Here is a 55741-nt window from a genome sequence, read left to right as displayed (position 1 = left end):
GTAGAGTTAATCCACCCGATCGCAATGGACCCAGGTCTACGTTTTGCGATCCGTGAAGGTGGTCGTACTGTAGGTGCTGGTGTTGTTGCTAAAGTAACTGCATAAGCCCAATACTGTGTTACACTCAAATCGGAAGCTTCGGCTTTCGATTTGCATAATAGGCTAGTAGTTCAATTGGTAGAGCGTCGGTCTCCAAAACCGAATGTTGGGGGTTCGAGTCCCTCCTGGCCTGCCACTTTTTTTTTATAAAAAAGCTTAATTCTGGCTGAGTTGTCATATAATAAGTCGCGAATTCTACGACGAGTAAAAAAATGTCGAATGATAAATCGCGTGACGCATTAAGCGACGCGCCAATCCCTCAAAGAAATAATGCTGCAGAAGTTGTAAGCTCTGGTACTCCACTTGATGCTGTCTTGTGGCTGATTGCTATCGCTTTATTGATCGGTTCAGCATTGGTAAATCAACATTTACCTGCCTATTGGGCACCAGCAAATGATATTTGGGTGCGCGTTGGGGTAATTTTGGCTTGTATCGTCGTCGCTTTAGGTTTATTATACGCCACCCATCAAGGCAAAGGCTTTGTGCGTTTGTTGCAAGATGCGCGAATTGAACTGCGTCGAGTGACCTGGCCAACAAAACAAGAGACGATCACGACTTCGTGGCAAGTTCTTTTGGTTGTACTTGTTGCATCATTGGTTTTATGGTGTTTCGATTACGGGTTAGGTTGGTTTATTAAGTTAATTATCGGGTAAGAGTGCGATGAAACGTTGGTATATTATTCATGCCTATTCAGGTTTTGAAAAACAAGTGATGCGTTCACTTAATGACCGAATCCAGCGCAGCACTGTTGCTGATAGCTTTGGTGAAGTCCTTGTCCCTACTGAAGAAGTAGTGGAAATGAAGGATGGTAAGAAGCGTAAGTCTGAACGTAAATTCTTTCCTGGCTATGTGTTAGTCGAAATGGAAATGAATGATGATACTTGGCACATCGTAAAAGAGTGTCCAAAGGTTCTTGGTTTTATCGGTGGTACACCAGAAAAACCAGCACCGATTTCACAACGTGAAGCTGATGCGATTCTTGCGCGTGTACGTAATACTGGTGAAGCACCACGTCCTAAGACGATGTTTGAACCAGGTGAAGAATTGCTCGTTGTTGACGGTCCGTTCACTGACTTTAAAGGAGTCGTGGAGGAAGTTCAATACGATAAGTCACGTTTAACGTTGACGATTAATGTATTTAATCGACCAACTCAGGTTGAACTCGAGTTTCGCCAAGTCGAAAAAACGATTTAATCTGCCTAGGTTGATAAGCGCCCGATTTGATCGGGCATTGTTGTTCAAACACTTCGGTGTTGTTTAATTTTTTGGGGAGCCTAACGGCGTCTGTACCCAGAGGTAATTTTCAATGGCTAAGAAGATTGACGGCTATATCAAGCTGCAAGTTCCAGCTGGTAAAGCGAATCCATCTCCACCAATTGGTCCTGCTTTAGGTCAACGTGGTGTAAACATCATGGCATTCTGTAAAGAATTCAATGCTGCTACACAAAAACTTGAAGTTGGTTTGCCAATTCCTGTCGTGATCACTGTGTACAACGATAAGTCGTTCACTTTCATCATGAAAACTCCACCTGCATCTATTCTTCTTAAGAAAGCTGCTGGTATTCAAAAGGGTTCTTCTGTACCTAACAAAACTAAAGTTGGTAAGTTGACTCGTGCTCAATTAGAAGAAATCGCGACTACTAAAGAACCAGACTTAACTGGTGCTGATTTAGACGCTCGTGTTCGTACCATCGCTGGTTCTGCACGTTCTATGGGCTTGGAAGTGGAGCTATAAGACATGGCAAAGTTAACTAAACGTCAAAAAGCCATCGCTGCTGCTGTAGAAGCAAACAAAGTTTATACTTTGGAAGAAGCAGTACAAGTTCTTAACAGCCTTCCAGCTGCGAAGTTCAAAGAATCTTTAGATATCGCTGTAAACCTTGGCGTAGATCCACGTAAATCTGATCAGGTTGTTCGTGGCGCGACTACTTTACCTGCAGGTACTGGTAAAACTGTACGTGTAGCTGTATTTGCTCAAGGTGCTGCTGCAGAAGCTGCGAAAGCTGCTGGTGCTGATATCGTTGGTTTTGATGACCTTGCTGAAAGCATTCAAGGTGGAAACCTTGATTTCGACGTTGTTATTGCTGCTCCTGATGCAATGCGCGTTGTTGGTAAGCTTGGTACAATTCTTGGTCCACGTGGCTTAATGCCAAACCCTAAAGTGGGTACAGTAACTCCTGATGTTGCTAACGCGGTTAAGAATGCTAAATCTGGTCAAGCACGTTACCGTGTAGACAAAGCGGGTATCATCCACGCTGCGATCGGCCAACTTGGCTTTAGCGAAGAAGCTGTACGTCAAAACGTTGAAACTTTAATTGCAGACTTGAAAAAGTTGAAACCTGCAACTTCTAAAGGTGTATACGTTAAAAAGATCACTTTGAGCTCAACTATGGGTCCTGGTTTGATCGTTGACGTAAGCAACGTATCTAAGTAATTAGAAAGAATTTTAAAGCCTTAGATTTGCTCTTTGAGGAAATCTAAGCAAACTTTGAATTGATAAATGAATATTTATCAGCGTCAAAGACCTCAGGCGAGAAACATTTTCGAATGTTTTTCTTAATCATCCAGTCTGAGTAGACGCGGTGGTGTGATTTATTCCTCCTCCGCGTGTAAGTCTGAATAGGGCTTACGAATTGGGAGTGCATCTGTTAAGGGTGCATAAATCACCGTTAGGAGGTTTTACGATGGCTCTTCTTATCGAAGACAAAAAACAGATCGTTGCAGAAGTAAACGAAGTTGCTTCTAAAGCGTTCTCTGCCGTTGTTGCTGACTACCAAGGCTTAACTGTAGAGCAATTAACAACACTTCGTGTTGAAGCTCGTAAGTTAGGTGTTACTACACGTATCGTGCGTAACACTTTGGCTAAGCGTTCATTCGAAGGTACTCAATTCGATATCTTGAATGACGACCTTGTTGGTCCAACAATTCTCGGTTTCTCTACTTCTGAAGACGACATGGGTGCAGCTGCACGCTTGTTCGAAGAATTTGCGAAAACTAACAAAGCATTTGAACTTAAAGCTGCTGCATTTGATGGCAAAGTTTATAAAGGTGCTGACGTTAGCGTTATTGCGAACCTTCCGAACCAAGAGAAAGCGCTTACTATGCTTGCCTCTGTTCTTCAAGCTCCTATTTCGAAATTGGGTCGCCTTATTACAGCGCTCAAAGAGAAAAACGAGTCAGAAGCGGCTTAATCCTATTTTCACACCATTCAATATCCATTTGGAGTTATTCTCATGGCTTTAACTAACGAAGAAATCTTAAACGCAGTTGCTGAAAAAACAGTTCTTGAACTTGTTGAATTAATCTCTGCTTTCGAAGAGAAATTTAACGTATCTGCTGCTGCTGTAGCTGTTGCTGCTGCTCCAGGTGCTGGCGCTGCTGCTGCTGAAGAACAAACTGAATTCAACGTTGAGTTGACTTCTTTCGGTGCTAACAAAGTTGCTGTAATTAAAGCAGTACGTGAAGCTACTGGTCTTGGCCTTAAAGAAGCTAAAGATATGGTTGAAGGCGCTCCAGCTGTTCTTAAGGAAGGCGTTTCTAAAGAAGAAGGCGAAGAACTTAAGAAGAAGCTTGAAGAAGCTGGTGCTACAGTTACACTTAAGTAATTCTGTAGGGAGTCGGTTTTTTGATAATCGGCTCCAAAAAATGGCTGATGGCTCTTGGGTCATCAGCCTTTTTGCGTTACAATAATCGGCTCGTTTTTTGTTAGTTTTGCGTATAATCCGCGTATTATTTAAGCAAAACCAATGAAATCAAACGCTTACCAATATTTTTTTGCTTATAAAAATATTGTTAAGCGTTTTAATACCACTAAAAATTGCAGCATTTGTAAACAGTGGTGGCCATATCGGCCTGCGTAATTCCTTCTAAGCCCGTTCTGCAGGCGGGTTTAGTTTACTTTCCGAGGACTCCAGATGGCATACTCATATACCGAAAAGAAACGGATCCGTAAGAATTTTGGTAAATTGCCCCACGTAATGGAAGCACCGTACTTACTTTCGATTCAGGTCGATTCGTACCGTACATTCTTACAAGGCGGTAAAACACCAAAAAATCGCGAAGATATCGGTCTCCAAGCCGCATTTCGTTCAGTTTTTCCTATTGAAAGTTATTCTGGCAATGCTGCTTTAGAATTTGTTGAGTATAGCCTTGGTAAGCCTGAGTTTGACGTACGTGAATGTATTTTACGTGGTTCAACTTATGCAGCACCAATGCGCGTAAAAATTCGTTTGATCATTAAAGATCGTGAAACGAAATCAATTAAAGACGTTCGTGAACAAGAAGTTTACATGGGTGAAATGCCACTCATGACCGATAACGGTACATTCGTTATTAACGGTACTGAGCGTGTAATCGTATCTCAATTACACCGTTCACCAGGCGTATTCTTTGACCATGACAAGGGTAAAACCCACTCAAGCGGTAAAGTGTTGTATTCAGCACGTATTATCCCTTACCGTGGTTCATGGTTAGACTTTGAATTTGATGCAAAAGATTTAGTATTCGTACGTATTGACCGTCGTCGTAAATTATTGGCGACTGTGATTTTACGTGCCTTGAATTATACCAATGAACAAATCCTGAATTTGTTCTACGAAAAAGTACCTGTATATCTTGATATGGGCAGCTATCAAATTGACCTCGTTCCAGATCGCTTACGTGGTGAAATGGCGCAATTTGATATCTTGGACAATGATGGTAAAACCATTGTTGAACAGGGCAAACGTATTAATGCACGTCACGTACGTCAAATGGAAGCTGCTAACTTAGCGAAGCTTTCTGTACCTGATGAATATTTATATGAGCGTATTACTGCTGAAGATATCACACTGAAAAGTGGTGATGTGATTCCTGCGAATACCGTTCTTAGCCATGAAGTAATGGTGAAGTTGGCTGAAGGTGGTGTTAAACAATTTAACATCCTGTTCACGAACGACATCGATCGTGGTCCTTTCGTTGCAGATACATTACGTGCAGATACCACAACTGGCCGTGAAGAAGCGCTTGTTGAAATCTATAAAGTAATGCGTCCAGGCGAGCCGCCAACGAAAGAAGCTGCTGAAAACTTATTCAATAACTTGTTCTTCTCTTCTGAGCGTTATGACCTTTCTCCAGTGGGTCGTATGAAGTTCAACCGTCGTTTGGGTCGTCCTTACGAAGTGGGTACTGATCAGAAGTCACGTGAAGTTGAAGGTATTTTATCGCACGAAGATATCATTGATGTATTACGTACATTGGTTGAAATCCGTAACGGTAAAGGTGAAGTCGACGATATCGATCACTTGGGTAACCGTCGTGTACGTTCTGTTGGTGAAATGACTGAAAACCAATTCCGTGTTGGTCTAGTTCGTGTTGAACGTGCTGTTAAAGAGCGTTTAAGCCAAGCAGAAACAGATAACTTGTCTCCACAAGATTTAATCAATGCAAAACCAGTTGCTGCTGCAATCAAAGAATTCTTTGGTTCAAGCCAGTTATCTCAGTTCATGGACCAAAACAACCCATTGTCTGAGATTACACACAAACGTCGTGTATCTGCGCTTGGTCCTGGTGGTTTGACACGTGAACGCGCGGGCTTCGAAGTACGTGACGTACATCAAACTCACTATGGTCGTGTTTGTCCTATTGAAACGCCTGAAGGTCCAAACATTGGTTTGATCAACTCGCTTTCTGTTTACGCAAAAGCGAATGACTTCGGTTTCTTGGAAACACCATACCGTAAAGTTGTCGATGGTCGTGTAACAGATGATGTTGAATATTTATCTGCAATTGAAGAAGTGGGTACTGTCATTGCACAGGCCGATTCTGCAGTGGATAAAGATGGCAACTTGACTGAAGAAATGGTTTCTGTACGTCATCAAGGTGAATTCGTACGTATGTCGCCTGAGCGCGTAACACATATGGACGTTTCAGCACAGCAGGTTGTTTCTGTTGCAGCATCATTGATTCCATTCCTTGAACACGATGATGCGAACCGTGCATTAATGGGTTCGAACATGCAACGTCAGGCTGTTCCTACATTGCGTGCTGACAAGCCGCTTGTTGGTACAGGTATGGAAGCAAACGTAGCACGTGACTCAGGTGTGTGTGTGATCGCAAACCGTGGTGGTGCGATTGAATATGTTGATGCATCTCGTATCGTTATTCGTGTAAACGAAGATGAAATGATCGCGGGTGAAGCAGGTGTAGATATCTACAACCTGATCAAATATACACGTTCAAACCAAAATACATGTATTAACCAAAATGTCATCGTGAACTTGGGCGACAAAGTTGCTCGTGGTGATATCTTGGCTGACGGTCCATCGACTGACATGGGTGAACTTGCGCTTGGTCAAAACATGCGCGTCGCGTTCATGACATGGAACGGTTATAACTATGAAGACTCGATCTTACTTTCTGAGCGTGTACTTCAAGAAGACCGTTTAACGTCGATTCACATTCAGGAATTGTCATGTGTAGCACGTGATACCAAGTTAGGTGCAGAAGAAATTACTGCCGATATTCCTAACGTAGGTGAAGCTGCACTGTCTAAACTGGATGAGTCAGGTATTGTTTATATCGGTGCTGAAGTAACTGCGGGTGATATCCTTGTTGGTAAGGTAACGCCTAAAGGTGAAACTCAGTTAACACCTGAAGAAAAATTACTTCGCGCAATCTTTGGTGAAAAAGCGGCTGACGTAAAAGATTCATCTTTACGTGTTCCGTCTGGTACTAAAGGTACGGTTATCGACGTTCAAGTCTTCACGCGTGACGGTTTGGAAAAAGATGAACGTGCACAAGCAATTGAAAAAGCTCAGCTTGATTCATACCGTAAAGACTTGAAAGAAGAATACAAAATCTTCGAAGAAGCAGCACGCGAACGTATTGTTCGTTTGTTGAAAGGTCAAGAATCTAACGGTGGTGGTTCAACTAAACGCGGCGATAAACTTTCTGAAGACGTATTGTCTGGTTTAGAGCTTGTTGATTTACTTGAAATCCAGCCAAATGATGAGGCAATTGCTGAACGTTTAACTCAGATTCAAGTGTTCTTAAAAGAGAAGAGCTACGAGATTGACGAGAAGTTTGCTGAGAAGAAGCGTAAACTTTCTACAGGTGATGAATTAACAACTGGCGTATTGAAAGTTGTTAAGGTTTACCTTGCAGTTAAACGTCGTATCCAGCCTGGTGATAAGATGGCGGGTCGTCACGGTAACAAGGGTGTTGTTTCTAACATCTTGCCAGTTGAAGACATGCCACATGATGCGAATGGTGTACCAGTCGACATCGTATTGAACCCGCTGGGTGTACCGTCACGTATGAACGTGGGTCAGATTCTTGAGACTCACTTGGGTATGGCGGCGAAAGGTCTTGGTGATAAGATCGAAAAAATGTTGAAAGAACAACGTACAGTGATTGAACTGCGTGAATTCTTAGACAAGATTTATAACAAGGTTGGTGGTGAGCAGGAAGAGCTTGATAGCTTGACTGACGCAGAAATCTTGGCGCTTTCAGGCAACTTACGTGCTGGTGTTCCATTGGCGACTCCTGTATTTGATGGTGCTGAAGAAAGCCAGATCAAAGACTTACTTGAATTGGCAGACATTTCTCGTACAGGTCAAACAGTATTGTTTGATGGTCGTACAGGTGAACAGTTTGACCGTCCTGTAACTGTAGGTTACATGTACATGCTCAAATTGAACCACTTGGTTGATGACAAGATGCATGCGCGTTCAACTGGTTCTTACTCACTTGTTACCCAACAGCCGCTTGGTGGTAAAGCACAATTCGGTGGTCAGCGTTTCGGTGAGATGGAAGTATGGGCACTTGAAGCATACGGTGCAGCATATACGCTCCAAGAAATGCTTACTGTGAAGTCGGATGACGTCGAAGGCCGTACACGCATCTATAAGAATATTGTAGATGGTAACCATTATATGGATCCGGGTATGCCTGAATCGTTCAACGTATTGACCAAAGAGATCCGTTCTTTAGGTATCAACATTGAACTGAAAAATGGTGACTAAATCCCCCTCGATCCCCCTTTGTTAAAGGGGGAAGTTCCCCTCTTTAAGAAAGGGGGGCTAGGGGAGATTCCAAATTTCAGTAAAAACAATATTTGTGACCCAGTCGGGAGAGCGTAGCTCCTCGACACACGGAGAAAAAAATTGAAAGACTTGCTCGATATCATGCGTAAGAAAACGGATTCAGAAGGTCATGCACCTATTGAATTTGACCGTATCCGTATTGGTCTTGCGTCACCAGAGATGATTAAGTCATGGTCTCACGGCGAAGTTAAAAAGCCTGAAACCATTAACTACCGTACTTTTAAACCTGAACGTGACGGTTTGTTCTGTGCCAAAATCTTTGGTCCAGTAAAAGATTACGAATGCTTGTGTGGTAAATACAAGCGTATGAAATACAAAGGCGTCATTTGTGAAAAATGTGGCGTTGAAGTAACAACTGCTAAAGTTCGTCGTGAACGTATGGGTCACATCGAGCTTGCTTCTCCAGTTGCACACATCTGGTTCTTGAAATCATTACCGAGCCGTATCGGTTTACTTCTTGATATGACATTACGTGATATCGAGCGCGTATTGTATTTCGAATCTTATGTTGTTACTGATCCTGGTATGACTCCGTTTGAAAAGTATCAACTTTTAACAGACGAAGAATACTACAATGCACTTGAAGAACACGGTGATGAATTCACTGCGAAAATGGGTGCAGAAGCAGTTCAGGATTTATTAAAAGATATCGATCTTGAAGCTGAGATTGCGCGTTTACGTGAAGAAATTCCACAAACAACGTCTGAGACGAAACTTAAAAAAGCGTCTAAGCGTTTGAAATTGATGGAAGCATTCAAAGATTCGAACAACAAGCCTGAATGGATGGTGATGAACGTACTTCCAGTACTTCCACCAGACTTACGTCCGCTTGTACCCCTTGAAGGTGGTCGTTTCGCGACTTCAGACTTGAACGATTTATATCGTCGTGTGATCAACCGTAACAACCGTTTGAAGCGTCTTCTTGACCTTGCTGCGCCAGATATCATCGTACGTAACGAAAAACGTATGTTACAAGAGTCTGTTGATGCGTTGCTTGATAACGGTCGTCGTGGTCGTGCAATTACAGGTTCGAACAAACGTCCATTGAAATCTTTGGCAGACATGATCAAAGGTAAACAAGGTCGTTTCCGTCAAAACTTACTTGGTAAGCGTGTTGACTATTCTGGTCGTTCGGTAATTACCGTAGGTCCTACTTTACGTCTTCACCAATGTGGTCTTCCGAAGAAGATGGCACTTGAATTATTCAAGCCATTTATTTTCGCGAAACTACAAGCATCTGGCCAGGCAACAACCATTAAAGCTGCGAAGAAAATGGTTGAGCGCGAGACGCCGGAAGTTTGGGACGTTCTAGCTTCTGTAATTCGTCAACATCCAGTCATGTTGAACCGTGCGCCAACACTTCACCGTCTAGGTCTTCAAGCATTTGAACCTATTCTTATCGAAGGTAAGGCAATCCGTCTTCACCCACTCGTATGTGCTGCGTTTAACGCCGACTTCGATGGTGACCAAATGGCGGTACACGTTCCATTGACATTGGAAGCACAGTTAGAAGCACGTGCGTTGATGATGTCTACAAACAACATCTTGTCACCTGCAAATGGTGAGCCGATCATCGTCCCTTCTCAGGACGTTGTCTTGGGTCTTTACTACATCACACGTGATGCTGTAAATGCCAAAGGTGAAGGCATGGTGTTTGCAGATACTCACGAAGTTAACCGTGCGTTAGCAACGGGTAAAGTTGCGATCCATGCGCGTGTAAAAGTACGTGTACATCAAACTGTGATTGATGAAAACGGTAACCGTGAAAAGAAAACTATCATTGTTGATACAACACCTGGTCGTTGCTTGTTATGGGAAGTTGTTCCACAAGGTTTAAGCTTCGAATCGATCAACCTTGAGATGACCAAGAAAAACATCTCTAAGTTAATCAACTCTTGCTACCGTAAACTTGGTTTGAAAGATACTGTTATCTTCGCTGACCAATTGATGTATTTGGGCTTCCGTCAAGCGACGCGTTCAGGTGTATCTGTTGGTATGGAAGACATGTTGATTCCACCAACCAAGCATACGATTATCGATAAAGCTGAAACAGAAGTTCGTGAAATCGAACAACAGTTTGAGCAAGGTTTCGTAACTGCGGGTGAGCGTTATAACAAAGTTGTCGATATTTGGGCGCGTACAAACGACCAAGTTGCGAAAGCGATGATGGATAACTTGTCTTATACACTTGTGAAAAACAAACAAGGTGAAGACGAGAAGCAGAAATCATTCAACTCGATTTATATGATGTCTGACTCGGGTGCCCGTGGTAGTGCGGCGCAGATCCGTCAGCTTGCTGGTATGCGTGGTTTGATGGCGAAGCCGGATGGCTCGATCATTGAGACCCCGATTAAAGCTAACTTCCGTGAAGGTTTGACGGTACTTCAGTACTTCATCTCGACACACGGTGCGCGTAAAGGTTTGGCCGATACAGCATTGAAAACTGCGAACTCTGGTTACTTGACACGTCGTCTTGTAGACGTAGCACAAGATTTAGTTATTACTGAATCTGACTGTGGTACAGCTGGCGGCTTAGTCATGACTCCATTCATTCAAGGCGGTGACGTTATTGAACCATTACGCGACCGCGTATTAGGTCGTGTAACTGCTGAAGATGTACGTCGTGCATCTGATGATGAAGTTGTACTTCCACGAGGTACGTTAATTGACGAGAAAATTGCTGCTCAGCTTGAAGAAGCGGGTGTCGATGAAGTTAAAGTACGTTCAGTTATCGCTTGTGAATCTACCTTCGGTGTATGTGCTCGTTGTTATGGTCGTGACCTTGCACGTGGTCACTTGGTGAACCCAGGTGAATCAGTTGGTGTAATGGCTGCACAATCAATTGGTGAGCCAGGTACACAGTTAACGATGCGTACGTTCCACGTTGGTGGTGCTGCGAGCCGAACTTCTGCTGCAAATAGTGTTCAAGTACGTAATAAAGGTACTGTACGCTTCCACAATGTGAAAACTGTACAACATGCCAAAGGTCACCAAGTATCTGTTTCACGTTCAGGTGAAATTGGTATTGCGGATGATTTAGGTCGTGAGCGCGAGCGTTATAAGCTTCCTTACGGTGCAAGCATCTTGTTGAAAGATGGTGAAGCTGTAGAAGCTGGCGGTATCGTAGCGACTTGGGATCCACATACACATCCATTGGTAACAGAAGTTGCTGGTAAAGCGCGTTTCAGCCAGATTGCTGATGGCGTAACTGCAACATCAAAAACTGATGATGCAACGGGTATGACCACTGTTGAAATCTTACCTGTAACAGCTCGTCCTGCTTCTGGTAAAGATTTACGTCCTGCAATCGTGTTGGATACAACAGATGGCGGCGAACAGTTCTACTTCTTGCCACAAAACACAATTGTGACTGTCCGTGATGGCGAAACGATTGGTGTGGGTGACGTCATTGGTCGTGTACCACAAGAAACTTCACGTACTCGTGATATTACCGGTGGTCTTCCGCGTGTAGCTGACTTGTTCGAAGCACGTAAGCCGAAAGAACATGCGATCCTTGCAGAAGTATCAGGTGTTGTAAGCTTCGGTAAAGAGACCAAAGGTAAGAACCGTTTAGTGATTACTCCGGATGATGGTTCTGAGATCTACGAAGAATTGATTCCAAAATGGCGTACCATTAACGTGTTCGAAGGTGAGCATGTGAACCGTGGTGAAACCATTTCTGATGGTCCACAAAACCCACATGACATCTTACGCTTGAAAGGTGAAGTTGCATTAACCAACTACATCGTGAACGAAGTTCAAGACGTTTACCGTCTCCAAGGTGTAAAAATCAACGATAAGCACATTGAAGTTGTTGTACGTCAAATGTTGCGTAAAGTTGATATCACTGATGGCGGTGATACAAGCTTCATCAAAGGCGAGCAAGTGGATTACATCCGCGTTGTTCAAGAGAACCAAGCTGTCTTGGCTCAGAACAAGTTCCCTGCGAAGTTTGAACGTCAATTGATGGGTATCACGAAAGCATCGCTTTCTACTGACTCGTTCATTTCTGCTGCATCGTTCCAGGAAACAACTCGTGTGTTAACTGAAGCGGCTGTAACAGGTAAAGAAGATGATTTACGTGGCTTGAAAGAAAACGTTGTTGTGGGTCGCTTGATCCCAGCGGGTACAGGTCTTGCGTATCACTTAGAGCGTCGTCGTCAAGAAGCAGAAGCTGCTGAATTTGAACTTCACAATGATTTCAGTGAAGTTGACCAAGCATTTAGTCAAGCGTTGAACTCAGACCAGTTCTAAGTCTTAACGAATTAAAAAGGCACCTTCGGGTGCCTTTTTTTGTGGAAAAATGAAGCTGTTGTTACAAAAAGGCATTAAAGCATGAGTATTTGATTACTGAATGAGGGTAAACACTTCATCAAAGCATACTATGCTACCCACATCTGAGAGAGGAGTAGTTCTAATGAAAAAAATGATGATGATTGCTGGCGTCGGTTTAATGTCAACAACTCTATTTGTAGGTTGCCAGAACGCGAGTCCAGAAAGTAAACGTATTGGTTCTGCTGCGATTGGCGGTGGTGCAGGTGGTGCTGTAGGTAAGCACGTTGGTGGTAATCTCGGTGCCGGTCTTGGTGCTGCAATTGGTGCAGGCGTTGCTGCAAATGCTAAAGGTTCAAATAGTAAAAATACACGTAATAGCGCAATCGGTGCTGGCTTAGGTGCAGTAATTGGTGGTGCTGTATTAGGTGGTGATTCTGGCGCTGCGGTTGGCGGTGCGCTAGGTGGTAGTGCTGGTTCTGCTTACGGTGAGAAAAAAGGTAAGTACTAAGCCCGCGCTTAAACTTGTAGATAACATCGTGACGAGCTGACGATTTAAATCAGCTCATCACGATGACTGTCATCTTATAAATGATTATTTTCGCAATGAAGATAAGATGGCTGAGAAAGCTCCAATAAAAACTAGAATTTATATCGATCATTTTTATATTTATTTAATTCTCTTGAAAACACTAAATTTTTGATCGGGTGTATCCAGATCATTTCTGTTCGTATTTATTTCCTATTCTTAAGCCATACCAGCTAGTTTGTTCTAATCAAAATTTGTCTTTACAAAATATTAATCGAATAGGACATAGTGATAACACAATGTGATCAAATTCCCCATAAAAGAGGACTATGCTTTGACTAGAGCATAAGAGAAGTGAGTATAGGCATGAAAAAAACAATCGGTTTAGTTTCGACTTTGGTGTTATCGGCGGTAATGTTTACAGGCTGTCAAAATATGAGTGCCTCTGATCAGCGTATTGGTACAGCAGCGCTTGGCGGTGCTGTCGGTGGTGGTTTAGGTAACCATGTTGGTGGTGGTCTTGGTGCTGGCGTTGGTGCAGCTGCGGGTGCAGGTGTCGGTGCCAATGCGAAGGGCGCGAATAGCAGCTCTACAACCAGTAGCGCGATTGGTGCTGGTATCGGTTCAGTCGTTGGTAAAGCAATCTTTGGTGGCGACTCAGGCGCTGCGATTGGTGGTGCAATCGGTGGTGGTGCAGGTGCAGCCATTCAAGAGAAGAAAAGATAATTTCTGCTGACTAAATTCAAAAATGCCTGCAATTGTTGTAGGCATTTTTATTTTTATGACTTTAAATTGAGGCCTTAGGTTTTTTACGCCGGATATAAAGTACCTTTTCGACTTCAGCAATACGCGTACCTGCATCATCTACAATATTTAAGGTGTAATGACGCAAAACGGGTTCATGATTTTCTGCCAGACGTTTAATTTCGTTTATTTCATGTGCATTGAGTTGGATCTCTGCATAAACGGTATTCCGTCCTGGAGCAATAAAATTAATCGTGGCACTTTTATCCCAGACAATATACTTATTTCCCAGATGGTGAATCAGAATCAACATATAAAAAGGATCGACCATCGAATATAAACTACCGCCAAAATGCGTTCCGACAAGATTGCGATTACGTCTTGTCAGCGGCATTTTGACTCGAATGTAGTAATCATCTAGATCAATGGTTTCAATCTCGATTCCCGCACCACGATAAGGGGAGTAGTGATTGAGCAGAAATCTGGAAATCGCAGGAATGGTTCGAATTTTTCTGAAAAAGTCTTTCATGGTCAATTTTTTTTCTTGCAACTCTATTCATACTCCATAAGTATCATTTTTAGTGTATCGCTGGCAATGGCTGTTTTATCACCAAGCCGATAGAAAACAAAATGGGAAAGAATTATGCAAACACAAGTAAAAACAGTAAAGACATCAGACCAGCAAACGCTTTGTGTCAAAACATGGGGCGATGAGAAAAAAACACCTTTGGTGCTCGTGCATGGTTATCCAGATAATCAGGAAGTTTGGGAGCCGATCATTGAAAAGTTGGTCGATGAATATTATGTCGTGACCTATGACGTGCGTGGAGCAGGCTTATCCTCAATTCCTAAACGCATTAAAGATTATCGTTTGCCACGCTTGTCACTAGATTTACAGGAAGTTGTTGATCAGGTTTTACCAAATCGTAATTTTCATATGGCAGCGCACGATTGGGGATCTTTGCAGTCTTGGGAATCTGCAACTGAACCCAAACTCAAAGGCCGCCTGTTGTCCTATACAACGATTTCAGGCCCTTGTCTGGATCACGCTTCGTTCTATTTACGTGAAAAATTTAAAGCTGCACCAAGCAATGTACTAAAAATGCTCACAAAATCATGGTATATCGGGGCTTTCCATTTACCTCTGATTGCACCGACGGTATGGACGTTCTTTAGCCCTGAAAAATGGGGTAAGATTTTAAGTGGTTTAGAGAAAAAGCAAGGTTTGCCATTAAATGCCAATATTGTCTCAGACGGCAAATATGGCATTAATTTGTATCGTGCCAATTTTATTCCTTCTTTAACTCAGCCACGCCAACGTTATGCACAATGTCCAGTTCAGGCCATCGTGTTAAAGCGCGATGCTTTCGTTAGCCCAGAGTACATTACTGAATCGATGCCAAAATGGGTAGAAAATTTTGAATATGTTGAACTGGATGCCAACCATTGGGCCGTGTTGAGCCAACCAGAAAAAATTGCTGAACTGATCCGTCAGTTTGTCCAACGTCAGGCAGCTTAAGGCTTTAGTGGAATTATTAAGCTAAAAATCACCTAAGATTAGCGATAATTCGGCGATATTTTCAGCTAGGTTTTCATGAATCTGCTAGAATGTCGCCTTTTCTTTGCTCCTAAATTTGTTCATGAATGCTGTCGTAATTGCGATTGCCGTGATGTTTATCCTGTCACTGGCACGAGTTTCTGTTGTTCTCACATTAGTGATTTCAGCCATTATTGGCGGCTTGGTCGCTGGTCTAAGCCTTTCTCAAACAGTAGAAGCATTTAATGCAGGCTTAGGCGATGGGGCTGAAGTTGCATTGGCTTATGCGGTGTTGGGTGCGTTTGCATTGGCACTTTCCAAGTCAGGATTGCCCGATTTGCTGGCGCATAAACTGATTGGGTTATTGGGGATGGAAGCAGGTAAAAATCAGCAGACCAAAGTGAAATATCTTTTGCTGACGATTTTACTGATTGCTGCGATTTTTTCACAAAACCTGATTCCTGTTCATATTGCCTTTATTCCGGTTCTGGTTCCACCTTTATTGAAAGTTATGAATCACTTGAAGCTGGACCGACGTGCGGCGGCATGTGTCATGACACTTGGTCTGGTCGGCACCTATATTTTCCTGCCTGTGGGCTTTGGTGCGATCTTCCTTGAACAGATTCTGATGGGCAATATCAACAAGATTGGCGCCGCTTATGGCTTGCACGTAGAACGTGGCATGATGCCAATCGGTATGGCAATTCCGGTATTAGGTATGGTGATTGGTACGCTGGTTGCGGTATTTATCAGCTATCGTAAGCCACGCATCTATGTTGACCGTTCAATTACGCCAGTTAAAACGATTGATCTGGATAAACCGTTAAAAGTCACCACGCAAGCAGAATATGATCTCAAAGCCGATGCTGAAGAGCTGAAACATGAAGCAGAGAATGTGCCTTATATTTCCAAGAAAACCATGTTTATGGCGGTACTTGCGATTGGTTTAACCTTAGTTGCACAGCTCTATTCAGGTTCGATGATTCTGGGTGGTCTGGTCGGTTTTGCAGTGCTGTCTGCTTCGGGCATTTTTAAATGGCAAGATGCCGATGACGTGTTTGTGCAGGGTATGCGCATGATGGCGCTGGTGGGCTTTATCATGATCTCTGCGGCAGGTTTTGCTTCAGTGATGACGCACACAGGAGATATTACTCATCTGGTCAATGGCGTGGTCCATATCATTGGTGATAACCATGCACTTGCTGCATTCCTGATGCTCTTTATCGGCTTGTTCGTGACGATCGGGATCGGCTCTTCGTTCTCAAGTGTACCTGTGCTGGCGGTGATCTACGTGCCATTGTGCGTACAGTTTGGTTTTTCTCCTTTGGCCACCATCGCCTTGATTGGAACAGCTGCTGCTTTAGGCGATGCAGGTTCACCAGCATCCGATTCAACATTGGGGCCAACAGCAGGTCTAGGTGTTGATGGTCAACATGATCACATTTGGGATACGGTTGTGCCTACATTTATACATTTTAATATCCCGCTACTCATTTTTGGCTGGATTGCAGCAATGGTTTTATAATCAGAAATGGCTCATTGATGAGCCATTTTTTTTGTTTTATAAAGTGTGGCTTAAATATAAAAACAATCATTAAATGACATTTTTTGTCTCTTTTTAAATCTAATTTTATAATGTGGCTTTAATATTAAGCTATATGTGATTATATTTTTAAATCTGACTTAATTTATTTTTAATATATTTTTTGCTTTATCTTAATCTGATTAAAATACTAGGTTTTATAGGGGGTTAAGTTGATTAAAATAGTCTGAATTAATAATTATTACATATTTTAACAATTATATTTTATTAATATTCAATGCATTATAAAGTGAATTAAAATAGTTGGAATTAATCTCTATTGCATAATGTAAATATGCGTGTTTATTATGTTGAACAAGAACATAAATTGTTAAAGAGGTTGTTTAAATGTTAAAGAAATTTTTAGTTGTTGCTTTATTGGGGGTATCTTCAACTGCATTTGCAGGGGGCTTTCAGGTTAAATTTGGTGGAAGTGTAATTTCACCAACAGACGATACTGTGGTTGCAGGTGTTGGCACATTAAAGGCAGATCATGAATTTGCATTTACACCTTCGGTTGAATATTTCTTCGGTGATACGCCTTTTTCTGCCGAATTATTACTGGCGACACCAATTTCACATGATGTGTCATTAAATGGTGAAAAAGTAGCGAAGCTTAAACAATTGCCACCTACTGTCACTTTTAAATATAACTTTAAAAACTCAACCCGTTTCACACCTTATATTGGTGTAGGTGGCACAGCTTTTGTAACTTGGGATGAAGAAACAACAGGTGCTTTAGAGGGCGCAAAATTAAAAGTGAAAGAAGACTTTGGTTTCGCGGGCCAGTTAGGTTTCAATTTCCAGCCAGCTGATGCAAAAAACTGGGGTGTATTCTTTGATGCGCGTTATGCACAAATCAGTCCTGAAGTAAAATTAAATGGTCAGAAGTTGACTGATCTAGACATCAATCCGATGGTATATACATTGGGTTATAGCTATAAGTTCTAAGCTGAACTTGCGCCTGAAAAGCCTCACTTTGTGAGGCTTTTTTATTTTTGCAATTCCCATATAAAACAGATACAGGCCTTACACAGAGAGTTTTGTATGCTGAAAAAATAATCTTAATAAAAGTGAGACCTTCATCATGAAAAAAGTAATGACTTCGATCTTATTGTTCATCCCCTTGTTATTTTTATCTCAGGCGTATGCGGCCAGTTATTCGTGTAAGGCAGCAAAGTTGAAAGTCGAACAGCAGATCTGTAATGAGCGCAGCCTCAATGATGCGGATGTGAGAATGGCAACCACCTATCAGATTATTTTACATGCCTTGCCAATGGGCGGACGTGATGCTGAAAAAGACAGACAATTTCAGTGGTTAAAACAACGTAACTCATGTGGTGCAAATACACCGTGTATCAAACGTGCTTATGGGCAACGTCAACAGCAGCTTGATCAGCTATTACAGGAGCGAGTATTGAGCCGAGGCCCATTCTAATTGCCATTTTGTGCATTTTTTGCCTGAAAAATGCAGATCAAGGATTGAAAAATTTAAGATATACACCATTCATAAATCATTCCAAATAGATAAGCCTCACAGATAAGGAGTGATTTATGAGTGAACAAGTCGCACAAAATTATAGTTTCCAAGCTGAAGTTGCTCAGTTATTGCATTTAGTGACGCATTCTCTGTATTCCAACCCTGAAATTTTCTTACGTGAATTGATTTCAAATGCGTCTGATGCGTGCGATAAGTTACGTTTCGAAGGCATTAATCATCCTGAATATTATGAAAATGACCCAGACCTGCATGTTCGTGTCACTTTAGATAAAGACAATAAAACGCTCACCATTTCGGATAACGGGATTGGCTTAAGCCAGCAAGAAGCAATTGATAATCTGGGTACCATTGCCAAGTCGGGCACCAAAGACTTTATGTCTAAACTGACCGGTGATCAAAAAGCCGATGCGCAGTTAATTGGTCAGTTTGGTGTTGGTTTCTATTCAGGTTTTATCGTTGCAGACAAGATTACGGTGGAATCACGCCGTGCAGGTTTAGATGCAGCAGAGGGTGTACGCTGGATTAGTGGCGGCACAGGTGAATTTGAAGTTCAAAGCATTGATAAAGCAACCCGTGGTACAGACATTATCTTGCACTTACGTGATGATGCGCTTGAGTATCTAGAGTCGTGGAAAGTTAAACAAATCATCAATAAATATTCTGACCACATCAGCTTGCCAATCGAAATGCAAAAAGAAGTTTGGCAAGAGGACGAAGTCGCTGAAGGTGAAGAGGCCAACACTACAAGCGGCGGCCAGATGGTGAAGACCGATGAATGGGAAGCGATTAACTCGGCAAGCGCGCTGTGGACGCGTAACAAGAATGAAATCACAGATGAACAATACATCGAGTTTTATAAAAACTTGAGCCACGATTTTGCTGAACCGTTGGCGTGGGCCCATAACCGTGTTGAGGGTAGCACTGAATATACGCAATTATTGTATATCCCAAGTCAGGCCAAACAGGATTTGTTTACCCGTGAAGCAAAGGCGGGCATCAAGCTATATGTAAAACGTGTATTCATTCTGGATGAAGCGGATAACCTGATTCCGAACTACTTACGTTTCGTACAAGGTGTGGTTGATAGTGCTGATTTACCGCTCAATGTCAGCCGTGAACTGCTACAAGAAAGCCGTGATGTAAAAACCATTCGTGAAGGTAATGCGCGTCGTGTGCTGACTTTACTGGACGGTTTGGCAAAATCTGAAGATGAAAAAGACCAAGAGAAATTCAAGACTTTCTATACTGAGTTTGGTTCAGTATTGAAAGAAGGTTTGGGTGAGGATACTGGTAATCGCGAACGTATCTTAAAGCTATTACGTTATGCGACTTCAAACAATGATGAAATTTCAACGTCTTTTGCTGACTATAAAGCACGTATGAAAGAAGGCCAGAAGGCAATTTACTACGTCACAGCAGAAAACCTGACTGCAGCTAAGAATTCGCCACAGCTTGAAGTGTTCAAGAAGAAAGGCATCGAAGTCCTGCTTATGGCAGACCGTGTCGATGAGTGGGCGATGAACTTCGTATTTGAATTCGATGGTACGCCGCTTCAAAATGTATCGAAAGGTGCTGTTGACTTGGGCGACCTGCAAGATGCTGAAGAGAAAAAAGCGTTAGAGCAGGCAGCAGAGCAGTTCAAACCTGTGGTAGACCGTTTAAGTACGTCATTAAAAGACAAAACCAAAGAAGTTCGTGTTACGACACGTCTGGTTGATTCACCTGCATGTCTGGTTACTAGTGAAGGTGAGTTGTCTCCACAATTGGTTCGTATGTTGAAACAGGCGGGGCAAGCAGTTCCAGAGATTAAACCAACATTGGAAATTAACCCTGAGCATCCATTGGTGAAAAAATTGGAAAGCTCGGCGCAATTTGATGATCTCGCCAATGTGATTTTTGATCAGGCGGTGATTGCAGAAGGTGGTTTACCAGAAGATCCAGCAGCCTATGTCAAACGCATCAATAGCTTGTTGTTGAAATAAGCAATTTAATCAAGAAACCTCTGCTTCGGCAGAGGTTTTTTTATTGGTATGGATAACTTTAAAGTTATCCACAATTGTGGTGATCTTTTCATCAGAACTGTGCTTCGAAACTCATTTGATAACTAAAATGATCCTCTTGTCTGGTGGCAGGGACATTTAAATAATTCAGATCATTCTGCATAAAAATCCAGTTGCGCCAGATGGGGCGACGCCAGGAAAAGTAGGGCCCCCATTCATTGACACGCAGTTCTTTATTTTCATATTCCCCTGTAGTCAAAATGCCATAACTCAAATTGTCTTTGGATAAGAAGTGCAGTTGCTGGAAAGTACGATTGCTCCAGCTATAGTCTTCATCTTGTGTTTTAGAGACATTAAACTGGGTTGAAAGCTGCTTTTGATGCTGAAGTTTTTGTGTCAGATCAAGATTGGTTTCGGCATAGTTTTTACTGCTTGAACCATAACGGAAAATTTGCGCCGTATTGAGCTGTAAACCTAAGGGTAAAGCCCAGTTCTTTTTGGCGAGAAACTGCACATAGATATCGGTATCAGAATTTGCGCCCAGATCAAGATCATTACTAAAAGGTAATAGGCTTGAAATGGTTGACCAGCTTGCACTGAGCGGGTTTGGGGTAGCAATCTTTTGCTGGCTGTGATGTTTGTTATTTTTACCTAATTTCTTGACTGGCTGAGGCTGTTGAGCACGCTGCCATAGGGTATCGTTGCCAAAAACCGCTATTAAATCTTGTGCAAGTTGTTGGTCATCGAGAGTAATCTTATTTTCTTCAGCGCAACTGAAATTGGCTCTCGGTGAGTATTGGGCTCGAATAAGGGCTTTATGCAGCGTGATGGGTGGGTGCAATGATCTGCTGACAGGTAAAAGCATTGGAAATAAAGGCATCAGCAGATTACCTAGACACAGGTTCCCTACAATCAAAAAATACACAACCAGAGCGTATTGTTGACGCATGCCATAAACAAGAACAATAAAAGAAAATGACGGTAACAAACAAAGCTTAAGGATTTATTGAAAGAAATATTATTTTTAAAATAAAAATGCCCAAACAATGAATCATTTGGGCAGGTTAAGACTGGAGTGAAGATTAGAATAAAGTTTCCAGACGGACAAAGGTGCTTACGTAATGACTTCGGTCTTCACGATGATCATTGAAATAGTTGAGATCACCTTGTACATAGAACCATTCGCGCCAAAGCGGTTGACGCCATGATACGAATGGGCCCCAATTATTTAAACGTAGGTCACTGTTGTTGTAGTAACCACCTGTGTAGATACCATAATTAAACGTGTTATGTGCAAAGAACTGGTGTTGACGGAAAATACGGTTATCCCACCATAGATCATCATCCTGCTTGTCTGCATAGGTTAAGCTGAACTGATTAGATAAGAAAGGCTGGTTTGGGCGCGCGTGAATCAGTTCTAGGTTGGTTCTTAGATAGTTTTCACTTTTACTGCCATAGCGGTAGATCTGTTCGGCATTAAAGCGGAAATCATTGCGTAAATCCCAATGTTTTTCAGCTCTTAAGCGCGCATAGATATCTGTGCCTGAGCGCACACCAAGATCGGCATCTGTCTCAAAAGGTAGTTTCTTGGAGAAGTTTGACCAACGTAAGGCAAGAGAGCCGTTACTATCACGGGTCTGTTTAGAATCAAACTTTTTATCCGGATCTTGATTCGGCTGGTTATTGGTATTGCCTACATTATTCTTGAATTCATCGTCTAAGGTGTCATCACCAAAAACCACGCTGACTTTTTTCTCTAAAGTCGGTAATTTAATCTTACCGCGAATACGAGGCTTGACCTCATAATTATCATATTCGTTCCAGTAATTATCCAGCATGACACGGATCGTTGCCGAAGCAGGATCGTCAGGATCGACCTCTCCAAACCAGTCATCAATTTTGACTGACGTATTATCTGCCCACTCTCGAATTCGTCGCTGTTTTTTGTCAAACCAGGTTTTATCCTCTGTCTCCGCCGTTGGTGGGACGGTGACCTTATCTGACTGCTCGGGAAAAATAGAGGGCGTGGCATCGACCAAACGTGGAATATAGTCCAACGCATTTTCCGACGTATTTTGTGACGACGGATTTGGCTGTTGATCTTGCTGTTGCGGCGTAGTTTCTGCTTGGGCTGCACTTAACGTACCCATCGTCAAGGCAAGCAAAACAAAAACGATACGCGATGGCACCATTTGCTGTAAATTATTCATAATAAAGACTTATATATTGTTCTTGGTTTAACTTTTGATGATTTAATGCTTAAAATCAAGCGGCAGTCACAAAAAGCAGCAATTTAACAGTACAAAAATGCTAAAGATCATAAGGATTTAGCGCAATAAAAAGCCCTCATTGCAACGTCACGTTCATTGTGTACGTAGAAAAATGAGGGGGCTAAAATTGATCAGACTTTTAAATGGGTTTAAGACGATTCTACCGACATGCTGTTTTCCAGTGCCTGATATAAATCATGCACCGAGATCGGTTGTGGCAATCGGCTGATGACCTGACGAATCAATTGCCAGGTATAACCATCGCTGCGGTCTAATAAGAGGTATGGATAGGCCTGATCTTCACTGGAAAGATTCACTCGTTCCAAACCATGAATCACACGGATTTTCTGACGTTCCCGCAATAAAATGACAGGTGTAAAAAAGGTCGCAGAGGTTTCTTCAAATGGAATAAATTTTTGCGTATTGATAAATGATGCTGGGATATACGGATAAACGCGTTGATCACGTTGCCACACCAAGGTCCCATTCATAATGCATTCATTAAAGAGGCTTTCGTGCTGGTGATAATGCTGTTTGAAATTGGCCCAACTGGTTTGATGAATCGAGCTGGTGCGGGTATGACGCTGATCTGTATAGGCTTGCAGAATGGTGATGGCGTATTCCACGCTATGGGTTCCGACCAGTACCACATAATGGGAAAATTGCCCTTGCGCATAGAGCTGTTCTGCGACAAAAATCTGTGCAGATTCCCAGATTGGTTGCGCTTCATTTTCAGCTTTTAAATAGAGCCAGTCAATTTTGATATTCTGGTCAATATCGTTATGCAGATCGACCCGATATAAAGAGGGGAAGGTACGTGCATCAATACGTTCCAGTCGGCAGATCAGGCCGTCCAGATTAAAATCATTGAGTGCCAATGGCTGTGCTTTATTTAGATTCGGTGAAGGCTTGGCACTTTGTCTAAAACCGGGTTTGATTCGGTTCTCTGTAGGTACTGGCGGCGCAATACTTTCTGGAACGGTTCGGATTTTATCTTGAATGATTGCGTCAAGTTGAGTTTGAAAGTTGGCGGTTTCTTTTTTAAGTCGGGCAAGCGCATCGGTAGATGCTTTCTTATCCTGCTCAGATGGATGCTCATTCAGAGGTTCCAGAACCGGAATTAAATGCTGGAGTTCATAATCGGTTTTGACATATTCGCTGGCATGATTTTGTAGCCATTGCAGGGCATCGGTAGATGAGTTTAGCCATGGACTCTTTAGAAAAGATAAAGCAGGACGAATCACCCAGATTTGCCAGAGTTGTGCCTGACGTAAAGCCGCCCAGCCCATATCAGCCGAAGCAAATAAGGCATTTTCAACCCGTCCCATAAAGTTATAAGTACCCCGATAGGTCATGCTATAACCGTAACTGGCTAGATCTTCAGCCGAAAACTCTTCGTTGAGAATAAATGCCTTGAATGGCGTCAATTGATCCTGAAAGGCAGGATCGTCGCAAGATGCGCAAATATCTTTAATCCGTTGTTTTGATTTTGCTATTTCAAAAAGTGATGTTTTCTCATTTTTGAGCCCATCGATGAGATGCTTGAGCTCATCCACCAAAAGTGCTTTCTCTAATACGTCCATCTATTGTTTCCTTAGAGATAGGCTTGAGCCTGTTTTTAAATAATGAATCAGTGCAAATTTGACCGCTGCTTTAAATCGTTTTGTATCAATTATTGTTGGTAAAGTATTTTCCCCTGCGACAAACTGTGATGTATCGAGCAATTGTGGCTGAATAGGCCTCTCAATCTGAGCATGTAACTCTCGAATTTTCATAACAAAAGATTGTCACTTTATGACGATTATAGAAGAAAACCAGACAAAATCTATAGCTTAAAAATGAGTAGAAAATCACATTCAGAGATTTTAAATCGAGATATGGATCATGGTTTGTCTTTGAAAATAAAAACATTTTAAAACAATGAATCGGATATCTAGATCATAAAGCAAAAAGACATCTATAAATTTGTGGACGAGTTGTGACCAGCCTCACAGAAGCAGTGGTGAAAAGCACATCAAATAAAACGTGGGAAAGTCATCCACATGAATGGGACGAATGAAGTCGGTTATAAATAATGAAAGAGGGAGATATAAATACTGATTTTTATTATTTGAGTTGTTAAAAGCTGCCTTAATCCTTTGATTAAAGCAGCTGAGTCTTATAATTAAGGCTTGATTTCACATTGCTCATCATTACATTGAGCTGCATCGTCCTGCTCAATCTGTTCAGAGGATGTAGATTGCGCCTGTTGTAAGGCTTGCAAGAAAATCTCACGTGGCTGTGCGCCAGACAGCGCCAGTTTTTGATCAAACACAAAGAATGGTACGCCAGTAACATTCAACTGTTCACGCGCAATTTTCTCATCGTGGCGAACGAAATCTGCCAGCTCATCAGAATCCAGTACATATTCGACTTCGGCATTATCCAGACCGATACGTGATGCAATTTCTTCTACCACTTCACGTTCGCCAATTGCCAAACCTTCGGTCATATAGGCATGGAAGAATGCCTCTTCTGCTTCATTGCCCAAGCCTTTACTTTGGGCAAGATGAATAATTCGATGCGCGTTGAAGCTGTTGCCCGAGTTGGCTTTTTGCCATTGGAAGTCGATGCCTTCAGCTGCTGCCATCGCTGCAACATTGCGCTCCATGTCTTCCATTTCCGCATAACTACGGCCATATTTTTTGGCTAAGCGTTCGGTATTCGATGTGTCATGCTTGGCTGGCGCATCTGGATCCAGCTCGAAGCTATGCCAGTGAATTTCAAGCTCGATGCCTGCTTCTTCTGCGACATGTTCAAGACGTTTTTTACCGATATAACAAAAAGGGCAGACCACATCTGACCAAATATCTACACGCATGGCGTATCTCTTCAATTCTCGTTAAACAGATAATAGGGGCGGAACCGATGAATTTAAAGCGATGAATATGTAATGCTGCGTTACGAGAAGTGAAATAAAAATCATATAAAGGTTTGTCTTTTATCGATTAAACTGAGATTCAGAACATAAAAAAATATAATGAATTTGGAGGCAATATGCGCCGTTTTTTATTATTTTTCCTTGTGGTGATCCTTGGCATCGGTTCTTTTTTTCTCTATCAACATCAATTACAGCAACGTGCTGCCAACAATAAACAAATGTTTGAAGTGGTGATGGCTGAGAAAATGCGTACACTTTACGATCAGGCACAAGACTGGACCACACCCGTACAACTGGATATTCATGACGATCGCTTATCTGGCGATTACAAGTTGATGTCAGAATTCCTGCTCAACTACTGGATGCAGAATGTTGAAGCGCGTAATCGTTATTTACGTGAACTTAAAGCTGCGAACTGGGATACTTTTCTAGATGTAGAGCGACTAGATCAGGATCGAAAACAGGATTATAAAGAAACTGAACAGATGCTGGCGGATGTGCGTAAAGCATCTACTGAATATGAACAAGCACGACAACAGATTCAGTCCAGTTCTATGGAACAGGCAAAAAGTCTGGCCATTCAGAATGAAATGCGACAGTCCTTACAGGCAAAACTGGAAAGTAACCTGAAAGCTGATAAAGCGCATGATATTTTCCCGATTGAACAGCAGATTATTGAAAAAGCACAAGCCATGTTTGACATGCTGAAAAAACACCAATGGCAAAGAAAGGACAAAATGATTCTTTTCCGCGAAACCGCGCAGGTGAAAAAATTTAATACGCTGTATCAAGATGTGCTGAAATTGAATAGCAAAATGGAGAAGATCAAGAAAAATAATGCAGAGGTACTGGAAGAAGAACTGTAATCCATATCGCTGACTCAATACACATTGCACGCATAAAAGGCAGACGTCGAATATATGAATTTATGGCAGCTATTTCATAAAGTAAAACCTTTTGTCCTTCCCTATAAGGGGCTGGTTGCAGTGACTTTACTGCTGACGCTGATTGGTGCTTTAACTGCACAGGTCAATGCGTTGACCTTGCAATATGCGGTCGACCAGATCAATGCGGTGGTTGAATCAGGACAGGGCTTGAGTGCAGGCTGGCATATTCTGATCACCATTAGTGTGATTTTGTTGAGTAAAGAAATCATCAATATCTTTATTCAGTTTGGGCAAAAGTTCTTTGGTGAGAGACTCCGCATTCTGATCTCACAAGATGTGGCACAGTCGATCATCGTGAAATTTTTACAATATCGGCTGGCTTTCTTTACGCAGGATGATAATCAGGCTGGAAAATTACAGACTCGTATTGATCGGGGTATTGGTTCGATCACGCGACTCGTACAGATTTTCTTTATTGAGATTTTCCCGCTGTTTAGTAGTGCCTTGATTGCCTTGTGCTTAATGTTTTATGCCAATGTCTGGATTGGTCTGGTGGCGTTGTGTATTGTCCCGATCTATTTCTGGGTTACCTTTAAACAGGCGCAGAAATTAAGTGGTACACGCCGTAATTTACGCGATGGACGCGAACGTAAAAGTCAGGGTATTTTGAGTATCATTAACTCGATCACCGTCATTAAATCTTTTAACCGTGAACAGATCGAAGCGGAAAAACAGCTGACGCTACAAAAACAATTAACCGATCACCAGATGCATACACGGCAACTCAGTTTTTTGTTTGAAGGGCTGAAAACCTTTATTGAACAGATTGGTGTGGTCTTTATTATCATCCTCACGGCCTATTTTGTATTAGTCGGTGATATGAGTATTGGGATGATCATGTTTCATATCCTGCTGTTCAATAATGTCTCAGCACCGATTCGGTCCTTGCATCGGATCTATGACGAAGTCAATGACGCGATGATCTATGCAGAAAGTTTTTTCAAGATATTGGAAGCGGATGATGAGGTGGAAACGTCGGGGCAATTAAAACCATCCCCACTGACAGGAAAATTTGAGCTGAAACAGGTGAATTTTTCCTATCCGAATGGGTTTCATGCGTTGAAAGAGATTAACCTGACCATCCAGCCTAATAAGATTACCGCTTTGGTTGGCTTGTCGGGGGCGGGAAAATCAACCTTAATCAGTCTGCTGGATAAATTTTATGTGCCCCAGTCGGGTGAGATTCTGCTCAACGGCACTCCGTTAAATGACATCGATACCCAATATTTACGGGATCATATTGGTCTGGTATTGCAAAAGAATCATATTTTTCAGGGAACAATTGAAGAAAATATCCGTTATGGCAAGATGAATGCAACACAGGATGAAATTGTTGCTGCCGCGAAGAAAGCCTCGATCCATGAGCAGATTTTGAAATTACCGCAGGCCTACCAGTCGGATGCCTTATTACTCTCAGGTGGACAACAACAGCGGATTGCGATTGCCCGCATGTTCCTGAAAAATCCCCCGATTATTTTTTTGGATGAGCCGACCGCCAGTCTGGATGCAATCGCAACTGAACAGATCAAACACAGTCTGGATGAGATTAAGCAGGGGCGGACGGTTATTATTATTTCCCATAGTCTGTCACAGATTATTGATGCAGATTATACCTATGTGATGCAGGATGGCATGATTGTAGAACATGGCGAACATCATCAGCTGTATCAGCAACAAGGTATGTATAAAAACATCTTTGATGCGATGGCCAAGAGCCTGAATATCGAAAAGATTTCCAAGACTTTTGAGGGTGATGATGAAGAGGAAACCCATAGCTAGTAGAAGATTACCTATTTCAAAATACCCTCAGATTTTGTCTTAATTGAAAATCTTTTCGGCAGCTTGAAATGGTAGGCTGACGACATCAATCGCGACTGCAAATGGTAGCAATACCAGTTTTTCTAAAGGATTCATACCTGATTTGGAGGTATAACTTTCTTCTTTCTGCGTATAAATAGTCACTTGATAAGGCTTACTCAAGGCTTTTAGCGAATTGAGGTTATTGGCAGTAGGGTAGACCACACCCGCCAGCTTAATATCGAAGCAGAACCGCTGTGCCTGCATACGTTCATCGCTTGACGATGAGCATTCTCTAGCGCCATTTTCAATAAAAAATTCGAGATCTTTTTTACTCAAATCTTCTTTGAGTTTTACATAAGAAAGCGGCAAAGTTCCTGAAAAATAGCCATCATTTTTTTCAGAATAGAAATTAAGATCTCGGGTGATTTGAATATTCTTTGGATCAAGTCTGCCAATTAAAGTAACAAACTGGCTGCCTCCTTGAGTCAGGATATAACTGTTCTTTTGTCCTGCAATCACGATACTGTCTTTTGGCAAATTTGCAGAAGCTTGTGCTGGTCGTCCAAAAGCAACTACGCTGTCTTCAACTAAAGTGACTTTCGTCGTGCGTGTATAATTCCGATTGTCTTTTTTGATTAAGGTTGAAGTGGCACAGCCAGTAAGGAACGTGGCAGATATAGTCAAAGCGGTTATTGTTTTTGCTAAGTCTGTAAGCATTGGGATCATCCTTGATATTTTGTAGTAGTGAGATACTTTTGCTTAACAGCAGTATCTGATCAATGGTGCTACTGAGGTATGGCGTTAGTTATTTCCATACCTCATTGGTCAGACCTATGGCCTGAAAAGGAAGTGCAATTACATCAAATGCAACGGCCAACGGAAGTAGGGGGAGCTGTTGCATGATTTCTTTATTGGAACGTTTGACCGTTCCACTTTTATAGTGGAGATATTGAATCTTGACATGATATGGTTTGGATAAAGGCGTTAACTTATCCAGATTATTTGCAGCAGGATATACCTTGCCTTCAAGTCGAAGGTCAAACGTGGCAGGTCTTATTTTTTCCAGACAGCTACAGGGTTGAACGCCATATTGCTTAAAAAGAGCGACTTCTTTGTCATTTAACTTTCCATTGGGTGGCGTATAAGAAAATCTAAAATTGCCGTAAAAACGCGGACTATTCTGTGCAGGTGCATTAAAATCGAGATCACGATCAATTTTGATATATTCTGGATTCAGTTGGCTAATGAGCTGAACCAGTCCGCTGCCTCCCTTATTAATCACATAACTATACTGTTTTCCTGCAATAACGATGCTGTCAGCAGGTTCATCGGGTAAGGCGGTAGCGGGCTTGCCGAAAGCAACCACATCATCTTCAAGTACGGTAATCCATTCGTGTCCTGTGTCATATTTGGTAAATATATCTCTTGTGGAATCACCAACCCGATTGGTTGCGCAAGCGGTAAGGAATAATGATGAACATAAGCTAAAGATTAAAATATTCTGATTTAAACCCTTGAAACGCATTTTTGTTTTTACTTTTCCAATAATTATAAAAAGGATAAATAAAAATTCTTATGAATGCGAGAACTTCCTTTATTTAATTAATCCGATGAAAATGATATAGCTCGATTTAATCATTTGTTTAAATAATAGTGCCGATTGACCGTTTATCTGACCCTTACTGAATCAAATCTGACTTTGCTGTAGCCTATTTATATATGCTTTTATTTAACTCATTATTTTCTTATGGATGAGGGATATTTGGAGCAAACAATGAATTTTTTTAAACAAGCAGCTTTGATCTCCCTGTTGATTCCTTTGGGTGTACCCATGGTTCACGCGCAAGAGGGAGAGGTTACGTCATTACCGACAATTCGGGTCATGGCTGAATCTGAGCTGCGGGAAGAAGTTGGATTTGTGCCTTATCAAGAAGATAAGCAAACCCGTCAAGCGCTACAACATCGTGTCTATAAAATTCACAATGACATGCAGAATGTAGGTGTGACTGAAAGTCCGACCAGCGTGAATTATCAGCCTATGGCGGCACAGCCAGATCTGTCTCAATACTCTCCGATTTTGCAACAATACATATTGGCTGTTGCTTCTGGTTTTCAGTCTTCAGACCCAACTAATGGTCTTTTTAAAATGCTGGAGCCTTTGAATATTAACCGCGGTAATATTGACGGCATTCGCAATGGCACAATTAAAATCGATTTAGGCGATATTTTGAAATTGCAGCAACAGATTAGAGATGGATTAAATCCACCACAGAATCCTTTGTTTCCGCGTTAAAATTTGATTCTGGTAATAAAAAAATCCCCGCAAAGTGCGGGGATTTTCTTCTTATCTCAGTGTCGATTAAACACGTTCGATAATGGTCGCGATACCTTGACCAAGACCGATACACATGGTCGCAAGACCGATTTGTGTATCTTGTTGTTCCATCACGTTCAACAAGGTTGTTGTGATACGTGCACCAGAACAGCCCAATGGGTGACCCAATGCAATTGCACCACCATTCAAGTTGATGATGTCTTGCTTTTCATAAACGCCTAAGCCTTTCATGACTGATAAGCCTTGAGCAGCAAATGCTTCGTTTAATTCGATAGTCTGGATATCCGCCATGGTTAAACCAGCACGCTTAAGCGCTTTTTGAGTTGCAGGTACTGGACCGTAACCCATGATTGCAGCATCACAACCCGCAATGGCCATTGAACGAATCACAGCACGTGGTTTTAAACCCAATGCTTGAGCACGTTCAGCAGACATCAATAACATTGCAGATGCGCCGTCAGAAAGAGCAGAAGAAGTTGCTGCTGTTACTGAACCACCTTTAGGATCGAAAACAGGTTTCAATGCTTTGAATGCTTCAAGGTTAGCATCAGCACGAATTACTTCGTCGATGTCGCAAAGGATTTTGAAGCCGTTTGCATCATGACCTTCAACACCAACGATTTCGTTTTTGAAGCGACCTTCTTGAGTTGCAGCCCAAGCACGACGGTGAGATTCAACACCGAATGCATCCTGCTCTTCACGAGAGATACCATTCATGCGACCTAACATTTCAGCCGTTAAGCCCATCATGTTAGATGCTTTTGCATAGTGTTTAGACGCTTCTGGGTTGAGGTCAATGCCGTGCATCATACCGACGTGACCCATGTGCTCTACACCACCGATGATGAATACATCACCTTGGTTGGTTGCAATCTGAGCTGCAGCAGTGTGGATTGCTTGCATAGAAGAACCACAAAGACGGTTTACTGTTTGACCGCCAGCAGTTTTTGGAATATCAGCCAATAAGCCAATGTTACGAGCAATGTTCATACCTTGCTCTAAAGTTTGGTTTACACAGCCCCAGATTACATCTTCAACTTCGTTGGTATCAAACTGGTTACGAGCAACAAGTGCACGTACTAATTCAGCAGATAAACTGTCGGCACGTACATTGCGGAACATACCGTTACGTGATTTGCCCATGGCAGAACGAACGCCATCAACAATCACAACGTCACGTGGATTTAAAGTAGCCATTCACGTCGCTCCTTAACCGTAGAATTTTGTGTTGTTAGCAGCCATGTCACGCAACATTTGTGGCGCTTCATAAGCCTTACCTAAGTGTGCATATTTGTCGCAAAGCGCAACGTATTCAGCAACACCTGTTTGGTCGATGTAACGGCATGGACCACCGCGGAATGGAGGGAAACCAACACCCATAATCATTGCCATGTCTGCTTCAGAAGCAGTTGCAACGATCTTGTCTTCTAGGCAACGAACAGTTTCGTTACAGAAAGCAAGCATCATACGGTCAATGATTTCCTGATTATCAAACTCGCGTTTTTCACCAGTCACGTATGGTGCAATGATTTCGTATGCTGTTGGATCAACAGTTTTCGCTTTCTTGCCTTTCTTATCTAACACATATTTGTAGAAACCAACGTCATTTTTTTGACCAAGACGTTTTGCTTCATACATCGCTTCGATCGAACCTTTGTAGTCTGGCTTCATACGGTCAGGGAAACCTTCAGCCATCACTTCTGCGCCATGAACACCTGTATCGATACCAACAACATCGATCAAGTATGCAGGGCCCATAGGCCAGCCGAATTTCGCCATCACATTGTCCACTTGTTGGAAATCCGCACCATCTTTTACAAGAAGGTCGAATGCACCAAAGTAAGGGAACAATACGCGGTTAACCAAGAAACCTGGGCAGTCGTTAACAACAATTGGTGTTTTACCCATTTTTTGAGCAAGTACCACAGTTGTTGCGATTGCTTCTTCAGAAGTCTTTTCACCACGAATCACTTCTACCAATGGCATCATGTGTACTGGGTTGAAGAAGTGCATACCTACAAAGTTTTCAGGACGCTGTAAAGTTTTCGCCAAACGTGTGATTGAAATCGTAGAGGTGTTAGATGCAATAATCGTGTTTTCACGAACATGCTTTTCAGTATCAGCAAGTACGATTTCTTTTACTTTTGGATTTTCAGTCACTGCTTCGATCACGATATCCACTTCTTTAAACTCGTCATAGCTTAAAGTTGGACGGATGCGAGCAAGTGTTTCACCCATTTGCGCAGGTTTCATTTTCTTGCGCTCAACTTGCTTGGTGAGCAAGCCATTCGCTTCTTTCATACCCAATGCAAGCTGTGGGTTACCAATATCTTTCATGATGATTGGTGTGCCTTTGCTTGCCGCTTGGTAAGCAATACCACCACCCATGATACCAGCGCCTAGAACAGCAGCTTGGTTGACTGGATGAGCACCTTTCTCATATTTTTTCGCAGTTTTCTTCACGACTTGGTCATTGATGAATAAACCAATCAATGCACCTGCTTGTGGAGTAATCGCAGCTTTTGCAAAACCTTGTGCTTCAGCTTTTAATGCGTCATCACGGGTTGAGCTTGCGCCTGCTTGTAAAGAATCAAGCAATAATTTTGGAGCAGGGTATTGAGCAGGGTTTGCTTTCGCAAGGACCGCACCTTTCGCCGTATTGAACGCCATCATTTGTTCAAGTGGGTTCAATTTGATTGCATCTAATTTTTCTTGACGCTTTGCTTTCCAGTTTAAACGGCCAGCAATGGCTTGTTTAACTAAATCAACCGCAGCTTCTTGTAATTTGTCAGCAGCAACAACCGCATCTACAGCACCGTCTTTCAATGCAGCAGCTGGTTTTTTCGGGTTCGCCATTGCCATCCATTCAACGGCATTGTCGATACCGATTAAACGGCTTAAACGTACACTACCACCAAAACCTGGATAGATACCGAGTTTGATTTCTGGTAGGCCAACTTGCGCTTGTTCTGACATTACACGGTAGTCACACACCAAGCACATTTCAAAACCACCACCTAGCGCTGTACCATTGATTGCAGCAACTTTAGGTAGATCTAAGTCTTCAAAGCTATTGAAGATTTCATGTACAGGCATAAGCCAATCAACGATCGCTTGCTCACCAGCAGCGAAGTTGTCGCCAAATTCAGTGATATCAGCACCAACGATGAATGTTGATTTGCCAGAAGTTACGACTAAGCCTTTAATATCGTTATTGGCTTTCACTGCAGCAATTGCTGCTTGGAAGTCTTCGATGGTTGCACGGTTAAATTTATTAACCGACTCACCTTGTAAGTCAAAGCGGAATTCTGCAATTCCGTCCGCAAGCATTTGGACGGTAATGGCATTGCCAGCGTGGATCATGCCTGATCTCCCTTGTTGTGGAGGATTCTAAGTGGATGTCATAAAGCGTATGTGCAGTTCGGCACACAAAAAAGCTTCGCTAATCTTACGATAACTATATCCAAAAAGGACATAACAAGTTGTATCAAGCCGTGACGCTAGGGTCATCATTTGTTTTTGTTATCCTGTTTTTAATTTTATGTTTTTGAAAATAATTAATTTTATCTTTTTCTTATTCATTTTTTAGGCTTCTATAAAGCTTTATTTATCTCCTAAAAACCGCTGCGATATTTTAACAATATGTCGTTTTTAACGATGGAGATAAGCGCGCTAAATCGAGTGTTATTTATATAAATTTCGACTTATTTATGAGTAGGAAATAACAAAGAAAAGTTCTTTATTAAATAAGTTAGGTCAATTTATAAACACTGGACAGAAAGACTTGTCTATTTTTTTCTCTTTAGATAAACTTTATGTTATAAAAATGTTTAAGAAAGTAATATTATGTTAAAAATTAAATTTGTTGTTTTGGCAATGCTTCCATTGATGCTCAGCGCATGTGGAGGTGGTGGGTCTTCATCTAGTAACGACTCAAACTCTAACAGTAATAATTCTAACTCTAACGAAGTCAAGGCTGAGCTTTTCCCGAACGGGGAAGCTAAATTATTTAGATATTCAGTTGATATTGATTATGAACAGGAAAAGTTAGATTTTGATAAATCAGAGTGGAATATTGAGAAGGGAATTCTGCTTGAGAAAACAAAAAATCCTATCTTTTATAATCACTACGTAACTGAAACCAATGGCTTATATGTTCCCGAAACGGAACAAAGCTATCGTGCAGATCGGGGCATTCGCGATAGTTTTATTCATTCAATGACCTCAACGACTTGGGTAACTTCACCCTATAACCAAGCTGGTTTTAACGATTTGAAATTTACTCAGAAGGTGAAGGAAATTGATCTTCAGGGGGTAAGAATCGTTGGTCAGTTTGCTCCAGCACTGATCTCTATGTACGAGTTTGAAGTGAATAATGGAGGCTCGCCTGATATGGGGGCAGTATCAAGCCAATTGGTGAAGATTTCTGATAAATTTCCAAAAGGGGCAAAGTGCATACAGACACAAGCATTTAGCTCTAATCAATTTTTCTTCGAGTTTGAACCGAATACTTCTTTTGAAGTTCTGGATGCCAAAGTCTTACAGGACTGGGCTGATAAAGTATTTGATGCTGGCTATACTAAGCAAACAGTACCAGATGTCGAGGTATGGGGAAAAATTAAAATAGGTTCACTCTTAGAGCATAATGATGATCCTTCAGCGCCTGAATATTATCAGTTTGCACTTGAATATCAGGGCAAGGTCTACCACACATATCCGCAAAAACCAGAATGGAATACCGATGAGTTCGTAGAAGACCTGAAAAAACAATTCAGGGACACAGAGTGGTTTAAAAGTGTCGTTGCTCCTTTAGGTAAAGCAAAAGAAGATCAGTTCATGGCATCAGTAGACGCAAAAATGCGTAGCCAATGTGACTATTACAATGCAGAAGCTGCTAAATCTATGGATAACGTTCTAAGTAAAGTCAAAAAATAAGTTCTATTTAGACAGGTATGTGGAGCACCCGTATACCTGTCGATCTATTTAAATTATGCAATTCTTGTTTGAATCAATAAATACGGTGTTAAAATAGCGCTGATTTTTTTAAAGCTAAAGCAATAGTCTATGATTAAGTGGATCATATTAGCGATTTTTATCATTTCTGCATTGTATATTCAGCGTCGTGGGAAAGTGAAGCATTCGTTTTATCGTCAATTTTTTGACCATTCGACGATTCTCGCGCCCATTAACTTTTTAATGTACATGTTTTCCAAAGTGCCGAATCAGCCGTATATCGACACACAGCATTTTAAGGATTTAAAAATCCTTGATGAAAACTGGGAAATGATTCGTGATGAAGCAAGAGCCTTGTATGACAAAGGTGGGATTAAAGCATCAAGTACTTATGATGACTTGGGGTTTAACTCATTCTTTAAAACAGGCTGGAAACGTTTCTATTTGAAATGGTATGACTCTGCACATCCATCAGCAGCTGAGCTTTGCCCAAAAACAACGGCTTTATTAAAAACATTACCGACTATTAAAGCTGCAATGTTTACTGAACTTGCGCCAGACAGTCGTTTGGTTCGCCATCGTGACCCTTATGCAGGTTCATTACGTTACCATTTGGGCTTAATCACACCGAATGATGACCGCTGCTTTATTGATGTGGATGGTGAGCGTTATTCTTGGCGTGATGGTGAAAGTGTCGTGTTTGACGAAACTTATATTCACTATGCTGAAAACACCACGGATCAAAACCGTATCATTTTCTTTGCTGATGTTGAACGTCCATTAAAAACACGTTTTATGGAAAAGTTTAATCACTGGTTTGGTAAGAAAGTGATGACGGCGGCGAGTTCACCAAATGAAGCGGGTGACCAGACAGGTGGCTTAAACAAGGCTTTTGGTTATATTTACCAGATCCGTATTAAAGCCAAAGCCTTGAAGAAGTCGAATCGTTCACTGTACTACTTCTTGAAGTGGTTCATTATGCTTGGTTTGTTCTTCCTTATTTTTATTCGTCCTTACGTATTTTAAGTTCGAATTAAATCAACGCCCGTAAGGGCGTTTTTTTATGGGGGATTGCGATAAGATATTTGAATTCATCAACATTATTTGGAAGCTCATATGCAAGTATTCCGTTCCAAAATCGACTGGTGGTTTTGGGGTGTGGTCATCGCAACCACAGGTTTATTGCTCCAATTTTTGTGGACCATGTATATCAAGGGAACGATGCAGGAATATCCTGAACATGCGCTACTTTATTTTTTAACCATTGCATTGTTATGGTGGCCAATTCTGAATACACGCTATATCGTGACAGAACAGCACTTAATGATTCATTCAATGGTATTTAAGTGGCAAATCAATCAGTCAGACATTATCAAAATCTCGGAAAGTCATAACCTCATTTCATCTCCTGCTTTATCTTTAGATCGTTTACGCATTGATTATCATAAAAATGGTGTGGCAAGTCATATTTTGATTTCACCTAAAGATAAAGATGTTTTCTGCAAGGCACTTAATAAAACACGTTCAACTTCTAGATAAGCGTTGTACTTACAGGATATTCACATTTAAAACTTGAAAAAATCTTCCTAAGCATCACATCATGTGGTGTAAATAGAGAGAATAGGCATGCCGTGAACCCAAACGCTCGAGAACATATTGAAAAAATATTGGCGCATATGACCCAGTTACCTGGCGTTTATAAAATGCTAGGTAAGGATGGTGAACTACTGTATGTGGGCAAAGCCAAAAACCTGAAAAATCGTGTCTCGAGCTATTTTGTAAAAACCATTGATCATCCTAAAACGCAGGCCTTGGTGGCCCGTATTTATGATATTGAATCGCTGGTGGTTCGCTCTGAAACGGAAGCATTATTACTCGAACAAAACCTGATTAAGCTGCATCGTCCGCCCTACAATATTATGTTGCGGGATGATAAGTCTTATGTCTATATCTTTGTTTCTGCGGATAAACCTTATCCACGGATCGCCAGTGGGCGGGGGAAAGGCAAGCATCAGATTGGTAAGTTCTTTGGGCCTTATCCCAGTGCCTATAGTGCCAGAGATACCTTATTGGTTTTACAAAAACTATTTAATGTACGTCAGTGTGAAAACAGCTATTTTTCACAGCGCAAACGCCCATGTCTGCAATATCAGATTAAACGCTGTACTGCGCCGTGTGTGGGCTTGATTAGTCCTGAAGATTATAAAGAAGATGTCGATAACTCGATTCGTTTCTTGCAAGGTGATACCAAAGAGCTGAATCAGGAACTGATCGGGAAAATGGAGCAGGCTGCAGAGGCACTAGAATTTGAGAAAGCCGTATTCTATCGTGATCGTCTAGGTTTATTGCGTGAAGTCCAAGCTCAGCAAGCGGTGTTTAAAATTAAGGGTGAGGCCGATATTCTGGCGATTGCCTATCAGGCTGGTGTGACCTGTGTGCAGATCATGCATGTCCGTAATGGGCGTATGCTGGGCGGAAAAAGTTATTTTCCAGATATGCTGGGCGATGATTTGGGGCAGATGCTCAGTGATTTTATGGCAAACTTTTATTTTCAGGTGGCAGATGAAGTGCCGTCTGAATTGATTGTGAATATCGACATTCCTGACAAGGCACAACTGGAAGAGGCCTTGCAGCAAACCTTTAATAAAAAGGTCCAGATCAAGCATAAAGTGCGTGAAACTCGGGCGGAATGGCTTGAGCTGGCGCAAATGAATGTGCAACATGCGATTAAAGGCAAGTTGAGTAATCATCTGGAACTGAATGAGCGTTTTCATCAGTTGGAGCAGGTGGTCGGACGCCCAATCGATCGTATTGAGTGTTTTGATATTAGTCATACCATGGGTGAAGCACCGATTGCTTCGTGTGTGGTGTTTGATCAGGGCGGCGCAAGAAAACGCGATTATCGTCAGTTTGCCATTCAGGATATTACTGGTGGGGACGATTATGCGGCAATGCGCCAAGCCCTGACTCGTCGTTATAAGAAGAATATGCTGCCAGACCTGCTGTTAATTGATGGCGGTAAAGGGCAGTTGCATATGGCGATGGAGGTGATGCAGGAACTGCAACTCGACGCTTTTATGATTGGTGTGTCTAAAGGTGAAGGACGTAAGCCGGGGTTGGAAACGCTACATTTTACCGATGGCACCAAGATTCAATTGCCAGAAGATCATAAAGCATTGCATCTGATTCAACAGGTTCGCGATGAAGCTCACCGTTTTGCGATCACCAAACATCGGGCTAAGCGCGATAAACGTCGTAGTAGTTCAGTATTGGAAGCGATTCCCGGTTTAGGGCCAAAACGTAGACGTGATTTGCTCACCCATTTTGGTGGTATTCAAGGGGTATTAAAAGCCTCTGAAAAAGAGTTAATGTTGGTTCCGGGTTTGGGCGAAGTGATGGCGCGAACAATTTATAAAATTCTGCATGAATAAAAGGTTCAATTGACTCAATCGTCCTGATGAGGTTGTATCAATGATCATTCACAAATCACTAAAAACATTCAAAGATAGGATGTTTGGATCATCAAGGAAAAATGATGTCATTGCTTCCGCTCTATCAGCAGGTTGAACAACAAGAATGGATTGATATCCCGTCAGGCTGGCTGCAAGGTCGCACGGTGTTTGGCGGTCTGGTCGCAGGCATTCTGATCCAGAAAGCTTTATCGGTCGTACAAGATGCGGCAAAGCAACTGCTCAGCTGTAATATCACTTTTGTAGGGCCTGTACAGCAAGGACAAGCAAAAATTACCGCGGAAATCTTACGTGAAGGTAAGTCCGTGACTACGCTTGAAGTAAGATTGTGGCAAGACGAAGCGGTGCAAAGTATCTTGATTGCCAGCTTTGGTTCGCCACGTGAGTCCCGAATTCATGTCGAAAATCTGCCACAAGTACCTGATTATCCTACGCCTGAGCAACTCGATAAAACATTTTATATTGAAGGACTCATGCCTGAATGCTTACAGCATTTCGAATTGTGCTGGGCTGAAGGCAGTTATCCAATGGCAGGCAGCAAAGTGCCTGACTTCGGTGGGTGGAGTCGTTTTTCACCAGATTTGCATCAGAACCGTGCGATGCAATTGCCTGATCTGTTTGCATTAATGGATGTATGGCCGCCTGGTGTATTGCCGATGTTCAAGACACCTGCACCCGCAAGTTCATTGACATGGCAGATTACTTATTTACATCCTGTGGCGGAGCAGATACAAGACTGGTTTAAATATAAAGTTGTGACAGAGTACGCAGAACATGGTTATTCCACCGAATATGCCTATCTCTGGAATCGTGAAAACCGTTTAATTGCGGTGCTTAGACAAACAGTTGCGGTTTTTGCCTAGTCGACACTGCGGTGCATTTCGTATAAAGTTGCCTACACATGAATACAATCTCAGCACATCCTTTGTGCAAACTGCATTTGATGCGAACAACATGGCGGTGTTTATGAGCACAGGGCAAATCCTGAACATTCCTAATATCTTAACCTTGGCACGTATTGCCCTGATTCCCGTGTTTTTGGTGATTGCCTATTGGCCACCAGCAATTGGAATTGCTGAGCATCATGGGGGAATGATGCGCCATATGGTACTGACTGCGATTTTTGTTTTGGCAGCGGTGACCGACTGGTTTGATGGCTATTTGGCACGAACCCTGAATCAAACTTCTGCTTTTGGGCGCTTTCTTGATCCAGTGGCAGATAAGTTAATGGTTGCAGCGGCTTTGATCGTTCTGGTGCAATGGCAACCGACCATTTCTATGGCGTTTGCTGCGATTGTGATTATTTCCCGTGAGATTACTGTTTCTGCCTTGCGTGAATGGATGGCGGAACTCGGTGCGCGTACCAGTGTTGCGGTTTCAACAGTCGGAAAATACAAAACAGCCTTTCAAATGATCGCGATCAGTGTATTCCTGTTGAACTGGAAACCTTTAGAGATCTGGGCCTATGCCTTGCTCTATGCTGCGGTCATTTTAACATTATGGTCGATGTTTATTTATATGAAAGCAGCTTGGCCATATTTAAAACAGCCTTAAGCATGATTTGAATACGAAAAGCCTTCTATTGAGAGGGCTTTTTTTATGGGATGAAAAATTTAAGGCAAGAAAAAAGCCCATAACAACGATGAGCTTAGTTCTCTGAGGAAAGTCATGCTCTTTGGGAGAGTATGCTGAAGAACATAATCATAATATGAGAATTTGTTGGCATTTACAACAGTGAAAAATGTAAATGTTTTTTAATATTCTCAAATTTGACTATTCTGGTTTTCAGAAAGCGTAACGAACTTATGTTCGATTTGAGACGCATTGGTTTGTAGAATTTCGATGAGCTTTTGAATATTCAGGAAATCAAAGCGGTTCTTTGAGGCAACCAATGTCAAGGCGATAGGGGCTTCTTTGTTTGAGAAGCGAATCGGCACTGAAAGACCGCATACCATTGGGTCAATCTCACCTTGTGATAAATAGAAGCCCTGTTTCTTGATTTTTCGCATCTGTTGCATAAATTCATCTGCATTATTGGCAAAACCCACCTGTGCCAGTTCCTGCGTGAACTGTTGATAGTAAGCCTGAATCCGTTGTTTAGTTAAATGCGCAATCACAATCTTCGGGGAGGCACCGACATAAACAGGGCGTGGGCAACCTCGACCATATGAAATCAATTCAGCTTCCTTGAAGGTTTCATGATGCAGATCGATACAGTAATCATGATTTAAATAGGTGAGTAAACAGCACAGCTCGGTACGTTCTACAATATCGCGCATAAACGGAATACTGATCTGAATCAGTGGATCAGTACTATGCGAAATATAGTCAAGAACTGCGATTTTAGAACCAAGCGTGTAGTCACCTGATGTGCCACTAATCCGTTTGAGGATATCGGCAGAAACCAGTTCTTTTAAATAACGATAGGCAGTTGGTTTGGAGAGACCAAGCTCATCACAAATATTATCGACATTGATAATCGGACGTGAAACTGAAAATAAATCCAGCACGGTGAGAATTTTACCAAAACTCGAAATTGCCATGATGCGTTGTCTACTCCTTACAAAATAACGTGAAAACCGAACTTTTATTGCTTTATAACAGAAAAGGCTTAAGTGGTGTATGGGATTTTAAATTTGCTCTTCTTCTGTGAAGAAATAGAGTCTGATGCTGAGAAAATGATGAAATATTAACGTCATTATTTTAGATTAAAATTAAAAATTATCAAATAGTGATAATTTATGTTGACTAATTCGCTTTGTTTTGAAAAAATTAACACCACAATGTCTTATTTGGATAATTATTTTTAGGGAAATCTCTCTAAAAATACCAAGCACAAGCATTGTATATCACTCCCAATATCCAGTTTTATTCCTATCGATTGCCCTGATTTGAATTCTTCAGATCAGTCTGGACGAGTCGTCACATTTTTATGGATGTGATGAGGATCAAGCTGACCCTAAATTGAGACATGTTCATGCTATTTAAACAGTTGTTGGCTTTTAGACCAAGTCGACTCGACATCATCTTTGCGTGCAAAACATTTGTAGCAGGTATGCTGGCATTGTTTATCTCGTTTGAACTGGATCTGATTAACCCGATGTGGTCAATCGGTACGGTCCTGATCATTGCCAATCCCTATTCAGGTATGGTGTCTTCCAAATGTGTGTATCGTTTAGTGGGAACTGTTGCGGGTGCAATTATTGCATTATTGCTCACACCGCATTTTATTAATACGCCGTGGCTTTTTACCATTATCCTGTCTTTATGGGTGGGTTTTGCCTTGTATGTGTCGCTACTTGACCGTACGCCACGTAGTTATGTCTTCATGCTGGCGGGTTATTCCACCGCAATGATTGTGTATAACGCAATTACCTATATCGATACCTACAATATGTTTGATATCGCTTTGGCGCGGGTGCTGGAAATTTCGATTGGGGTAGTGGCGACAGCAGTTGTTTCTGCAACATTTTTCCCTGTTCATGTCGGGGCCATGATCAAGCAACGTGTCAATAAGACCCTGAATGATCTGGAAAATACCTTTGAGCGTTTGATTACGGTTCAGAAAGAGCCAGAAAATTACACGCAGGTGCTTTCGGTAATTACCCGCGATGCATCAGATATTCATGCGCTGGCTGTGCATTTGGCTTATGAAAAAGGTGAGTTAAATGGCATGACCAAACCGTTGCAGGAAATGCTGCATCAGGTTTCATTGGTGGTGGCGAATCTGGTGGCTTTGTCTCAACGGGTGAAACAGCTCGGGCAAATGCAAGTGACCAATCTGACCCCACATTTAGATCGGATTCGTCAGGACACCTTGACATTTCTAAAACAGGAAAGAGTTTTAAGTCCAGCAGATTTACAAGCTTTGCCTGCTCGTTTCGAAGAAGATTTTGCTGAGCTGATTTCGATTGCAACTCCTGAACAGCAAATTGTGCTGGCTGCATTGAAAATGGATGTTCGTCATTTTATTGCCAATATTCTGGCGGTAAAACTGATCTGGCAACAGATTCAACAAGGTAAAAAAGACATTCCTGCTGAAATTACGTCGATTACTACGAAATATCCGAGTTTGCACCGAGATCATGGTATTGCGATTCGTGGCGGAATTAGTGCTGTGCTGATCACTTTTATTGTTACAGGTGCATGGATTTTGTCGGGCTGGAAAGCGGGCTTCATGATGGCGCAAATGGGCGCAATCACCGCCTGTATTTTGACGGCGCTGGATAATCCTGTGCCTGTGCTACGCATTTTTATCTGGGGCAGTATTGTTTCGGCAGGACTGGTATTTTTATACGCCTTTGGTATCTTCCCGCATGTGACTCACTTCTGGCAATTGGCATTGGTATTGTTCCCTGTATTTCTGGTGGCAGTGACCATGATGGCGAATCAGATGTTGATGCCAATTGGTATGGTATTGGGCATTAACACCATGATGGGTTTGAATCTGCATAACCAATACACCATGGATGCGGTGTCTTATCTGGACAGTTCATTTGCAATGGTGTTGGGTGTAATGGTCTCCCTGATTGTGATTGATCTAGTACGTGCCGTTTCTCCAGATACCAGTGCGACACGGATTTTAGCTTTGCATTATCAAGCGATGCGACAGGCATTACATCTGTCTTATGGCAGTGACTTCAAAATTCATTTACGCAGTATGTTAGATCGTGTCGGCGTATTGAATACCAAGATGGTACAAAATCCAGAAATTAAAACGGCAATTCAAAATGCGCTGGTTGAAAGTAGCTCGATTGTTGATCTGGTGCGTTTGCAAGAAATTAGCCAAAAATTGCCGCAAATGGTAGAGCTACAACAAGAAGTGAATGCGTTGCAACAGCAACTTACAGCGTATTTTCAGGCACAAGAGAAACAGCTCTCAATTCATCATTTCCCCGCAGAAATTGTGCAGCAAATAGCGCGTTTGCAGCGTATTGCACCGCAGATTGAAGATGCTCAATTACGTCAACGACTCTTGATTTCGCTGAATAATATTTGCGAAAGCATTGGTCATATTTCCACAGAACAGCGCTATTCAGACATGTATGGCTTAGGTGTATCTCATGGGTGAACTTAATCTTTATGGCATTTATATTCCCATTCTTTTGGTACAGGCCATTATTGCCTATGTCTTGTTTAAGCTTGCTGGCCCATTGCTGGATCGCCTGATCAGCAAAGGCTGGATTGCGCTCCCGAGTATTTTTAATTTGTGCTTTTACTTGGGGCTCATGCTACTGGTGCACTGGTTGTTCGTGTGGTTATGGGCTTAAGTGTTTTGAATAAAGTGTCTATGAAATTTAATGATTTAAAGATAAATGGTAAAGGTAATGAACATGAATGCATTTGATGTGAGAAAAGTCATACGTCCAATTGTATTGCTACTGGCTGTGCTGGTTGCAGTGTATACGGTTGTGCATTTATGGAATTACTACAATGCTGCACCGTGGACGCGTGATGGCCGTATTCGTGGTGATGTGATTCAGGTCGCTTCAGATGTGAATGGCTTGGTCACTGAAGTGCTGGTGCAAGACAACCAGACCGTAAAAAAAGGGCAGGTGCTGTTTAAAATCGATGTCGCACGTCAGGCACTGGATGTGGAACAGGCCAAATCAGATTTAGCCAAAGCCAAAGCTGGTTTGGCACAAGCGCATGCCACGTTGGCAGGGGCCAAAGCCAGTTTGGTAAAAACTGAAGCAAACAAAAAATTAGCTGATAAAAATGCAGCTCGTTATGCCAGCTTAATGGATGGTGCGATTTCGAAACAGGAGCAGGATCAGGTCTTTGCTGTGCGTGATCAAGCTGTCGCAGAGAAAGAGCAATTGACTGCCAATATTGAACAAGCCAATGCTGCTATTCTGCAACAACAGGCTTTGATTGAGGTTGCAAACAGCGCGTTGCATTTGGCGCAATTAAATCTGCATCGTTCAGAAGTGGTTGCACCTGCGGATGGAACATTATCGAACTTTGATTTACGTGTGGGTAACTACGTTAAAGTCGGGCAAGCCGTGGCTGCACTTTTAGACCGTCAACAGCTTTATGTGGTGGGTTATTTTGAAGAAACTAAACTCAATCGTATTCATGTAGGTGATACTGCAACCGTACAGTTGATGGGGGATCGTCAACAAATTCGTGGTCATGTGCAGGGGATTGCATCAGGGATTGAAGACCGTGAGCGCTCTGGCAGTTCAAATTTATTGGCAAATGTGAACCCAACCTTTAGCTGGGTGCGTTTGGCACAACGTGTACCAGTAAAAATCGTACTGGATGAGCAACCGCATAATCCATTAGCTTTTGTTTCTGGACGTACTGCGACAGTCAGAATTATTGAAAAATAATCAATGCGGTTTCCAAGTGGTCTAATTCATTCAAGAATGAGACAACAAAAAGCGGCATGGAACGCCGCTAAATGATAAAAAAAATTATAGATTTCTTTAAGGTGTAATCCCGACAGGATCGCGATACCAGCTTTGAATTAATAATGCAGCAGCAAAACTATCAGCCGATAATCGCTTGGCCTGACCTTTGCTCTGATAAGATTCAAGTTCTTCTCTTGCTTCGCGTGTGGTCAGACGCTCATCCACCATCCACGTTTCAATATTGGTCTGATGACGTAAACGACGGGCAAATTTCCGTGCACGAGCTGACAATTCAGATTCACTATCATCCATATTCAGCGGTAAACCCACTAAAAATAAGGTCGGTTGCCATTCTTTGACGAGCTTTAATAACTTATCCCAGTCTGGAATACCATCTTTCATGGCAAATAATGGCAGGGGATTGCTACTCTCGATAGTGGATTGACCGATTGCCATCCCCATTTTCTGTGTACCAAAATCAAAAGCCATAATGGATTGAGCTGTTTGCATATCAGGCATGACCAATCTCGGAAGCAAACCAGGTACGATCTACACCAATTTTCTTATAGGCCGCGTCCCAACGATCGCCATAAGGCAGATTGAAAATCAAATCCATATCCGACTCACAGATCAGCCAGTCACCGCGGGTAATTTCCTCTTCAAGCTGGTTTTTGCTCCAGCTGGCATAGCCCAAGGCGATTTGATAGCGACCCACACCTTCGTTATGCGCAATCGCATCCAGAATATCTTTACTGGTGGTGATACAGACATTTTCGCCCACAGCAATAGATGAATGCCATGTTGGTTGGCCTGTATGTAATACAAAACCTGCTTCTGGACGTAATGGACCGCCTTGCAATACGGCATGCGGATGCACATTATCGGCATCAATTTCTAAATCATTGAGTAATTCTTTGATCTGTAATTCAGAAGGACGATTGATGATAATGCCCTGAGCGCCGTCTTCATCATGGCGAGCGACATAAATGACTGTATTGGCAAAGAAGTCATCGGCCATGTCTGGTGGGGCGATTAGACAACGGTGAGTTAGATATTGTTTCGTCACCTAGGCGGTTCTCCCTCAATGTATTGTGCTGATCTATCTATATAGGTTCTTTTTATCAACATACAAGAGTTGATCGGATTTCGCCAATTATTTTCTAATATTTTGTGCCGTTACTTAGGCAGACTGAAATTTAAGCTGACGTAACTGTCTTGCATGCTGCAAAGTGGTCTCGCTAATTTCGACCCCGCCAGACATACGTGCCAGTTCTAAAATACGTTGCTCTTCGCCCAATTCGATAATGGTACTGCTGGCCGGATCTGTCTGTTGTTTCTTCACCAGCAGATGTTGGTCAGACTGTGCAGCAACCTGAGCCTGATGGGTGATACATAACAATTGAACATGTTGTGCAAGATCAGCCAGTAAGCGACCAACAACTTCGGCGGTACCACCACTAATCCCCACATCGATCTCATCAAAGACCAGTACTTCAGCATCTGTCTTTTCCGCATTCATGACTTGCATGACCAGGGCAATACGTGAAAGTTCCCCCCCTGATGCAACACGTGCCAGCGGTTGAGGCGGAATCCCTTTATTTGCGGTAAATAGCAACTGAATGAAGCTTAAACCTTCTGCATTGGCTGGTTCTAAGGACTCAAACTTAAATTCAAAATGCGCTTCAGGTAATGCTAATGGTTTGACCTGTTCCGTGAGTTGCTTCGCTAATGGAATCGCTGCTGCACGACGAATCTCATCTAAATGTTGTGCTTTCTGCATAAACGCCTGATACGAAACTTCGACTTGCTCCGCCAAAGTTTCTGGATCTTCCAGTTGATGCAACTGTTCTAATTCTTGCTGCCAGCTTTCATATTCTTGTTTGAGTAATTCGGGTTGAGTGCGATGTTTGCGGGCCAAGCGATGGAATACTTCCAAGGTCGCATTCAGTTGTTCCATACGCTCCGGATCAAAGCTCTGACGGTCAATAAATTGACGTAAGCTCGCCGTAGCATCATCGATTTCACTTTGAGCATTTAACAACGCATTGTAGATACTAGCAAGCTGTTCACTACGACCTGCATGAGATTCTAAACGACGAATGATCGATGCGACTTCCTGCGTAATATTCTGCTCAGCTTCATCTAAGACATTCAGGCTATAGCTACAATCCTGCATGATATGTTCATGATGGCTAAGACGATCAAATTCTTGCTCAATTTCCCGATAGTCGGTTTGAACCACGTCTTCAAGTTCTTCGATTTGAGATTCTAGATTTTGTATTTTTTGAATACGTGTTGCTTGCGCATCTAAAGCGGCTTGATGCTGACGAATATTCTTTTGCCATGTGCTATATGCTTCACGAACGGCATTCGAGGGCTCTGCAAAATTGTGATAACGGTCGAGCCAGCGTTTTGGATAAGGCGGCTCTAATAACTGTTGTTGACTGTGCTGGCTATAGAGTTGTACCAGTAAGCGTCCAATTTCCTTGAGTTCGGCTAAACTACTCGGACGGCCATTGATCCAAGCCTTGCTACGACCTGTGGCAAAAATCACACGTCTTAAATGGATCTCACTAGAATCATCATCTAGTTCATGCTCGGCGAGCCATTGCGCTTCGGCACTGTCAGCTTGATAGCTAAATACGGCTGTGACATCGGCTTTGTCAGCGCCATAGCGGACATAGTTGGTATCTGTGCGTTCACCCAGACATGCAGAGAGCGCATCTAACAATAATGATTTGCCCGCGCCAGTTTCACCAGTCAGCACATTGAAGCCTTGTTCAATATCTAAAGCCAAATGGTCAGCGAGTGCAAAATTAATTAAAGTTAAATGGGTGAGCATAAACGCATCCAATGCACAGAATCTTTTGCTTAAAGATAGAGAAGTTTTAAAGTTGCTACAAGAGTTGAATGTAGGATTTTCCTTATTTACTGTATGGATAGAAGATTATTTTGTTATGTGTTTGCCCTCTTGGCTTTTTCTTCAACATTTATATGGATGAGATAAGGTTTTGCGTTTGGGTAAACATTCTTAATGCTGGCCGTCCCTTGCCACTCATCGTCTTGCACCCGAACCTTACGAAGCTATGCTTCTCATGCTTTATTTTTCCTCGCTACTCGCAGCATATGAGCCATATATGGTGCAAGGTCTTGCGCTCGGACAAAACTTCATTTTGTTTTTCCTCTTTACTCACAGCAAAGCTGTTCGTCTTGCGCTCAGGCAAAGTTTCACTTTGCTTATCTTCGCTCAGGTATGAAAATTGCTATGTTTAGCCCAGAAAATGGATTGATTAGTTGTCACGGCACAATTAAACTACGTCCAGCATAACCTAATATAAATGCGGCATTATTTGGAGAGTACGCATGAGTTCAGTGCAGTTTGATCATGTAACGGTCATCAAGAAATCGAATGTGTATTTTGGTGGGGCATGTATCAGCCATACAGTACAATTTGAAGATGGTACAAAAAAGACTTTAGGTGTAATTTTACCCACTGAACAGCCTTTAACTTTTGAAACACATGTACCAGAGCGTATGGAAATTATTTCTGGTGAATGTCGTGTAAAAATCGCAGATAGTACAGAAAGTGAATTATTCCGTGCAGGTCAGTCATTCTATGTCCCTGGCAATAGTACCTTTCTGATTGAAGCAGACGATGTACTTGATTATGTCTGTCATTTAGAAGGCTAACCTATTCCTTTCTAAATCGAGTACACTAGAGTCAATAGAAATCCTGTAAAGTCATTTTGCAGGATTTTTTTATTAAGTATTCTTGCGGAGCTATAATCGCTCCTCACCTGTAAAGTCACTTTGCAGGATTTTTATTTTTCAAAATTCCTAATTCTCTTTTTTGTAAAAGAGGAAGTGCTAAACGAGGTCGTTCATGGCAAAACCTGAATATTATTATGGCGTTCATTCGGTGGAGTCATTGTTGGAGTTAGAGCCTGAACGCGTTTTGACTTTATTTACATTAAAAGGTCGAGATGACCAGCGTTTGCAAAAAATCTTGCAGCTTGCTGAACCTTTTGGCATCAGTATTCAAAAAGCCAGTCGTGACAGTCTGGAGAAACTGGCTGGTTTACCTTTCCATCAAGGGGTAGTTGCCGCAGTTCGCCCACATCCGACCTTGAATGAAAAAGATCTGGATGAACTCATGCAGCAGTCTCCAGATGCGTTGTTACTGGCGCTTGATCAGGTGACTGACCCACACAATCTTGGCGCGTGTATTCGTACTGCGGCAGCGATGGGTGTTCAGGCGGTGATTGTGCCACGTGATCGTTCAGCAAGCTTGACGCCGACAGCGCGTAAAGTTGCAGCGGGTGGTGCCGAGAAAGTTAAGTTTATTCAAGTGACCAATCTGGCAAGAACCTTGGCACATCTGAAAGACAGCACACACACCCGTGTGATTGGTACCATGTTGGATGAAAAAGCATTGCCGATTCATCAATGTGATTTTAAAGGTCCTGTCGTGATTGTCATGGGTGCTGAAGATACGGGTTTAAGACCAATTACCCAGTCACAATGTGATCATACCGTGTATATCCCGATGTCGGGTGATCTGCAAAGTTTAAATGTCAGTGTGGCAACAGGTATGGCATTGTATGAAGCCTGCCGTCAACGTGGTGTATAATTTAAGCTCATATTGTTCTATGTAAGCCTAAATGACTGCTCGTACGCAAGGCTATTTCTTTGTCCTGATCACGATGTGTATTTGGGGCGGATTTACGATTTTTTCCCGCCTCAATGCACATTGGCATGTCAGTGTCTGGGATCTGGTGGCCATGCGCTTTGCCATTGCTTCCCTGATTTTATTGCCAGTTTTGATCTATAAAAAAGATCTGGCTTTTTTATGGAATCCGCGCCCCGTTATTTTGGCGCTGATTGGCGGACTGGTGTATTGCCTTACCGTCTATACCGCCTTTTTACATGCACCAGCCGCACATGCTGCCATTTTCCTGAATGGCTGTATTCCGCTATGTACCGCCGTCGCTGCCTATATCTTATTTAGGCAACCTTTTGATAAACATACTTGGGTGAGCTTAGTCATCATGATGAGTGCCTTGGTACTCATGAGCTATTTAATGCTGCATGATCAAGCCTCAGGATTGGGCGTCGGAGATCTACTTCTATTTGTCAGTGCAATCTGGTGGGGAATTTTCACTGTTTTGCTGAAACAGTGGAAGCTCTCTGCATGGCACGCAACTGCGGGTGTGGTGATCTGGTCTGCAATCATCTATCTCCCCATTTATCTTCTATTTATTCCCAAACATTTCCATGAAGCAGCACCTCTACATTTATTGATTCAAGGGCTTTTTCATGGTGTGCTGGTTGTTATTGTGGCAACGTTGACTTATGTGGCTGCCATTGAGCGATTAGGTGCATTTAAAACAGGCAGTATTGTTACCTTGGCACCCTTTATTGCCGCGATTATTGCAGTTCCTTTATTGAATGAACCATTGAATGCCGCGATTGTTTGTGGCCTGATCGGGATGGGGATTGGCGCATTGCAGCCATGGCGCTGGTTCCGTAAAGACAGCTTGGCTGCGCAGTTGGCTCAGCAGAAACAACCTTAGAAGGCGTGTTCTGCGCGTTGTAAATAACTCAAGTGCAATGGCTTAAGTTGCTGATGCAGATGTTCTAATAAGCCATCATTGATGACAATATCATTGGCAAGCTGTTGTTTTTTAACGCGGGGCATTTGTGCTGCAATGATTTTACGAATTTGCTCTTCGCTTTGACCATCACGCTGACTAGCCCGTTGTAACTGGGTTTGCTCATCAGCATCCACCAGCAAGGTATGATGCGTGAGTTCATGCTGGTTGGTTTCAAAAAGTAAAGGTGAAACCAAAATCACATAAGGACTTTCGGCCTGTTGTAACTGCTGAATAATAGACTGGCGAATGGCTGGGTGGGTAATTTTTTCCAGCGTTTGACGAGCTTCTGGAAACTGGAAAATATGCTCACGCAACGCTCTGCGATCTAAATTGCCATCTTCTAATAAAACCCAGTCGCCAAAGGCTTGTTGTATCGCTTGCAATGTAGGTTGACCTGGCTCAACCACTTCTCTTGCCACGATATCCGCATCGACGACAGTAATACCTTGGGATTCAAACCATTGTGTAGCAGCCGATTTTCCACTACCAATACCGCCTGTAATACCCAAGATAAAACTCATATTAACCACCTAAATAAACTTTCATGATCTGATCGCCCCATAAAAAGGCGATCCAGCCTGCAATTGCAATATAAGGACCAAATGCAAATGGCTGGTTTTCACCACGCATTTTCATCAAAATAATACCAATAATCGCACCCACCATTGAAGAGAGTAGCACGATTAAAGGCAGCAGCATTGGCCCCATCCATGCACCTAGGGCGGCTAACAGTTTAAAGTCGCCATAGCCCATGCCTTCTTTACCTGTGATTAATTTGAAAATGTAATACACGATCCAGAGGCATAAAAAACCAATGATATAACCCCAGATTGCCAGACTGGCAGAGGTATAAATGGCATAACTATTGATCCCTAAACCTAAGGCAGCTAGGGGAAGGGTAAAGCGGTCTGGCAGCAATTGGGTGTCAAAATCAATAAAGGTCAGGGTGATCAATACCCAAGTGAGCACTAAACCAAATAGCATCTTTAGAGTAGGGCCGAAAACAGCAACTACTACCAGCGAGCACAGCATGGTCAGCAGTTCAATGAATGGATAACGAATACTGATTGGATTCTGGCAGGTTCCACATTTACCCCGCAGCGCTAACCAGCTAATAACAGGAATATTCTGGTACCAGCGAATCGCAGAGTCGCATTTGGGGCAGGTCGAAGCGGGTTGACTCAAGGTCAGTTTACTTTGGTCAATTATCGGCTGTTCTGGATTAAGTAGCATCTGGCATTCCTGATGCCATTCTTGCTCCATCATCTTGGGGGTGCGGAAGATGACAACATTTAAAAAGCTGCCAATGCATAAACTAAAAAGCCCAACCGCAAGATAGAGTGCAGTTGGGTTTTCAATAAAATAATAAATAATTTGTTGCATGCGTATTAGACCACAGAACCCATTTGGAAGATTGGTAGATACATGGCAACAACGAGGCCACCGACTAAAATACCAAGTATAGCCATGATTAACGGTTCCATCATAGACGTTAAACCATCTACAGCATTGTCGACTTCGTTTTCATAATGAGTGGCAACCTTATCCAGCATACTGTCTAAAGCACCAGACTCTTCACCAATCGCAACCATTTGAATTGCCATCGAAGGGAAGCGGTTTGAAACACGCATGGCGAATTGTAGTTGCTGACCTGTCGCGACATCTTCACGAATTTTCATGACCGCTTCTTCATAAATGACGTTATTGGTCGCACCCGCAGTTGACTCTAGTGCATCAATCAGCGGTACACCTGCGGCAAATGTTGTGGCTAAGGTACGGCTATAGCGCGCAATAATCGCTTTATACACTAGATCCCCAAAAATAGGCGCTTTCAATGCCATTTTGTCCAGAAGATCGCGGAACTTTTTACTGCGTTTTTTTGCTTCCAAAAAGGCTGCAATGATTGCACCAATCACAATAATCAGGATAAACCAGTACTCTTGCATCCATTTGGACATATTCACCACCATTTTGGTGAACGCAGGGAGGTCTGCACCAAAAGAGCTAAACAAGTCCTGAAACACAGGTACAACTTTAACCATCAAAATAATGGTCACAATCACAGCCACCACAATAACGGTGGCTGGATACTTCATGGCCTTTTTAATTTTCTGTTTGAGCAGCTCACTTTTTTCTTTATAGATCGCAACGCGGTCTAACATGGTTTCGAGCGCACCTGATTGTTCACCGGATTCCACCAGCGAGCAGAACAGGTTATCAAAATATTGTGGGTATTTTTTTAAGGCGCCAGCAAAAGTATTACCGCCTTCAACTTCACCCTTGATCCCCAATACCACTTCACGCATAGAAGGATTTTCCAGACCTTCTGCAACGATTTCAAAGCCTTGTACCAGTGGTACACCTGCTTTCATCATGGTTGCCAATTGGCGAGTGAAAATGGTGATATCCAGCGTCGTGACTTTTTTCTTCATCAGACCTTCAAGAATATTCTTGCGTTTTTCCCGAATATTCTTAATGGTGACGCCTTGTTTTCGTAAGGTGACTTTCGCCAAAGCCATATTACGAGCTGGTAATTCCCCTTTAATTTTTGCTCCTTTCCGGTCGACCCCTTCATAAGCAAAAGTTGGCATCATTTGCGCTTTTTTAGCTGCCATGATTATTAATCCTTTTTATTGATTTTATTCACTTGTCACGCGGTTAATTTCCTGCAAAGAGGTAATTCCTTGCATCACCTTTCTTAAACCTGAACGACGTAAATTACTAAAACCTGCTTGTTCTGATGCGGCTGCAATTTGTAAGGCATTGCCGTCTTCCATAATAATTCTAGAAATTTCTGGCGTGACTTTCATGACTTCATAAACACCAACGCGGCCTTTGTAGCCTTCACGACATTCAGAACAACCCACAGGCTGAAAAATTTTGAAATCAGGATCAGCCATATCCTGTTCAGTAAAGCCAAGCTCTAAAAGGCTTTGTTTCGGTATGTCGATCGGTGTTTTACACTGAGAGCATAAGCGACGTGCCAAGCGTTGTGCAATCACCAGATTCACCGAAGTGGCAATATTAAAGGATGGTACGCCCATATTACGTAAACGGGTCAAGGTTTCAGGTGCGCTGTTGGTATGCAGTGTCGACATTACCATATGGCCTGTTTGGGCAGCTTTAATGGCAATTTCTGCTGTTTCCAGATCTCGAATCTCACCCACCATGATGATGTCTGGATCCTGACGTAAGAAGGCTTTCAATGCAGCAGAGAAGGTGAGGCCAGTTTTAGGATTGACGTTGACCTGATTAATCCCTTCCAGATTGATTTCGACAGGATCTTCGGCCGTGGAAATATTGGTATCTTCAGTATTTAAAATATTGAGACCTGTATATAACGAGACCGTTTTACCAGAACCCGTTGGGCCGGTAATCAGAAGCATGCCTTGAGGCTTATCCAGCGCTTCCATAAATAAAGCTTTTTGCTCATCTTCGTAACCGAGTGCTTCGATTCCGAGCATGGCGCTGGATGGATCAAGGATACGCAGCACCAGTTTCTCACCAAACAGCGTAGGCAGTGAGTTCACACGGAAGTCGATGGCTTTGGTTTTTGAGAGTTTTAATTTAATACGACCATCTTGAGGCATCCGTTTTTCCGAAATGTCCATTTGCGACATAACTTTTAAACGAGACGCTAAACGCGTTGCCATTTGTAAAGGCGGATTGGCAATTTGACGGAGTACACCATCAACGCGATAGCGAACCCGATACATTTTTTCATAAGGTTCAAAATGTAAATCGGATGCACCCATGCGAATCGCATCAATCAGTAATTTGTTGATATATTTAACAATCGGTGACTCATCGCCTTGTGGGGCATCGTCTTCTTCTTTTGCCGGATCCTGACTTACATCAATATCCAGATCAAAATCTTCGCTATCACCAAAGTCAAAACTCCCCGAATCCCCAAATTGTTGTTCAATCAGTTTTTCTAATTTAGTGTGTTCAACAATGATCGGTTCGATATTGAGCTTGGTGTTAAAGCGAATTGCATCCAGAGCTTCGATATTGGTCGGGTTACTGGTGGCAACGTACAGGATCTGGCCTCGTTGCAGTAGGGGAGCGACTCTATGTTTCTGAATCAGCTTATTGTCTGCCAGATCACGCGGCAGCAAGGCAGTATCGTAGACTGCCAGATCAAACAGAGGTTCGCCAAACTCGGCTGCAATGGTTTCAGCAATGGTAAGTGGCGATAAACGATGATGTTCAATTAAGTGTGCGACGATGTCTTGTTGTGCTCTTTTAGCAGCATCAATCGCTGATTGCATGGTTGCCGCAGACAGATGACTGTCTTCAACTAACCGTCGAATAAACCCCGAAAACTTTGGAGACGTATGTAATCCTGACATCTGTCCGCCTTATGACAATAAATGTTTATAATATGTATCCTAAAAATTATACTTTTGTTAGGCAAAAATGCCACTAGAGAAAGTGTCGTTTTTGCCTTGATTCATCGCTAAACTTTGAACTGATCGAGTTTTTTTACAAATTAATTTTATGTAATACGTTAATTTCTAAATTGATCCTATACTTTTTCCAGCCAGAAGCTTCTTGTTTTCAAATAAATACGAGAGCGATGTGCGTTGTAAAACAAAGCGTATTTTAGATTCAGATAAATTTTAAATTGATTTATATCTAAACAATAGAAAAAAACTGAATTTTATAAAAATCCGTGTAAAATATGC

48 protein-coding genes and 1 tRNA gene are annotated in these 55741 nt (G+C 42.3%); 32 read left to right on the top strand and 17 right to left on the bottom strand.

The genetic code is table 11. From position 1 onward, the window contains the following. From IEV36_RS13990 to IEV36_RS13935, 12 genes are all read left to right on the top strand, one after another. The coding region (locus tag IEV36_RS13990) for an EF-Tu C-terminal domain-related protein (RefSeq protein ID WP_074166867.1) at window positions 1-105 on the top strand (105 nt) is incomplete at its 5' end. 54 nt (window positions 106-159) lie between these two features. Beyond that, window positions 160-235, top strand: a tRNA-Trp gene (locus tag IEV36_RS13985). Between the two features lie 76 nt (window positions 236-311). Further along, entirely contained in the window at window positions 312-752 is a 441-nt protein-coding gene (secE, locus tag IEV36_RS13980) for a preprotein translocase subunit SecE (RefSeq protein WP_004774015.1), read from the top strand. A gap of 7 nt (window positions 753-759) precedes the next feature. Continuing rightward, window positions 760-1293 (top strand): transcription termination/antitermination protein NusG, encoded by a 534-nt coding sequence (nusG, locus tag IEV36_RS13975; RefSeq protein WP_004774016.1) that lies wholly within the window; start codon window positions 760-762, stop codon window positions 1291-1293. Between the two features lie 112 nt (window positions 1294-1405). After that, window positions 1406-1834 (top strand): 50S ribosomal protein L11, encoded by a 429-nt coding sequence (gene rplK, locus IEV36_RS13970; protein ID WP_004637639.1) that lies wholly within the window; start codon window positions 1406-1408, stop codon window positions 1832-1834. Between the two features lie 3 nt (window positions 1835-1837). Continuing rightward, the gene (gene rplA / locus IEV36_RS13965) at window positions 1838-2533 is read left to right on the top strand and encodes a 50S ribosomal protein L1 (protein WP_004656290.1); all 696 of its coding nucleotides are present in this window, start codon (window positions 1838-1840) and stop codon (window positions 2531-2533) included. A 250-nt stretch (window positions 2534-2783) separates the two neighbouring features. Next, on the top strand, window positions 2784-3290 hold the full coding sequence (rplJ, locus tag IEV36_RS13960; RefSeq protein ID WP_004774017.1) for a 50S ribosomal protein L10: 507 nt from the start codon (window positions 2784-2786) through the stop codon (window positions 3288-3290). Window positions 3291-3332: 42 nt separating this feature from the next. Beyond that, the gene (gene rplL, locus IEV36_RS13955; RefSeq protein ID WP_004774018.1) at window positions 3333-3704 is read left to right on the top strand and encodes a 50S ribosomal protein L7/L12; all 372 of its coding nucleotides are present in this window, start codon (window positions 3333-3335) and stop codon (window positions 3702-3704) included. Between the two features lie 309 nt (window positions 3705-4013). Beyond that, complete coding sequence (gene rpoB, locus IEV36_RS13950; RefSeq protein ID WP_005255527.1) at window positions 4014-8102, top strand: DNA-directed RNA polymerase subunit beta; 4089 nt, start codon at window positions 4014-4016, stop codon at window positions 8100-8102. Between the two features lie 141 nt (window positions 8103-8243). Then, entirely contained in the window at window positions 8244-12437 is a 4194-nt protein-coding gene (gene rpoC / locus IEV36_RS13945; RefSeq protein ID WP_005255525.1) for a DNA-directed RNA polymerase subunit beta', read from the top strand. Between the two features lie 163 nt (window positions 12438-12600). Then, window positions 12601-12966 (top strand): hypothetical protein, encoded by a 366-nt coding sequence (locus tag IEV36_RS13940; RefSeq protein WP_004774021.1) that lies wholly within the window; start codon window positions 12601-12603, stop codon window positions 12964-12966. A gap of 384 nt (window positions 12967-13350) precedes the next feature. After that, window positions 13351-13710 (top strand): YMGG-like glycine zipper-containing protein, encoded by a 360-nt coding sequence (locus tag IEV36_RS13935; RefSeq protein WP_004774022.1) that lies wholly within the window; start codon window positions 13351-13353, stop codon window positions 13708-13710. 61 nt (window positions 13711-13771) lie between these two features. Here the strand turns inward: IEV36_RS13935 and IEV36_RS13930 are convergent, their stop codons facing one another. Continuing rightward, entirely contained in the window at window positions 13772-14257 is a 486-nt protein-coding gene (locus tag IEV36_RS13930; protein ID WP_005255522.1) for a DUF4442 domain-containing protein, read from the bottom strand. Window positions 14258-14371: 114 nt separating this feature from the next. Here IEV36_RS13930 and IEV36_RS13925 point away from each other — a divergent pair, with 114 nt between their 5' ends. From IEV36_RS13925 to htpG, 5 genes are all read left to right on the top strand, one after another. Then, window positions 14372-15247, top strand: a complete 876-nt coding sequence (locus tag IEV36_RS13925; RefSeq protein ID WP_005255520.1) for an alpha/beta fold hydrolase — start codon at window positions 14372-14374, stop codon at window positions 15245-15247. A gap of 121 nt (window positions 15248-15368) precedes the next feature. Further along, window positions 15369-16790 carry a Na+/H+ antiporter family protein gene (locus IEV36_RS13920; RefSeq protein WP_004774030.1) on the top strand — a complete coding sequence of 474 codons (1422 nt, stop codon included), beginning with the start codon at window positions 15369-15371 and terminating at the stop codon, window positions 16788-16790. 405 nt (window positions 16791-17195) lie between these two features. Further along, complete coding sequence (locus IEV36_RS13915; protein WP_005255518.1) at window positions 17196-17798, top strand: OmpW/AlkL family protein; 603 nt, start codon at window positions 17196-17198, stop codon at window positions 17796-17798. A 136-nt stretch (window positions 17799-17934) separates the two neighbouring features. After that, window positions 17935-18285 carry a lysozyme inhibitor LprI family protein gene (locus IEV36_RS13910; protein WP_005255515.1) on the top strand — a complete coding sequence of 117 codons (351 nt, stop codon included), beginning with the start codon at window positions 17935-17937 and terminating at the stop codon, window positions 18283-18285. Between the two features lie 116 nt (window positions 18286-18401). Continuing rightward, window positions 18402-20330 carry a molecular chaperone HtpG gene (gene htpG, locus IEV36_RS13905; RefSeq protein WP_005255514.1) on the top strand — a complete coding sequence of 643 codons (1929 nt, stop codon included), beginning with the start codon at window positions 18402-18404 and terminating at the stop codon, window positions 20328-20330. A gap of 91 nt (window positions 20331-20421) precedes the next feature. Here the strand turns inward: htpG and IEV36_RS13900 are convergent, their stop codons facing one another. The 4 genes from IEV36_RS13900 to IEV36_RS13885 all read right to left on the bottom strand — a co-directional run bounded on the left by IEV36_RS13900 (window position 20422) and on the right by IEV36_RS13885 (window position 25478). After that, on the bottom strand, window positions 20422-21297 hold the full coding sequence (locus IEV36_RS13900; protein WP_005255512.1) for a hypothetical protein: 876 nt from the start codon (window positions 21295-21297) through the stop codon (window positions 20422-20424). Window positions 21298-21430: 133 nt separating this feature from the next. Further along, window positions 21431-22558, bottom strand: a complete 1128-nt coding sequence (locus IEV36_RS13895) for a hypothetical protein (protein WP_004774043.1) — start codon at window positions 22556-22558, stop codon at window positions 21431-21433. A 209-nt stretch (window positions 22559-22767) separates the two neighbouring features. Continuing rightward, window positions 22768-24201, bottom strand: coding sequence for a hypothetical protein (locus tag IEV36_RS13890; protein WP_005255511.1), 1434 nt, complete (start codon window positions 24199-24201; stop codon window positions 22768-22770). A gap of 581 nt (window positions 24202-24782) precedes the next feature. After that, window positions 24783-25478, bottom strand: a complete 696-nt coding sequence (locus tag IEV36_RS13885; protein ID WP_005255509.1) for a DsbA family oxidoreductase — start codon at window positions 25476-25478, stop codon at window positions 24783-24785. 176 nt (window positions 25479-25654) lie between these two features. Between IEV36_RS13885 and IEV36_RS13880 the strand changes: the two genes are divergently transcribed. Then, window positions 25655-26404, top strand: a complete 750-nt coding sequence (locus IEV36_RS13880) for a hypothetical protein (protein WP_005255507.1) — start codon at window positions 25655-25657, stop codon at window positions 26402-26404. Between the two features lie 54 nt (window positions 26405-26458). After that, window positions 26459-28264 (top strand): ABC transporter ATP-binding protein, encoded by a 1806-nt coding sequence (locus IEV36_RS13875; RefSeq protein WP_005255506.1) that lies wholly within the window; start codon window positions 26459-26461, stop codon window positions 28262-28264. 39 nt (window positions 28265-28303) lie between these two features. Here IEV36_RS13875 and IEV36_RS13870 read toward each other — a convergent pair whose 3' ends face one another. Both IEV36_RS13870 and IEV36_RS13865 read right to left on the bottom strand, forming a co-directional pair. Beyond that, complete coding sequence (locus IEV36_RS13870; RefSeq protein ID WP_005255505.1) at window positions 28304-29002, bottom strand: YidX family protein; 699 nt, start codon at window positions 29000-29002, stop codon at window positions 28304-28306. An 88-nt stretch (window positions 29003-29090) separates the two neighbouring features. After that, window positions 29091-29810: a YidX family protein gene (locus IEV36_RS13865; protein ID WP_005255504.1), complete on the bottom strand. Its 720-nt coding sequence runs from the start codon at window positions 29808-29810 to the stop codon at window positions 29091-29093. Between the two features lie 249 nt (window positions 29811-30059). Between IEV36_RS13865 and IEV36_RS13860 the strand changes: the two genes are divergently transcribed. Then, on the top strand, window positions 30060-30578 hold the full coding sequence (locus IEV36_RS13860; RefSeq protein ID WP_005255503.1) for a hypothetical protein: 519 nt from the start codon (window positions 30060-30062) through the stop codon (window positions 30576-30578). 66 nt (window positions 30579-30644) lie between these two features. On the opposite strand, the gene fadA is transcribed toward IEV36_RS13860, so the two are convergent. Both fadA and fadB read right to left on the bottom strand, forming a co-directional pair. Then, window positions 30645-31817, bottom strand: a complete 1173-nt coding sequence (gene fadA / locus IEV36_RS13855) for an acetyl-CoA C-acyltransferase FadA (RefSeq protein ID WP_004656252.1) — start codon at window positions 31815-31817, stop codon at window positions 30645-30647. 12 nt (window positions 31818-31829) lie between these two features. Then, on the bottom strand, window positions 31830-33983 hold the full coding sequence (gene fadB / locus IEV36_RS13850) for a fatty acid oxidation complex subunit alpha FadB (RefSeq protein ID WP_005255502.1): 2154 nt from the start codon (window positions 33981-33983) through the stop codon (window positions 31830-31832). Between the two features lie 483 nt (window positions 33984-34466). Here fadB and IEV36_RS13845 point away from each other — a divergent pair, with 483 nt between their 5' ends. The 6 genes from IEV36_RS13845 to pgsA all read left to right on the top strand — a co-directional run bounded on the left by IEV36_RS13845 (window position 34467) and on the right by pgsA (window position 40597). Then, window positions 34467-35555, top strand: a complete 1089-nt coding sequence (locus IEV36_RS13845) for a hypothetical protein (protein WP_005255501.1) — start codon at window positions 34467-34469, stop codon at window positions 35553-35555. 129 nt (window positions 35556-35684) lie between these two features. Beyond that, the gene (lpxO, locus tag IEV36_RS13840) at window positions 35685-36599 is read left to right on the top strand and encodes a lipid A hydroxylase LpxO (RefSeq protein WP_004774061.1); all 915 of its coding nucleotides are present in this window, start codon (window positions 35685-35687) and stop codon (window positions 36597-36599) included. A gap of 90 nt (window positions 36600-36689) precedes the next feature. Further along, the gene (locus tag IEV36_RS13835; protein WP_005255499.1) at window positions 36690-37112 is read left to right on the top strand and encodes a PH domain-containing protein; all 423 of its coding nucleotides are present in this window, start codon (window positions 36690-36692) and stop codon (window positions 37110-37112) included. Between the two features lie 92 nt (window positions 37113-37204). Next, window positions 37205-39004, top strand: a complete 1800-nt coding sequence (uvrC, locus tag IEV36_RS13830; RefSeq protein ID WP_005255496.1) for an excinuclease ABC subunit UvrC — start codon at window positions 37205-37207, stop codon at window positions 39002-39004. Window positions 39005-39108: 104 nt separating this feature from the next. Further along, on the top strand, window positions 39109-39906 hold the full coding sequence (locus tag IEV36_RS13825) for a thioesterase family protein (protein ID WP_005255494.1): 798 nt from the start codon (window positions 39109-39111) through the stop codon (window positions 39904-39906). A 103-nt stretch (window positions 39907-40009) separates the two neighbouring features. Next, entirely contained in the window at window positions 40010-40597 is a 588-nt protein-coding gene (gene pgsA / locus IEV36_RS13820) for a CDP-diacylglycerol--glycerol-3-phosphate 3-phosphatidyltransferase (protein WP_005255491.1), read from the top strand. Between the two features lie 209 nt (window positions 40598-40806). Here the strand turns inward: pgsA and IEV36_RS13815 are convergent, their stop codons facing one another. After that, a complete protein-coding gene (locus IEV36_RS13815; protein ID WP_005255489.1) occupies window positions 40807-41586 on the bottom strand; it encodes an IclR family transcriptional regulator in 780 nt (259 codons plus the stop codon). 434 nt (window positions 41587-42020) lie between these two features. Between IEV36_RS13815 and IEV36_RS13810 the strand changes: the two genes are divergently transcribed. The 3 genes from IEV36_RS13810 to IEV36_RS13800 all read left to right on the top strand — a co-directional run bounded on the left by IEV36_RS13810 (window position 42021) and on the right by IEV36_RS13800 (window position 45378). Beyond that, window positions 42021-44114: an FUSC family protein gene (locus IEV36_RS13810; protein WP_005255487.1), complete on the top strand. Its 2094-nt coding sequence runs from the start codon at window positions 42021-42023 to the stop codon at window positions 44112-44114. Further along, window positions 44107-44313 carry a DUF1656 domain-containing protein gene (locus IEV36_RS13805; RefSeq protein WP_004774072.1) on the top strand — a complete coding sequence of 69 codons (207 nt, stop codon included), beginning with the start codon at window positions 44107-44109 and terminating at the stop codon, window positions 44311-44313. Before IEV36_RS13810 ends, IEV36_RS13805 begins: the two co-directional genes overlap by 8 nt. Window positions 44314-44376: 63 nt before the next feature. After that, window positions 44377-45378: an HlyD family secretion protein gene (locus IEV36_RS13800; protein WP_005255485.1), complete on the top strand. Its 1002-nt coding sequence runs from the start codon at window positions 44377-44379 to the stop codon at window positions 45376-45378. Between the two features lie 96 nt (window positions 45379-45474). Here IEV36_RS13800 and ruvX read toward each other — a convergent pair whose 3' ends face one another. The 3 genes from ruvX to recN form a co-directional block, all read right to left on the bottom strand. Beyond that, window positions 45475-45918 (bottom strand): Holliday junction resolvase RuvX, encoded by a 444-nt coding sequence (gene ruvX / locus IEV36_RS13795; RefSeq protein WP_005255483.1) that lies wholly within the window; start codon window positions 45916-45918, stop codon window positions 45475-45477. Then, window positions 45911-46465: a YqgE/AlgH family protein gene (locus tag IEV36_RS13790; protein ID WP_004774079.1), complete on the bottom strand. Its 555-nt coding sequence runs from the start codon at window positions 46463-46465 to the stop codon at window positions 45911-45913. Before IEV36_RS13790 ends, ruvX begins: the two co-directional genes overlap by 8 nt. Before the next feature lie 114 nt (window positions 46466-46579). Continuing rightward, the gene (recN, locus tag IEV36_RS13785; protein ID WP_005255481.1) at window positions 46580-48241 is read right to left on the bottom strand and encodes a DNA repair protein RecN; all 1662 of its coding nucleotides are present in this window, start codon (window positions 48239-48241) and stop codon (window positions 46580-46582) included. A 521-nt stretch (window positions 48242-48762) separates the two neighbouring features. Between recN and ppnP the strand changes: the two genes are divergently transcribed. The 3 genes from ppnP to IEV36_RS13770 all read left to right on the top strand — a co-directional run bounded on the left by ppnP (window position 48763) and on the right by IEV36_RS13770 (window position 50972). After that, window positions 48763-49089, top strand: coding sequence for a pyrimidine/purine nucleoside phosphorylase (ppnP, locus tag IEV36_RS13780; protein WP_004774082.1), 327 nt, complete (start codon window positions 48763-48765; stop codon window positions 49087-49089). Window positions 49090-49282: 193 nt separating this feature from the next. Beyond that, complete coding sequence (rlmB, locus tag IEV36_RS13775; RefSeq protein ID WP_004774084.1) at window positions 49283-50029, top strand: 23S rRNA (guanosine(2251)-2'-O)-methyltransferase RlmB; 747 nt, start codon at window positions 49283-49285, stop codon at window positions 50027-50029. 31 nt (window positions 50030-50060) lie between these two features. Next, window positions 50061-50972 carry a DMT family transporter gene (locus IEV36_RS13770; protein ID WP_005255479.1) on the top strand — a complete coding sequence of 304 codons (912 nt, stop codon included), beginning with the start codon at window positions 50061-50063 and terminating at the stop codon, window positions 50970-50972. Here the strand turns inward: IEV36_RS13770 and coaE are convergent. The 4 genes from coaE to pilB are packed head-to-tail and all read right to left on the bottom strand — an operon-like array spanning window position 50969 to window position 55405. Next, a complete protein-coding gene (gene coaE / locus IEV36_RS13765; protein ID WP_005255477.1) occupies window positions 50969-51574 on the bottom strand; it encodes a dephospho-CoA kinase in 606 nt (201 codons plus the stop codon). The genes IEV36_RS13770 and coaE overlap by 4 nt on opposite strands. Before the next feature lies 1 nt (window position 51575). Further along, the gene (locus tag IEV36_RS18905; protein ID WP_005255469.1) at window positions 51576-52436 is read right to left on the bottom strand and encodes a prepilin peptidase; all 861 of its coding nucleotides are present in this window, start codon (window positions 52434-52436) and stop codon (window positions 51576-51578) included. A gap of 5 nt (window positions 52437-52441) precedes the next feature. Then, on the bottom strand, window positions 52442-53668 hold the full coding sequence (locus IEV36_RS13755; RefSeq protein WP_004774089.1) for a type II secretion system F family protein: 1227 nt from the start codon (window positions 53666-53668) through the stop codon (window positions 52442-52444). Window positions 53669-53692: 24 nt separating this feature from the next. Next, entirely contained in the window at window positions 53693-55405 is a 1713-nt protein-coding gene (pilB, locus tag IEV36_RS13750; protein WP_004774090.1) for a type IV-A pilus assembly ATPase PilB, read from the bottom strand. Window positions 55406-55741: the final 336 nt, after the last annotated feature.

The organism is Acinetobacter vivianii (genome assembly GCF_014635885.1).
GTDB classification, from domain to species: Bacteria; Pseudomonadota; Gammaproteobacteria; order Pseudomonadales; family Moraxellaceae; genus Acinetobacter; species Acinetobacter vivianii.
Note: the sequence above shows the minus strand (reverse complement) of the source record. Positions and strands in the feature narration are given on the sequence as shown.

Bases quoted from the DNA above. Each gene is read 5' to 3' on its own strand.
- IEV36_RS13860 (WP_005255503.1), top strand. From the start codon at position 30,060: ATGAATTTTTTTAAACAAGCAGCTTTGATCTCCCTGTTGATTCCTTTG.
- IEV36_RS13925 (WP_005255520.1), top strand. From the start codon at position 14,372: ATGCAAACACAAGTAAAAACAGTAAAGACATCAGACCAGCAAACGCTT.
- IEV36_RS13915 (WP_005255518.1), top strand. From the start codon at position 17,196: ATGTTAAAGAAATTTTTAGTTGTTGCTTTATTGGGGGTATCTTCAACT.
- rlmB (WP_004774084.1), top strand. From the start codon at position 49,283: ATGGCAAAACCTGAATATTATTATGGCGTTCATTCGGTGGAGTCATTG.
- IEV36_RS13800 (WP_005255485.1), top strand. From the start codon at position 44,377: ATGAATGCATTTGATGTGAGAAAAGTCATACGTCCAATTGTATTGCTA.
- IEV36_RS18905 (WP_005255469.1), bottom strand. From the start codon at position 52,436: ATGCAACAAATTATTTATTATTTTATTGAAAACCCAACTGCACTCTAT.
- nusG (WP_004774016.1), top strand. From the start codon at position 760: ATGAAACGTTGGTATATTATTCATGCCTATTCAGGTTTTGAAAAACAA.
- IEV36_RS13930 (WP_005255522.1), bottom strand. From the start codon at position 14,257: ATGAAAGACTTTTTCAGAAAAATTCGAACCATTCCTGCGATTTCCAGA.
- IEV36_RS13910 (WP_005255515.1), top strand. From the start codon at position 17,935: ATGAAAAAAGTAATGACTTCGATCTTATTGTTCATCCCCTTGTTATTT.
- IEV36_RS13940 (WP_004774021.1), top strand. From the start codon at position 12,601: ATGAAAAAAATGATGATGATTGCTGGCGTCGGTTTAATGTCAACAACT.
- IEV36_RS13865 (WP_005255504.1), bottom strand. From the start codon at position 29,810: ATGCGTTTCAAGGGTTTAAATCAGAATATTTTAATCTTTAGCTTATGT.
- IEV36_RS13935 (WP_004774022.1), top strand. From the start codon at position 13,351: ATGAAAAAAACAATCGGTTTAGTTTCGACTTTGGTGTTATCGGCGGTA.
- pgsA (WP_005255491.1), top strand. From the start codon at position 40,010: ATGAGCACAGGGCAAATCCTGAACATTCCTAATATCTTAACCTTGGCA.
- IEV36_RS13885 (WP_005255509.1), bottom strand. From the start codon at position 25,478: ATGCGTGTAGATATTTGGTCAGATGTGGTCTGCCCTTTTTGTTATATC.
- htpG (WP_005255514.1), top strand. From the start codon at position 18,402: ATGAGTGAACAAGTCGCACAAAATTATAGTTTCCAAGCTGAAGTTGCT.
- IEV36_RS13825 (WP_005255494.1), top strand. From the start codon at position 39,109: ATGTCATTGCTTCCGCTCTATCAGCAGGTTGAACAACAAGAATGGATT.
- IEV36_RS13770 (WP_005255479.1), top strand. From the start codon at position 50,061: ATGACTGCTCGTACGCAAGGCTATTTCTTTGTCCTGATCACGATGTGT.
- IEV36_RS13835 (WP_005255499.1), top strand. From the start codon at position 36,690: ATGCAAGTATTCCGTTCCAAAATCGACTGGTGGTTTTGGGGTGTGGTC.
- secE (WP_004774015.1), top strand. From the start codon at position 312: ATGTCGAATGATAAATCGCGTGACGCATTAAGCGACGCGCCAATCCCT.
- rplJ (WP_004774017.1), top strand. From the start codon at position 2,784: ATGGCTCTTCTTATCGAAGACAAAAAACAGATCGTTGCAGAAGTAAAC.
- fadB (WP_005255502.1), bottom strand. From the start codon at position 33,983: ATGATCCACGCTGGCAATGCCATTACCGTCCAAATGCTTGCGGACGGA.
- pilB (WP_004774090.1), bottom strand. From the start codon at position 55,405: ATGTCAGGATTACATACGTCTCCAAAGTTTTCGGGGTTTATTCGACGG.
- IEV36_RS13805 (WP_004774072.1), top strand. From the start codon at position 44,107: ATGGGTGAACTTAATCTTTATGGCATTTATATTCCCATTCTTTTGGTA.
- IEV36_RS13895 (WP_004774043.1), bottom strand. From the start codon at position 22,558: ATGAATAATTTACAGCAAATGGTGCCATCGCGTATCGTTTTTGTTTTG.
- ppnP (WP_004774082.1), top strand. From the start codon at position 48,763: ATGAGTTCAGTGCAGTTTGATCATGTAACGGTCATCAAGAAATCGAAT.
- recN (WP_005255481.1), bottom strand. From the start codon at position 48,241: ATGCTCACCCATTTAACTTTAATTAATTTTGCACTCGCTGACCATTTG.
- IEV36_RS13890 (WP_005255511.1), bottom strand. From the start codon at position 24,201: ATGGACGTATTAGAGAAAGCACTTTTGGTGGATGAGCTCAAGCATCTC.
- ruvX (WP_005255483.1), bottom strand. From the start codon at position 45,918: ATGCCTGATATGCAAACAGCTCAATCCATTATGGCTTTTGATTTTGGT.
- rplA (WP_004656290.1), top strand. From the start codon at position 1,838: ATGGCAAAGTTAACTAAACGTCAAAAAGCCATCGCTGCTGCTGTAGAA.
- fadA (WP_004656252.1), bottom strand. From the start codon at position 31,817: ATGGCTACTTTAAATCCACGTGACGTTGTGATTGTTGATGGCGTTCGT.
- lpxO (WP_004774061.1), top strand. From the start codon at position 35,685: ATGATTAAGTGGATCATATTAGCGATTTTTATCATTTCTGCATTGTAT.
- IEV36_RS13845 (WP_005255501.1), top strand. From the start codon at position 34,467: ATGTTAAAAATTAAATTTGTTGTTTTGGCAATGCTTCCATTGATGCTC.
- IEV36_RS13815 (WP_005255489.1), bottom strand. From the start codon at position 41,586: ATGGCAATTTCGAGTTTTGGTAAAATTCTCACCGTGCTGGATTTATTT.
- IEV36_RS13880 (WP_005255507.1), top strand. From the start codon at position 25,655: ATGCGCCGTTTTTTATTATTTTTCCTTGTGGTGATCCTTGGCATCGGT.
- IEV36_RS13875 (WP_005255506.1), top strand. From the start codon at position 26,459: ATGAATTTATGGCAGCTATTTCATAAAGTAAAACCTTTTGTCCTTCCC.
- coaE (WP_005255477.1), bottom strand. From the start codon at position 51,574: ATGAGTTTTATCTTGGGTATTACAGGCGGTATTGGTAGTGGAAAATCG.
- IEV36_RS13900 (WP_005255512.1), bottom strand. From the start codon at position 21,297: ATGCGTCAACAATACGCTCTGGTTGTGTATTTTTTGATTGTAGGGAAC.
- IEV36_RS13755 (WP_004774089.1), bottom strand. From the start codon at position 53,668: ATGGCAGCTAAAAAAGCGCAAATGATGCCAACTTTTGCTTATGAAGGG.
- rplK (WP_004637639.1), top strand. From the start codon at position 1,406: ATGGCTAAGAAGATTGACGGCTATATCAAGCTGCAAGTTCCAGCTGGT.
- IEV36_RS13920 (WP_004774030.1), top strand. From the start codon at position 15,369: ATGAATGCTGTCGTAATTGCGATTGCCGTGATGTTTATCCTGTCACTG.
- IEV36_RS13810 (WP_005255487.1), top strand. From the start codon at position 42,021: ATGCTATTTAAACAGTTGTTGGCTTTTAGACCAAGTCGACTCGACATC.
- IEV36_RS13870 (WP_005255505.1), bottom strand. From the start codon at position 29,002: ATGCTTACAGACTTAGCAAAAACAATAACCGCTTTGACTATATCTGCC.
- rplL (WP_004774018.1), top strand. From the start codon at position 3,333: ATGGCTTTAACTAACGAAGAAATCTTAAACGCAGTTGCTGAAAAAACA.
- rpoB (WP_005255527.1), top strand. From the start codon at position 4,014: ATGGCATACTCATATACCGAAAAGAAACGGATCCGTAAGAATTTTGGT.